Consider the following 57,671-nt stretch of genomic DNA (forward strand, 5'->3'; position numbering starts at 1 on the left):
TTTTTGGTCCAAGACTTATTACGCCAAGAGAAACTTGTGAGAGTGTTAGAAGAGGTTGAGCCTGTGCCTTGGGACTTATATATTTATCGCCCTCAACGTGGTCCAGTACCACAACGTATTCGATTGGTTTTTGATCACTTGGTGTCAAGATTGAGTGACCGCTAATGGCACATAAGTAATTTTCATAAAGTGCGAATACTGAATCGCCCCCAGTTTGCTAGATACCTCCCGGCCAGAGAAAATGGCTTAAAGAGAGGTATTTATGAGCAACAAGCGTTATCCAGAAGAATTCAAGATAGAGGCGGTCAAGCAGGTTACTGATCGAGGCCACAGTGTTGCTGAGGTCGCCAGCCGACTTGGCACTACCACACACAGTCTGTATGCCTGGATTAAGAGGTACGGGCCTGAAGCGAACGATTACCAAGCCAAAGCTGATGAGCAGGCAGAAATTAGGCGATTAAAGAAAGAGCTCCAGCGTGTCACCGAGGAGCGTGACATCTTAAAAAAAGCCGCGGCGTACTTCGCCAGCCACCCCGAGTGAGGTACGCCTTTATTCGTGAGCAGGCCTACAGACTGCCCGTTCTCACCCTCTGCGGCTTGATGGATGTTTATCCAAGCGGCTACTACGCTTGGTTAAAGCAGCCTAAGTCCAAGCGCAGCAAAGCTGATGAGCGCCTGACTGGGATGATCAAGCAATTCTGGCTTGAGTCTGTCAGCGTCTACGGTTATCGCAAGATACACAGCGACCTACGCGAGCATGGGGAGCAATGTGGGCCGAATCGCGTCCACCGGCTCATGAGGCAGGCAGGATTACGTGCTCAGGTTGGTTATAGGAAACCCAGAGCACCTGGCGTCGCGGTGCATATTGTTACTCCTAACCGGTTGCAGCGGCAGTTTAGTCCTGAATCACCAGATCAGAGTTGGGTCACCGATATTACCCACATCCGCACGCTCGAAGGTTGGCTGTACTTGGCGGTAGTTGTCGATTTGTTCTCCCGGAAGGTAATTGGCTGGTCTATGCAATCACGGATTACCAAAGAGCTTGTGCTTGATGCATTGCTCATGGCTGTCTGGCGTCGTAATCCCCAATCGATGGTGACAGTGCACTCTGACCAAGGAAGCCAATACACCAGCCACGACTGGAGCGCCTTTCTTAAAGCTCATGGATTGGAAGGCAGTATGAGCCGACGCGGAAATTGTCACGACAATGCGGTAGCTGAAAGCTTTTTCCAGTTATTAAAGCGCGAGCGAATCAAGCGTAAAATTTACAGCACCCGGTACGAAGCCCGCAGTGACATATTTGATTACATAGAACTGTTTTACAACAGCAGGCGTCGCCATGGTTTTAATAACCAGCTGTCACCTGTAGAGTTTGAGAAGCAACACCACGAGAGGCTGGCGAGTATCTAGAAAACTGGTGGCGATTCAGGGATTGTCATTATGAGCGCTTCACCATTCCTTCGGTTATTGCGGGAGCACATGCTAGTGCATCGCTACAGAGCTCTTACAATAGAATCGTACCGCTGCGGGATCAAGCCTTTCATTATTTTTCATGGTTAACAGAAGGCACACACACCGCAAACGGCTCTCACAAGGAACATCTCCGTAAGGCGGCGGACGTTTATGCTTTATTTATTCAAATGAAATGGGGCTCTCCTGCAAACGACGGTGAGTAAATCAATAGTAATCAGTCGGTACAGAGTGTTCGTCACGGCGAGAGCCGCCGTTCTTCTATGAAGCACATTGAGGCATGGGAACACCGATATCGGTCCCTTAGAAAGGGCCGGATGGCGCATTTTTGCGTGCTTTGGCGCTCCCCCCAAAGCAGCGGTGTAGTTAGGGCGCAGTGGCGGTTTGCGCCTCGCTAACCGATTGGCTGACCGGCATGGCGCTGTCCCACGGCCCGCCGATTACGGCGGCCAGTTGCAGTGCGGCTTGCAGGCGTTCGGCGGTGTTGCTGAGTTTGGCGCGGCGGGCGCTGAGGGTGAGGTTTTGGGCGGTGGCGACTTCGAGGAAGTTGATCATTCCCGCCTCGTAGCGGTTAACGATGATGCGTTCGTTTTCTTCGGCCAGGTCCAGCAGTTTGTCCTGCTGCTCGGCTTTGTCGCCCAGCAGTTGGATACTCGCGAGCGCGCTTTCCACTTCGGCAATGCCTTCAAGTACCGCTTGGCGATAGGCGGCAAGGCGCTGCTGGTATTGGGCTTTGGCAACGGCGACCGCTGCGCGGCGGGAACCGCCGTCAAACAGGGTTTGGGCAAGACTGGGGCCGACGGACCAGACCATGGTCGGGGTGTCGAGCAGGGCGCTGAAGCTGGCCGCCTGCACGCCCTGACTGGCGCTGATGGAGAAGCTGGGCAGCCACGCGGCCTGTGCCACACCGATATCGGCATTGGCGGCGGCAAGCTGGCGCTCGGCAAAGGCCACGTCTGGGCGCTTTGCAATCAGCGTGGAGGGCAGCACTTCAGGTAGCGCGGGCAAGTCGGGCAGCGACTGTTTGGGCGGCAGGGAGAATTCTACCGGCGCTTTACCCAGCAGCATGGCAATCGTGTTTTCTTCCAGTGCGCGCTGGTTTTGCAGGTCGATCATATCGGCGCGCAACGACTGGCGCTGGGTTTCGGCCTGAATTACATCGCCCCGCGACACAATACCGGCTTTGTACTGGTTATTGGTCAGACGCGCCGAGCGGTCGTAGGTGGCCATGGTTTCTTCGAGAATCTGCCGCTGCAAATCCAGAACACGCAGGCGGATATAGCTCTGTGCCACGGACAACTGGATCGACAGGCGCACCGCCGCCAGATCAGCCGCGCTACCTTGCAGGCTGGCTTTTTGGGATTCCACCTGACGGCGCACGCGGCCCCACACATCCGGTGCCCAGCTCAGGTTCAGGCTCGCGGCGCTGCGTTCGCTGAGCGGCGTGTTGTCGCCACCGCTGCGGCTTTGCGACACGCTCAGATCAAGACTGGGAAAGTAGTCGCTGCGGCTGCCGCGCCACTGGGCTTCGGCGGCGCGATAGCTGGCTTCGGCCTGCGCCAGTGTCTGGTTGGCCTGCATGGCCTGTTCGACCAGCGCGGTCAGTTCGGCATCGCCAAATACCTGCCACCAGTCAGCGGGCAGCGGCTGGACCTCGGCGCGGGCGGTTTGCCAGCCGTCTTCATATTTGTAGTCATCGGCCAGGGCGATATCCGGCGCCTGATAGTCGGGTCCGACCGCGCAGCCGGTCAGCAGCACTGCGCTGAACAGGCTTTTCAACAGCAGCAATTTACAGGGAAGTCGATTCACAATCATGGCAGGGCCTGAAATTCATTGTCGGGGCGGGCCTGACGGCGGCGCAGTATCGCGCGGCGCAGGCGCTCCAGATAAAGATAGATAACCGGCGTGGTGTACAGGGTCAAAAACTGGCTGACCAGCAGACCGCCGAGAATAGTCAGGCCCAGCGGCCGACGCATTTCGGCGCCCTCGCCAAAGCCCATTGCCAACGGCACTGCACCAAGCAGACCGGCGAGATTGGTCATCAAAATCGCGCGCATGCGGCGCATGGCGGCCTCGCGAATGGCCTGTTCCGGCGCCATGCCGTCGCGGCGCTGGGCCTGCAAGGCGAAGTCGATCATCATAATGGCGTTTTTCATCACAATGCCGATCAGCAGGAACAGGCCCAGCAAGGCGATCAAACTCAAATAGCTGCCGGATATTTTGAGCGCGATCAGTGCGCCGATGCCCGCCGGTGGCAGCGTAGACAGAATGGTGAGCGGATGCAGGGTGCTTTCATACAACACGCCCAGCACCAGATACACCGCCAGCACCACCCACAGCAGCAGCCAGGGCTGGTTGAGATTGGCTTCGAAATCCGCCTGTTCGGTACTCGGCGCGCGGTGCACGGCGTTGGGCAGCATGACCTTGTCGAGCATGGCGCCAATGGCTTCCTCGGCCTGCTCGGCGGTCACTCCCGGCGCCAGCTCGTAACCGATGCCCTTGGAGGCGAACTGGCCCTCATGGCGAATACGGTCTTCGGCCATGCCGTAGTCCCAGGTGGCGAAGGTCGACAAGGGCACCGAGCTGCCGTCGCTGGTCAGCACCTGCAATTGCTTGAGCACCGAGGGGCTGGAGGTGTAGCCGGGGCTCAGCTCCATCACCACCCGGTACTGGTTCATATCATCGTAAAGCGTTGCCACCTGCCGCTGGGAAAAGGAGTTGTTGAGCATGGAGGCGACCATGTTCATATCCACGCCGTATTGCCGGGCGGTTTCACGGTCGATCTCCAGCACCAGTTGCTGGGTCTCGCCGCTGCGCGGCGGATCGACATTCATCAGTTCCGGCAGGTCCTGCATGGCAATCGCCACCCTCGCCCCCCATTCCGACAGCGCTTCCAGCGAGTCGGAGCGCAGCAGCACTTCGTATTCGCTGCGGCGAAACGGCGACGACAGGCGGATATCCTGATCGACCATCAGAAACAACATGCCGCCGGGCACCAGTGGCGCATTGGCACGCAGGCGATCCACCACCGCCTGCGCCGAGTCGCCGCGCTCGCTCAGCGGCTTGAGGCTGACGGTGACCTGCGCGTTGGTCAGGCCGCCGCTGCCACCGCTGGTGCCGGTAATATCGGCCACGGCGGGATCGCGCAGCAGGTATTGGCGATAAGCCTCAATTTTGGGCTGCATCACCTGAAAGGAGAAACCGTCGTCGCCGCGCACAAAGCCGCGCACCTGCCCGGTGTCCTGATTCGGGAGACTGGTTTTAGGCAGGCTGGCGTAGAGGTAGACATTGCCCGCCACCACCGCCAGCAGAATCACCAGCAGCAGCTTTGAGTGGCGCAGCGACCAGTCGAGACTGCGCTGATACGCGTTCAGCAAACCATCGAACAGCTCGCGACTGTAAAACGCCACCGCGCCCTCTTCCCGCCGACTGGGCTGGGGCTTGAGCCAGCGGGCGCAGAGGCTGGGGGTGAGGCTGAGCGACACCAGCAGGGAGATCACAATCGCCGCCGCCAGAGTGATGGAAAACTCGCGGAACAGACGCTCGATCACCCCGCCCATAAACAGAATAGACACGAAGACCACCACCAGCGCCACGTTCATCGCCAGCAGGGTAAAACCCACTTCGCGGGCGCCTTCCAGCGCCGCCTGTTTGGGTGGCAGCCCGGCTTCGATATGCCGTTGAATGTTTTCCAGCACCACAATGGCGTCGTCCACCACCAGACCGCAGGCCACCACCAGCGCCATCAGCGACAGGTTATTCAGCGAGAAGCCGTAGAGGTACATGAACACCGCCGAGCCGATCAGCGAGACCGGAATGGCGAGGCTGGGAATTACCGCGCTGCGCAGGCGGCCGAGAAAACCCCACACCACCAGCACCACCAGGCCAACGGCAATCAGCAGGGTAATTTGCGCTTCGCGCAGGGTGGCGCGAATCACCGGGGAGCGATCCATAATCACCGCCAGTTCGCTGTCGGCGGGCATCAGCGCCCGCAGGCGGGGCAACTGCTCGGTAATCGCATCGATGGTTTTGACGATATTGGCGCCGCTCTGGCGACTGATCATCAGGATCACTGCCGGGCGGTCGTTGTGAAAACCGCTGCTGTAGCGGTCTTCCACCGAGTCGGTGACATTGGCCACATCGCCGAGGCGAAGCACGCCGCCGTCGCTTTCGCGGATCACCAGCTCGCGGTACTCGCTGGCCTTGCGCAGCGGATCGCTGGTGGTCACCCGCCAGCGCATGGCGTCGTCTTCTATCACCCCCAGCGGGCGCAGGGCATTGGCCTGGGTAATGGCGCTGCGCACATCGTCCAACGTCACGCCGCTGTGCAGCAGCGCACCGGGATTCAGCTCGACTCGCACGGCGGGCAGCGAGGCGCCGCTCACTGCCACTTCGCCCACGCCGACAATCTGCGCAATGCGCTGGGCGAGAATGGTAGACGCAGCGTCGTACAGTTCGCTGGGCGACAGATTATCGGAACTCAGCGCCAGCCCCATGATCGGCGCCTGAGACGGGTCGATTTTGCGAAACTGGGGATTGCCGGGCATACCCGAGGGAAGCTGACCGCGCACACTGTTGATGGCGGCCTGCACATCCCGCGCGGCGGCATTCAGGTCGCGATCCACCTCGAAATTAAGCACCACCTGAGTGCTGCCCTGATTGCTCGACGAGGAAATGGCCGTGACCCCGGAAATACTGCCCAGCGCCCGCTCCAGCGGCGTCGCCACGGTGGCGGCCATGCTTTCCGGACTGGCGCCGGGCAGGCTGGCGGTCACACTGATGACAGGAAAATCCACTTGCGGCAGCGGCGCCACCGGCAGCAGCCGCCACGCCAACAGGCCAAGCAGTACCAGCGACAGCGACAGCAGGCCGGTGCCCACCGGCCGATCGATGAACAGCCGCGACAGATTCACTGCGGCACCTCGGTGAGGGCCTCGTCGTCATCGCTCACAAAGCGCGAGCGCAGGCGATCGAAGAACAGATAGACCACCGGCGTGGTGAACAGCGTCAGCACCTGACTGACCAGCAGACCGCCGACCATCACCAGACCCAGCGGTTGGCGCAGCTCGGCGCCACTGCCACCGGCCAGCATCAGCGGCAACGCACCGAACAGGGCGGCGAGGGTGGTCATCAGAATGGGACGGAAGCGCAGCATGGCGGCGCGGTGAATGGCGTCTCGTGGCGACAGGCCCTGATGACGCTGGGCGTCGAGGGCGAAGTCCACCATCATAATGCCGTTTTTCTTCACCAGACCGATCAACAGCACCACGCCGATGACCGCAATCAGGTCGAAGGCCTGACCGCTGATCAGCAGCGCCAGCAGTGCGCCGACCGTCGCCGACGGCAGCGTGGAAAGAATAGTGACCGGGTGAATGGCGCTTTCATAGAGCACGCCGAGCACCACATACATGGTGATAATCGCCGCGAGAATCAGCCAGAGACTGTTAGCCAGTGAGGCCCGGAAAGCCTCGGCCGCGCCCTGAAAGCGGCTTTCAATCCCCAGCGGCAAGGCGATCTCTTGCTGCACGGTTTCAATAGCTGTCACCGCCTTGCCCAGCGAGATCCCCGGCGTCAGATTGAACGACACGGTGGCCGACGGGAACTGTCCCTGATGATTAATCAGCAGCGGCGCCTGACGCTCTTTCACCGTCGCCACACTGCTGAGTGGCGCGGGCTCACCGGACGACGTCGGCACATAGAGATTTTGCAGGGCGCTCAGGCCGGTGGCCTGACGCTGATCCACTTCCAGCACCACCCGGTACTGATTGGCCTGGGTAAACAAGGTGGCGATTTGCCGCTGACCAAAGGCGTTCTGCAGCGTATCGGCAATGGATGACACGCTCACCCCGAGGCGAGCAGCCGCGTCGCGGTCGATATCGATATACGCTTCCTGCCCCTGCTGTTGCAGATCGCTGGCGACATCCTGCAGTTCCGGCCGCGCGTTCAGCGCGGCGATCAGCTTGGGCACCCACTCAGCCAGATCGTCGCTGCTGGCCGCCGTGAGCGTGAAGCGGTACTGAGTGCGGCTGACGCGATCTTCAATGCTCAGCTCCTGCACCGGCTGGAACCAGGCGTCGATACCGGGCACTGACTGGGCGCGCTCTCGCAGCCGCTCGATCACCTCGAACACCGATTCATCCCGCTCACCGTGAGGCGGCAAACTGATTAACATGCGACCGCTGTTCAGCGTGGTATTGGTGCCGTCCACACCGATGAACGACGACAGGCTGCTGACGCCGGGGTCTTCCAACAACGCCGCCGCCAGCGCCTGCTGACGGTTGGACATATTGGCAAACGAGGTGGTCTGCGGCGCTTCGGTCACCACCTGAATGGCGCCGCTGTCCTGTACCGGGAAGAAATCTTTATCCACCAGCAGATACAGCAAGCCGGTGAGCGCGATAGTGCCGAGCATGACCGCCATGGTGGCGCGCTGGCGTTCCAGCACCCAATCCAGTGCAGTGCCATAGCGTTGAATCAGCCGGGCAATCAGGCCCCGGTCTTCATCGAGTTCCAGCGGCTGGCGCAACATGCGCGCACACATCATCGGCGTAAGGGTGAGCGAGACCACCAGCGAAATGCCGATGGCGACCGCCAGCGTCACGGCAAATTCGTGGAACATGCGCCCCACCACATCGGCCATAAACAGAAGGGGAATCAGCACGGCGATCAGCGACAGGGTGAGCGAGACCAGCGTAAAGCCAATCTCCTTCGCACCTTTCAGCGCCGCGTCCATGGGCGAAGCGCCCTCTTCGCGGTGGCGGGCGATGTTCTCCAGCATGACGATGGCATCGTCCACCACAAAGCCGGTGGCGATGGTCAGCGCCATCAGGCTGAGGTTGTTAATGGAAAACTCCGCCAGATACATGAAGGCGAAGGTGCCAACCAGCGACAGCGGCACGGCGATGCTGGGAATGATGGTGGCGGGCACGCTGCGCAGAAACGCGAAGGTGACCAGCACCACCAGCGCGATGGCGAACAGCAGCTCTTTCTGCACGTCGCGCACCGAGGCGCGGATGCTGTCGGTGCGATCGCTGAGTACCGTCACGTCCACCGCATTGGGCAGGGTTGCGGCAAGCTGTGGCAGCAGCGCCTGCACGCGGTCGGCCACATCAATCACATTGGCGCCCGGCTGCTTCTGCACGTTCAGCAGCACCGCAGGCTGGGTGTCGGCCCAGGCGGCGAGGAAGCGGTCCTCGGCGCCGTCGACAATCGTGGCAACATCACCGAGCCGCAGCGGCGCATCGTCCACCCACGTCAGAATCAGTTTTTCGTAATCGTCCACCGAACGAATCTGGTCATTGGCGTCGAGCATGGTGCTGCGATAGGGGCCGTCGAAGCTGCCCTTGGGCTGATTGACGTTGGTGGCCGACACCGCCGTGCGCACGTCGTTGAGGCTGAGCCCGTAGGCGGCAATGGCGGTGGGATTGACCTGAATGCGCAGCGCCGGACGCTGACCGCCCGCCAGACTGACCAGACCCACGCCCTGCAACTGCGCCAGCTTCTGGGCCATGCGGGTGTCGACCAGATCGTGCACGGTGGGCAGCGGCAGGCTCTCGGAGGTGATCGCCAGCGTGAGAATGGGCGCGTCGGCGGGGTTCACCTTGCGGTAAATGGGCGGCGTGGGCAGGTCGCTGGGCAGCAGACTGTTGGCGGTGTTCAGCGCGGCCTGCACCTCCTGCTCAGCCACACCGAGATCGACCTCCAGTGCAAACTGCAGGGTAATCACCGAGGCACCACCGGAGCTGGTGGACGACATTTGCTTGAGGCCGGGAATCTGGCCGAGCTGTTTTTCCAGTGGCCCGGTAATGCTGCGGGCGGTCACTTCCGGCCCGGCACCGGGGTGGAACGTGAATACCTGAATAATCGGATATTCCACCTGCGGCAGCGCGGCCACCGGCAACAGGCGCCAGGACAGCATGCCGAGAAACAACATCGCCAGCATCAGCAATGAGGTCGCCACCGGACGAAGGATAAAGGGACGGGAAATATTCATCGCCGGTGACTATGCCTCCGATGAGGCAGTTCTTTTGGGCGCCGCGCCGGGCGTTTTGGCGTCCTTGTCATCCTTCGCGCGTTCGCCGTCTTTCGGTGGCTCGCGACCGCCTTCCGGCCGCGGGCCCATTGGTCGCTCGCGCTGCAAACCGCCGACCGGCAGTTCCAGCGCGGCGGATGCCCCCTCGCCATCGACCACAACCGGGCGGCCATCACGCAGGCGGTCCAAGCCTTCCAGCACCACCTGATCGCCCGCTTGCAGCCCCTGGGTAATCACAATCCGGTCGCCGTCGGCGGCGCCGAGGGTCACCACTTTCAAGCGGGATACACCGTCTTCCACGGTGTAGACATAGTCGCCCTGAGAGCCGTGCTGCACCGCATCCGCAGGCACCATCAATACATTGTCGACCTGCTGCACGCGCAGGCGGACGTTAACAAACTGATTGGGGAACAGCGCGTCGTTGTCATTGGCAAACAGCGCGCGGGCACGCAGGGTGCCGGTGGTGGTTTCGATCTGGTTATCGAGGGTATGCAATACCCCGCGGGCAATGACGGTTTCGCCGTCACGGCTCAGCGCTTCCACCGGCAGGGCAGTATCGCCACGCATGGCTTCGCGCAGCCCCGCCACTTCCACTTCGGGAACCGTGAACAGCACCGAAATGGGTTTGGTCTGGGTGATGGTGACAATGCCGTCGGCATCGTTGGCGGTAATCAGGTTGCCCGCATCGACCTTGCGCAGACCGAGACGACCGGCGATCGGCGCGGTGATGTTCGTCCACGACAGTTGCAGGCGTGCATCGGCCACCTGTGCCTGTGAGCTTTTGTTGGCGCCCTTCAGCTCGCGGACCAGCGCCGCCTGACTGTCGAGTTCCTGCCGGGCAATTGAGTCCTCGGCATACAATCCCTGATACAGGGCAAGATCGACCTGGGCATTTTCCAACTGGGCTTCGTTCTGCTGAAGCTGGCCCAAGGTCTGGTCGAGCTGGGCCTGATAGGGCTCGGCGTCAATGCGTGCAAGCACGTCGCCCTTGCTGACCTCGGCGCCTTCCTCGAACAGCAGTTCCTCCAGCACACCACCAACCCGGCTGCGCACCACCACGGTGTTCAGCGCGCTGACGGTGCCGATTGCACGCAGTCGCACATCGAGGCTGCCCTGCTCCACCGGCACGACCCGCACAGAGGTGGTCATGCCGCCGAAACCGCGCATCGGTGTGTCGCTTTCCGTTGAGTCACCGCTGAGCAGCAGGTAGCTGGTCCCGGCAAGCAGCAGGATCAGCAGGGCCAACCAGGCGAATGTTTTCTGCTTTGGGCTCAGTGGCGCGCGCTGAGTCATACGGCGGGGTCTCCAGAGGAATCACGTGTAGAAGGTGGTTATGACCACCGATAAAAAGCCTGTATACAGACCTCATCCCGAAGACAAAATCTCTACACAGGCTCAAGTTAAACACGGCAGCGGCAAAAATCCCTCGCGCAATCTACACCTTGTAGAGGCCGTTCTACTGTTAATACCGAATCAGCACATCAAAAGGTGCATCGGCGAGGTCATTTATTTGCCGCCGATTTTGCCAGAGGGTATCACGCGTGCTCGGCTGCCTCCCGCGCATCATCCCCCTTCAGGCGTGCCACCAGTCTGACGACCACCACATAGAACAGCGGCACAAAGAAGATGGCCAGCAGCGTGGCGGCAATCGTCCCGCCGACCACACCAGTGCCAATGGCATGCTGGCTGCCGCTGCTGGCACCGCTGGCCACCGCCAGTGGCAGCACGCCAAACACAAAGGCCAGCGAGGTCATGATGATCGGCCGCAGCCGCAACCTTGCCGCATCGGCGGTCGCCTGCAACAGCGGCTTGCCCTCCTGCTCATATTGCGAGCGGGCGAACTCGATGATCAGGATGGCGTTCTTCGCCGCCAGCCCCATGGTGGTCAGCATGCCGACCTGAAAATACACATCGTTGTTGAGGCCTCTCAACCAGGTCGCCACCAGAGCACCGAGTATGCCCAGTGGCACCACCAGAATGACCGCAAAGGGCACCGACCAGCTTTCATACAAGGCGGCCAGACAGAGGAACACAATCAACACCGACAGCACGTAGAGCATGCCCGCCTGCGAACCCGAGGCACGCTCTTCATACGACAAGCCGGAGTATTCCATGCTGATACCGGAGGGCAGTGTCTGGGCTATGCGCTCCACGGCTGCCATCGCATCGCCGGAGGTATAGCCCGGCGCAGCGGCACCGAGAATCTGGATCGCGGGCAGGCCGCCAAAGCGCTGCAACTTGGGTGAGCCATAGGTCCACTCGCCGCTGGCAAACGCCGAGAACGGCACCATGCCGCCGTCGGCATTGCGGACATACCATTTATCGAGATCTTCCGGACTCATACGCGATGACCAGACACCCTGCACATACACCTTTTTGCTGCGCCCGCGATCGATAAAGTCGTTTACGTACGTCGAGCCCCAAGCCGCCGACAGGGCGTTATTGATATCGTCCAGCGACACCTGCAAGGCGCGCGCCCGCTCATCGTCGATAATGACCTCATACTGCGCCTCGTAGGGCGGTCCGTTGGGGCGAACCATGGTCAGGCTGGGCTCTTGCGCGGCCATGCCGAGGAACTGCCCCATCGCCTGATCGAGCACTTCCCGCCCGAGACCGGCGTTGTCTTTGAGGTAAATATCAAAACCGCTGGCGGTGCCCAGCTCGATAATGGACGGCGGCACAATGGCAAAGACCCGCCCTTCACGCAGGGTAGAGAAATAGGCATTGGCGCGCTCTGCCACCGCAAAAATGCTCTGCGACGCCTCCGGGCGCTCCTCGAAGGATTTCAGACTGACAAACACATTGGCCGAGCTTTGACCGCGACCGGCAAAGTTAAACCCGATCACGGCGTGTACCGAGCGCACGGTGTCGGGTTCGTTTTCGTCAAAGTAGTGACGCAGCTTGGCGACCACCTCTTCGGTCTGGGCCGCCGTGGAATTACCGGGCAACTGCACCTGCACGACCATTACCGACTGGTCTTCTTCCGGCAGGAAGGCCGAAGGCAGTACGTGGTATACCCACGCAGCCAGACCACAGATCAGCAGGTAGGCGAGAATAAAACGACCCCGGCGCGCCAGCACGAAGTTGACGCAGCTTCTGTAACGCTGAGCGCCGCGGTCGAAACGGGTATTAAACCAACGGAAGAAACGCAGTTTGCTGTGGGCTTCGCCGCGTTCAACAGGTTTGAGAATGGTGGCGCAGAGCGCCGGTGTGAAGAACAGGGCCACCAGCACCGAGAAACTCATGGCCGAGATAATAGTGATGGCAAACTGCTGGTAGATAACCCCGGTCGATCCACCGAAGAAGGCCATGGGCATAAACACGGCCGAGATAACCAGACCGATGCCGACCAGCGCACTCTGGATCTGATCCATGGATTTACGGGTGGCTTCCTTGGGCGACAGGCCCTCCTCGGACATGATGCGCTCGACGTTCTCCACCACCACAATGGCGTCGTCCACCAGCAGGCCGATCGCCAGCACCATGGCAAACATGGTCATCACATTGATGGTAAAGCCCAGCGCGAACATCACCCCGAAGGTCGCCATCAGCACTACCGGCACCGCGAGTGTGGGAATAATCGTCGCGCGCAGGTTCTGCAGGAACAGCAGCATGACCAGGAAGACCAGCACCACGGCTTCAATCAGCGTGTGCACCACCCCTTCGATCGACGCCGCCACCACCGGCGAGGTGTCGAAGGGATAAACCACTTCCACGCCCTCGGGCAAATACGGCTGCATACGCTCCAGTGTGTCTTTAACCGCTGCCACGGTATCCAGCATATTCGCACCGCTGGCCAGTTTCAGGCCCATCGCCGCCGCCGGTTTCCCCCAGTAGTGAGAAGAAATGGAAAAGTTCTCGCTGCCCAGCACCACGTCGGCCACGTCGCTGAGGCGCACCTGCGCACCGGAAGCATCCACTTTCAGCAGGATGTTTTCGAATTCCTCGGCGGTTTTCATCCGCACCTTGCCCACGACCGTGGCGGTGAGGCGCACTTTGTCATGGGCGGGCAGGCCGCCGAATTGTCCCGATGACACCTGCACGTTCTGGCTGCGAATCGCGCTGATAACATCCTGAGGCATCAGGTCGTAACTGTGCAGCCTGGCCGGGTCCAGCCAGATGCGCATGGCATAGGGCGCGCCCATCACCATGAAATCGCCGACCCCGGTCGTTCGCGCGATGGGATCGCGCAGCGTAGACACCACGAAGTCACCCAAGTCGGCGGAACTGAGGCGGCCATCCTGCGACACCAGTGCCAGCACCAGCATAAAGCCGGGTTTGTGCTTGGCTACCCGCACGCCCTGACGCTGCACTTCTTCGGGCAGCATGGGCATGGCGAGTTGCAGCTTGTTCTGCACCTGCACCTGAGCGATATCCGGATCGGTGCCCTGCTCGAAGGTCGCCACAATGGTGATGTTGCCCGTCGACAGGCTTTCGGAGGAGATATAGCGCAGACCATCCAGACCATTGAGCTGCTGTTCAATGACCTGCGTGACCGAATCTTCCGCGGTAGCGGCCGACGCCCCCGGATAGTTAATACTGATGCCCACCGCTGGCGGCGCGACATCGGGGTACTGGCTGACCGGCAGGCCGCGAATGGACAGCGCACCGCCCAACATCAGCAGAATGGCAATCACCCAGGCAAAGACCGGGCGGTCTATAAAGAATCTCGACATGCCGGGCCTCGCTTATTTCGCTGCTGTGGTAAACGCGGTGCTCATGTCCACGGGCGAGGCCGGGGCGCTGGGCGCCACCGGCATGCCCTCCCGCAGCATCATCGCGCCGTCGACAATCACCTGATCGCCGGGGGCGACGCCGCTTTCCAGCAGCCAGGTATTGCCGACGGTTCGCAGCAGGGTGACCGGCCGACGCTCAGCAACATTGCCCTCGCCCACCAGCCATACAGACGCCTGCCCGGTAGGGTCGCGCAACACGGCTTGCTGGGGCAGCAGAATCGCATCGTCGCGACTGCCCTCGTTCAGCTCGGCATGCACAAACATGCCCGGCAGCAGTTCGCCGTCGGGATTGGGAAATTCAGCACGCAGTGTCACCGAGCCCGTGCCGGGATCGACATTGACCTCGGAGAACTGAAGCTGACCGCTGTGAGCATAGCGACGGTTATTGCCCACGTGCAGGGTAACGGTCGCCTCGCTGTCGGCCGACAGTTGCAGACGACCGGCACGAATACTTTCACGCCACTCAAGAATCCGACTGACCGGCTGGACCACATCGACATAAATCGGATCGAGCTGCGTGACCACCGCCAATTCCTGAGCCTGCGAGGCGCTGACCAGCGCGCCCTCCGTCACCATGGAGCGACCGATTTTCCCCGCAATGGGTGCGCGAACGACGGTGTGCTGCATATTGATATTGGCGACTTCCAGCTCGGCCTTGGCGGCCTGCAAGGCGGTGAAGGCATCGTCATATTGCTGCTGACTGACCGCCTTGCTCTTCAGCAATTTGCCGTAACGGGTCCACAGGTTCTGGGCCGTTGCCAGACCGGCCTCTGCCCTGGCCTGCTCGGCCCGATAGGGCGCAGGATCGATCTGATACAGCGGCTGCCCTTCTTCCACGGCCGCACCTTCGTCAAACAGCCGCTTCAGCAAAATACCCGACACCTGCGGCCGCACTTCGGCCACCCGATGCGCCACAGTGCGCCCCGGCAGCATCACGGTGCTGTTCAGCTCACGCGCGTCTACCCGATGCACACCAACGGGAGCGGCAGCGGGCGCCTGTTCGGCGGGTGCCGCCGACTCCCCACATGCGACCAGCGCCAGCAGCGCGGCAGCCACAAGTGGGCGAAAGCAGGGAGAAACAAGACGCGAACAGCTCATGGAAAGCAACTCCTGACAAGATTGATGCATGTATCTACTAGCGATACACTGTACCGCATAGTGGATTTACATGGCAATAGCGAATTGCTATATTGCGCGACACCAACAAGGCATAATTCTAAAAACACAGGCTCTCCGCCCCGCAGACGCTGCGGTGGTGACACGAGATTTAAAGGAGTAAGCAACGCGCCATGGCAAACAACGGACGCCCCTCGGGCGAAGACTCACCCGGCGGCATTCAGGTCATCGCCCGAGCGGCGGCGATCATGCGAGCACTGAGCGAACACAGCAGCGGGATGAGTCTGGGTGCCATCGCCAAAGACATTGATCTGCCTCGCTCGACGGTGCAGCGCATCGTCAATGCACTGAAGCAAGAGGGCTTGGTGGAATCACTCAGCCAGAACGGCGGCCTGCGCCTGGGGCCCGAGGTCAGTCGTCTGGTATTCCAGGCCCAGTGCGACATCATCTCGCAGATTCGGCCGCACCTTGAGGCCCTGCACAGTACACTCGGCGAATCCGTAGCACTTTGCCGACTGAGCGGCAGCCAGGTCATTGTTGCCGACACGATTACCGCCGAGCGCGAACTGCGCATTGTCTTTCCCGTCGGCACGATGCAAATCCCCATCTACTCCACGGCGTCGGGTAAATCCTTGCTGCTGGACATGGATGACGAGGAGGTAGAGCGCCTGCTGCCGGAGGACATGCCCAAGCTCACCGTACACACACGGAGTCGCCAGGCACTGCTCAAGGAATTGAAAACCCTGCGCCAATCGGGCATCGCGACCGACTACGACGAGCACACCATTGGCATAACCGGCTTCGGCATTCCCGTCGAAACCTATCAGGGGCGCTACTGCGTGGCTGTGGTATTGCCGTCGGCCCGTGTCCCTGCCATTGAGTCCGACATACGCGAAGGCCTGTACCGCTGCAAAGCGGATATCGAAGCCAAGCTGAGCACCGAACTCTAACGACGCTATCCATACGCTCTCCGCCAGATCAACTGGCGGGCTCCCTCACCGCTCTAACACATAGGCCTTGCGCGCGAGCACAAACAGAACATATAATAAGAATCGTTATCATTTTACTTATTGGCAGCGCTAGCACTAGGGAGTTCAACGGTGTCCCCTTTGTTTAATCTTCTCCTCACCGGCGGCCCGGTCGTCTGGATACTCGGCGTGTTTTCCATCGTCAGCCTCGCCGTCGTCCTGCTCAAGATCTGGCAGTTCTGGGGGCAACTGAAGCTCTCCGATCGCAGTGCAGAAGACGCCGTACATCGCCTGCAAGAACACCATGTGAACGAGGCTCTGCTGCTGGTCAAAGGCGCCAAAAACCCGCGCTCCAGTGCAATTCGCGACACGCTGGAAACATTGAACATTCCCGGGCTCAGCGAAGCGCAACAGCGCGAAGAAGCCTTCCGGCGCGCCCGTGGCCGGGTGCTTGAGCTGGGCAGCCAACTCCGCATTCTGGAAGTGATTGCCACGCTGGCCCCACTGCTCGGCCTGCTGGGCACCGTGCTCGGCATGATTGAGGCATTCAAGGCAATGGAAGCCGCTGGCGAACAGGTTGATCCGGCGGTTCTGTCTGGCGGTATCTGGCAGGCGCTGCTGACCACCGCTGTCGGTCTGGCGGTCGCCATCCCGGTATCCCTGGCGCATAGCTGGCTGGAGCGCCGAGTCGAAAACGAAAGCGCCGGTATTCAGGACGCGGTAGAACGCGTGCTGACCCTGGCACCGTCACTGCCCAAAGCACAGGCGAAGAAGCAAGACGCAAAATGAACGCCCTGCTGCCGCCGCGCCCGCGCAAAGCCATCAGCCTGACGGCGCTGATTGACGTGGTATTTATCCTGCTGATGTTTTTCATGCTGACCAGCAGTTTCACAAAGTGGAACAGCCAGCAGATTAAGGCCAGCGTCGGCGGCGACAGCGTTGCCGCCACACAGGATAAGGACATGCAGTTTTTACTGCTGATGCGCGACGGACAAGCTGCCGTCTTTAAAGGCAGCGAGCGCAGCGGTGCCGAGCCGCTGGATCAGGCATTGCTGCGACTGGATGCCAAGGCGCTGGTCACACTGATTCCCGATGCCGAGCTGACCGTCCAGCAAATCCTCGACAGTATCGCCACGCTGCGCCACGCGGAGATTACTCAGATCTCGCTCGGCCAGAGTAGCCAGTTATAAGTTTTACGCCGATGAATTCACTCCTCCACAGCAAACTGCGCCGCGGCAGCAGCGACGACAATATGATCCCGCTGATCAATATTGTTTTCCTGCTGCTGATTTTCTTCATGGTCGCAGGACAGATGCGCGCCGGACTGGTCGGCGACATCACCCTGCCCGACGCCAATCTGGAGACACCGACGCCGCCCAAGGCCATCGCCATTCAGATTGACCGCAGCGGCCAGACCTATCTGTTCGGAACCCCCACCAGCATTGAAGACATCCAGCAGCAGCTCCAGGCGCTGCCCGCAGAGCAGCCGCTGAATATTGCCCTGCAGGCCGACCGAGAACTCAAAGCCGCGCAACTGGACACGTTGCTGGCGGCACTGCGCGGTCTGAGCAACGCCACCACCAGTCTCTACACCAAGAAAGGGGCGAACTGAGCTCATGCCCCGTATCTCCTGGCCCATTGCGATTGCGGTATCGCTGTTAATCCACGGCGGTCTCGCGATTGGATACTGGCAATCGCGCCCCGCGCCACATCAGGGCGGCGCCATTGGCGAGGGCGAATACGGATTTGAGATCGGCCTGGGGATGGCCGGCTCCTACACCGATGCCGTTGCCAGACAGAAAGCCAAACAACGCCAGCAGGAAGCGGAAGCCGAGAAACAACGGGAGCGTCAACAGCGGGAAGCAAAAGCCAAGCAAGAGGCAAGAAAACCCAAGCCGGAGCCGAAACCCAAACCTAAGCCCAAACCCAAAGCGCCTGCGCCCGTCGTCGCAAAAACCGCTGAGCCCAGCCCGGCGGAGGCGGACTATCAACACAGCGAGACGCCGCCGACGGCAGAGTCGCCGTCACCCGCGCCCGCCGCTGAGCCCCCCAAGCAAAACACCGTTGCCAGCGCCGCGCCCAATGACACCCAGTCACAGGCTTCCCGAAAAGCCACCGGGTCGGGCAGCCAACAAAAACTCGGCGGCCGCCCCGGCGCGGCCCGCGATTATTTCAGCACGCTGATGGCCTGGCTGAACCACCACAAGCGCTACCCGAAAATCGCCAAGAAAAACAAAGAACAGGGCATCGTGAAACTCAAGTTCACGATCGCCAAAGACGGCAGCATTTCCAACGCCAGCATCCATACCGGTTCCGGCCACCGCCGCCTGGATGAGGCGGCGTTGAAAGTGCTTCAGGATGCCGACCCGGTTCCCGGTATTCCGGATGATCTCGGCCGTGACACCCTGACGCTCGTGGTCCCCGTCGAGTATTCGCTGCTGTCTCGATATTGATCCGGCGGCGCCCGCTATAGCAGACCGGGAATCAGCGCCCGGCGCTTCGCCGGGTATTCGTCAAAGGTCTCGTGATACCAGCGGTGATTGCTCAGTGCGCGCGGCAGCAAATTCGCCACGGTCCACAAAACAAAGACCGCCCCCGCCAATGACCAGCTGGCAATCGCCCAGCCTGTCCAGATCAGAATTTCACCGAAGTAGTTGGGGCAGGAGATATAGTTGTACAACCAGCCTCGGGGAATCTTGTAGCCACTCTCCCCCGGCTTACGCAGCGCCGCCAGCATGGCATCGGCGCGACGATTGACCCAGAAACCCAGCGCAAAGATCAGTACACCCAACCACAGGCGGGGATCGACCAGCCACTGGCCATAATCTGCGCCTAATTCAGACCACGACAAGATGGCCGCATTGAGGAAGGCGATACCCAGATTGGTCAGCACCGCCAGCGCCGGAATCAGCAGTGGCGTCTTATCGGCCGGTTTCAGTTTGCGCTTGAAGGGGTAGATAAAGCTGCGATGAAAATAGTGAAGCTGCCACAGCGCAAACAGCAGCAGCGGCGCGGGCGTCAGCGCGTGTTCGCCCATAAAGAAGATCACCGCGAAGCCGATGGATGACGGCGCCTCCATCATCACCCATGACCAGCGCGTGGGAATTCCCGGCCCCCACCACCAGGCGAGATTACCGTCGTTGTGGCGACCGTAGGCGGCCTTCACTATCCACTGCAGCACCACAAATACCAGTACCGACATGATCGCGTAGGCCAACAGCAAATCGTTATAAAACGCGGCGATGGTCATAAGTAGCGCATCCCTGTGAGTTGTTCTGACTGCTCCCACAACTGCCCACCGACGGCGCGATCGGTGGCAGCCTTGAGCACCGCAAGCTGTTTAGGAGAACCACGGAACTGGAAGGGACCGGCGGGGCCGATATATTCGCCGCCACGCAGGGTATCGACGGTAGCGGCATAGACACTGGGTAAGGCGCCCTGCTCTGCGCTCTGGGCCAGCAACAGATTACCGAGGCGAGCGATGTGTTGCCACAGGCGTCGGCTCACACTGGCTTGCCCACTATCGGCAAAGGCCACATTGGTCGATGCATACCCCGGATGTGCCGCCAGACTGATCACCGGGCTGCCTGCGGCAGCGAGTCGGCGTTGCAGCTCGGTAGCAAAACAAAGATTGGCAAGCTTGGCACGCCCGTAGGCAGCGACCTTGCTGTAGGGTTCGCGCTCCCAGTTCAGGTCGTTGAAATTCAGTGTGCCGCGCTTGGCGGCGAGACTGGAAACGGTCACCACCCTCGCCGCAGGCGCGGCCTGCAATGCGGGCAGCAGTGCACCAGTCAACAGAAAATGGGCAAGGTGATTCACCGCAAACAGCATTTCGTGACCCGCGGCCGTGCGTTGTAAAGGCAGGCCCATGACCCCGGCGTTATTGATTAACAGGTCCAGCGACTGCTCCGATTCCAGATAGCTGTCCGCGGCCTGTCGCACGCTGTCCAGCGAGGCCAGGTCCATCGGCAAGACCAGCAGCGAATCGCGTGAGCCCACGCGGCTCGCCAAACGCTGCACGGCGGCCTCCGCGCGTTCGGCGCTTCGACAACCCAGCCATACCTTGGCGCCACACTGCGCCAACATCAGCGCTGACTGGTAGCCGATACCGCTGTTGGCGCCGGTGATCAGCACCCGCTTCCCTGAAAGGTCCGGCAGCGAGGCCGGCATCCATTTGCCCATATTCATTATCCTTATGTGTCCGGCAATTCGCTGGCTGGAGCGAGTCCGGGGACGACTGATATAGTAGCCGAAAATTCGCTACAGGCTCCGCTGTGACTTCTCGCGCACTCTGCCAAGGTTGTGATCGCCCACTGAGCACCTGCCTCTGTCAGGCTATGGTTCAACGCCACAGCCACTATCGTCTGACCCTTCTTCAGCACCCCAAAGAAGCTCGCCACGCTCTGTCGTCGGCGCCGCTGCTGGCACGCGCTATTCCCGGCAGTCGCCTGATCGTCGGCGAGCACTTCGAGCCCGAATCACTGCTCGGCCATGACTGGCAACAGCATAGCCTGCTGCTGTATCCCGGCGAACCCGCCATGAGTACGAGCGAGGCCAATGCCGCTGACATCACACAGCTGATTATTCTCGACGGCACCTGGCGGAAAACTGCCAAGCTGCTGCACCTTAACCCCTGGCTCAATGCGCTGCCGCGACTGGCACTGAACGTAGACCAGCCCAGCCGCTATCGCATTCGCAAATCGCCCCGCGCCGATGGCCTGTCGACCATCGAAGCCGCCGCACAGGCACTGAATGCCTTGCACGGTAACCGCGACTACGACGCGATTCTCGGTGCCTTCGAGTTGATGATCGACCAGCAAATTCGCGCCATGGGTGAAGACACTTACCGGCGCAATTACTCGGACAAAAGCTGAACCTGATCCAGCCCCAACATCGCCAGCAAGCGTGTCATCAGACTGCGGGCGTCCAGCGTTGGATCAGCAGCCAGTGTCAGCGCGGCCTCGGCCAGCGCCGAAATGACCATGCGGATCAACAGCTCCGATTCAGCATCGCTGAACTGCCCGGCAAGATGGGCCTCGACCGGCGCCTTCGCACTCCCCAGTAAAGACTTTACCTCCCGAAACACGGAGGTCTCGGGCCAGCGTTCGCGCCCGAGCACGTGGGTGGCATCCATCAGCACCACACGACTGAAGCCCGGCTCCTGCATCACATTCAGAAATAGCTCCCACACGTCCGGCAGCACCCAGGAGCCGCGAGAACGCATGGCGGCCATGCGGCTGGCGAGGCGATCTTCGTAATACTCGGTCACCGCCGTGAAGAGCTGCAGCTTGTTGCCGAAGTAGTGGTAAATCGGCGTCACCGTAATCCCCGCATCCTCGGCGATGTCCGCCAGCGATGTTTCCGCAAAGCCGCACCGACCAAAGCGCTCGGCCGCACAGCGCAGGACTTTTTCTTTGGTCTGCCGCCGCCGCTGCGCCTGCGTCAATCGCGTGGGCGGCGCCTTTTCCTGACTGGCACTCATCCAGCCTCCCATTCATATATTTGACTTATATAAGATGATTATATATCTTCACCGGAAATTTATGTAAACACACTACACAAAAAATAAAAGCACAGGACGATCACCACCACCGTGATCGCGACATAGATACAACACTCGACATAACACTCGACACAGCAACCACCATAACAACAGGGACAACGCCATCATCATGTCTGTTCATGCGTTTACTGCGGTCCGCCCCAAGCAGCAAGGGTCCGACCTGCGATGAAAGTACTGCTTACCGGCGCCTTCGGCAATCTGGGGCTGCTCTGCCTTGAGCGCTTGCTGGCCGACGGCCATGAGCTGCGCTGCACCGATCTTGATGGCGAGGAGCAGCGAAAACAGGCCGCCCGGTTTAGCGGGCAGTGCGAGATCGTCTTTGGCAATATCTGCGAGCCGCAATTTCTGCCCGGACTGGCTGAGGGGGTGGAGGCAATTGTCCATCTGGCCTCGCTGCTGCCTCCAAATACCGACAAGCAACCCGCACTGGCCGAAGCCGTCAACGTTGATGCAGCGAAGGCGCTGATCGACTGCGCGGCCCGACAGACGGCCCCGCCACTGTTTATTTTTCCGTCATCACTCACCGTGTTCGGCCCGTCCCAACGGCACAATCCCACGCGCAGCAGTGACGACCCGGTGGAAGCCTCAGACCACTACACCCGGCACAAACTGCTGGTGGAAGACTACCTGCAACGCAGCGCGCTTCCCTGGATCATTATGCGTGTGGGCGTGTCGGTCGATGCCCGCACTACGAAAACTGAGCGCCAGGTGCTGCGCCAACTGCTGGGCGTACACCCGGACACGCCCATGGAATACATCCATCCCAAAGACGTCGCCCGCGCTATTTCCAATGCGCTTAACACGCCGGAAGCCCGGCACAAGATCCTGCTGCTGGGCGGCGGCGAGAGCTGCCAGATTACTCATCACGCGTTTATGAATGCCGCGTTTACCGCATTGGGCCTTGCGCAGAAGCCCGGTATTCACGGCGAAAACAATTACTACACCCACTGGATGGACACGCGCGAAGCGCAGGCGCTGCTGGACTTTCAGCAACACAGTTTCGCCGATTATCAACAGGAACTCCGGGACAAATTTACCCCTATCCGCCGCTGGACAAGTCCGGTCAGACCGCTGCTCAGGCCGCTGCTGCCCGCACTGCTCCGACGGCTCTAACCACGCCATTCCACAACGCAATGCATACTGATAATTCTAAAGGGACGACCATGCATCACTACAAACGCTACCCGCTGCCACTCGCTGTGGCATGCATGACCATTGGCGCTACCCCCCTGGCACTGGACGCCGCCGAGCAGCGCGCCAGCGGCCTGATCGAGGAGGTCGTCGTCACCGCAAGGAAACGCGCGGAAAGTATTCAGGAAACGCCGGTTGCGGTGACCGCCATCACCGGCGACAGCCTGCGCGAGCAGGGCATTCTCGCGGCGGAAGAGCTGAGTAAGTCAGTGCCAAGTCTGCAGATCAACAACAGTACCTCTCCGCAGATCTTTATTCGCGGTATCGGTCAGCGCGCGCCCTTCGCCCGCTTTGATCCCTCTGTCAGCGTGTATCTGGACGGCATTTTTATTCCCCGCCCCGACGGGCAGTTGCTGGACACGATTGATGTCGACAGCGTGCAGGTCTTGCGCGGCCCACAGGGCACGCTGTTCGGCAAGAACAATACCGGCGGTGCACTGGTGTTTACGCTCACCAAACCGGGCGAGGAATTTGGCGGCTATATTGATGCCGGCCTGGGCAACTACAACGAGCAGCGACTGCAGGCGGCCGTCGACATGCCGATCAACGACGAGCTGTTTACCCGGGTATCGGTCAACACCCGCCGTCGAGACGGCTTTCTGAAAGACGCTACCGGACGCGAGAACCAGTCCATTGATCGTCTGTCGGCGATCTTTCAAAGTCGCTGGCTGGCCAGTGACGAGCTGACGGTCGATGCCTTTGCCTTTGTCGGCCGCACCCGCGAAAACTTCCCCTCCTATCACTGCCGCATCAATAACGAAGACGCGTTGTTCGTGAATGGACTGGGCATTCTCTGGCCGGGCGATACCGATCCGAACAACCCCTCGGCCTACGTCGACAACTGTAATGCCAATGCCCGCGACGCGCAGCCGGACCTGCACACCAATCAGGGGGATAGCCAGCGACAGCGCAAAGACAACGACGAGCTGATGCTGGGACTGACCTTTGATTATCAGTTCAGCGACAACCACAGCATGAAGGCCATTTTGGGCTATCGCGATGCGACCAAGATGAACCCGCAGACAACGGCGGACGAAGGTGGCCCCGCCGAGTTCTTGCGCGCCGACCTGCTGGGCGACAGCATTCAGGAGTCACTGACACTGGAACTGCAGTTTAACGGCGTACTGTTCGACAGCGTCGACTATGCTGCCGGTATTTTCTATCAGGACGAGTACAAATCGGAGCGTTTCAATACCGCCAACCCACTGGTGGGCTCGGAGCCGATTAACTTCCTCGGCCTCGCCGCCGGGCAGGCGGGCGTTGATATTGCCGCCCTGACGGATTTACTGGAAACGGTCACCGGACTCATCCCCGGCGGCACCGTGCCGCTGGTTGCCGCCGCCCTGCCACTGGCAACCGTGCAGGATTTTGAAATCGACGGCCAGACCTTCGCCGCCTTCACCCAGGCAACCTGGCATGTCACCGATCACTTTGAGCTGACACTGGGCGGACGCTACACCGAGGAAACCCGTGACTCCTACCTGGTGACCCGCAGCGCCGACCTGGAGGAAGTCACATCGATCGTCAGTGGCGCCGATCCGCGCTTTATTCCGCTGCTGCCGTCGATGGGCGCCATGGCGTTTCTCGGCCGCTGGTCGCAGGACCCGCTCACCATTGCCAACAATATACTGCGCGAGCAATTTCCCGGCGATATTCGTGCGCCGCTGGGCGATGCCAAGATCGACACCCGCGAAGACACCTTCCGCCAGTTCACCCCGATGGCCTCTGCCGCGTATATCTTCCCGGAGGAAATGCTGGATGGCAGCCTGATCAATTCCGCCATGGTCTACGCCACCTGGAGCAATGGCTTCAAATCAGGCTTTCAGGAACCGTTTGGCCTCGACGGCCTGAGCGTAGTGGAGCCGGAAGAACTGGAAAACCGCGAAATCGGCATCAAGATCGACGCTCTGGAGCGCTCGCTGCGAGTCAATCTGGCGGCCTATTCCATGACCTTCAAAAACATGCACCTGATCACCGTCAACGTCGATACCAACAACACGCTGGTAGTGGGCTCCCAGAACGCCGGGGAATCGGTGATTGAAGGGGCTGAGCTGGAAGTCATGTGGTTCCCGAGCATGAACACCATGATCAACCTCACCTACAGCAACAACAACTATCGCTACGAAGAGTTCATGGATAACGACCTCAAGTCGCTGGCATTGCGCGGTGAGTATGTACCGATAGACCGCTCTGACGAAGAGTTTGCCGTCTCTCCCGAAGAGACCGCGTCGCTGGGTATTCAATACACCTTGAACACCGACATCGGCCGCTTCGTGCCGCGCCTGGACGCCAGCTATAAAAGCGATGTGTATCTCGGGCTGGATCGCGGTGCCTGGGAAGCCGCCAAACGCAAAGAGGCACTGTCTTACGCCGATGCCTATGTCCTGCTCGACGCTCGCGTGAGCTGGAGCAACCACGAGGACGACCTGAGTATTGCCGCCTACGTCAAAAACCTTACTGACGAACGCTATGAGATCGGCGCGGTGTCAGCCGGGGACAGCATCGGCACCTTCACCAGTGTCTTGGGCGAGCCGCGCATGTATGGCGTGGAAGTGCGCAAAACCTTTTAAGCGTTTTTCATAGGTGCTCGAAAGAGCCTTGGGCAGACCTCGGACTTCACCCGCTGAGGCTGCCCTTTTTTCTTAGCTGGAAGCCATCACCATGAAACTGGAACCGGGAAAAACCGCGCTGATTACCGGCGCGGCAGGCGGGCTGGGCAGTGCGCTGGCCAGAGCACTGGCTGCGCGCGGCTGTCATCTGGCGCTGGTCGATATCGATCAGCAGGCACTGGAAACGCTGGCGGCGGAGCTTCGCGGCCCGACACTGAGCGTGAGCTGTCACACCGTGGACCTGCGCAACCGTGCCGCGATTCAGGCACTGGCAGAGGACGTACGCCAGCAGCACTCAGCGCTGCATTTGCTGATTAACAATGCCGGGATCACCCTGCAGAAGAGTGTAGAAACACACAGCGAGGCCGACTGGCAGCGTGTCTTTGACCTGAACTTCTGGGGCACGGTGAATAGCTGCAAGGCGTTTTTGCCAATGCTGAAAACCACCGGTGGCGCGCATATCGTGAACCTGTCGAGCATGGCGGCCTGCTACGGTATGCCCAGCCAGAGTTCCTACAGCAGCAGCAAGGCCGCCGTTCAGGCCTACAGTGAATCGCTGCGCGCCGAGTTGCGCGGCCAGCATATTGGCGTGACTTGCATAAACCCCGGCGCCATCAACACCCAGATGATTCAGGCCACACTGGGCGAGTCGGATGATATTGCTCAAGCCGAGGCCAATATGGCGCTGGCTCAGCGCTTTGGTATTGCGCCGGCCAAAGCCGCGCAGAAAATCCTGGCCGCCCTGGAGCGCAATCAGGCGCAGCGTTTTATCGGCGTCGATGCCAGGCTGTATAGCCTGCTGAGCAAACTGTTTCCCGCTGCAGTGTCATACGCGCTGGCGAAAAGTTATGAGCGCGTGAGCGGTCGCAATGAGGCGCTAACCGACCGCCCTTAGTTCATCTTGTCGCAGGCGCTCATCACCCGGTTGCGCCCATGTTGCTTGGCGCGATACAGCTGCTCATCGGCCGCCATCAGCAGCGGCAGACCTTCACCGTCTTCCAGCGGGATCTGGGTGGCCAAGCCAAGACTGACGGTGACAACTTCGGCCACCGTTGACTTTTCATGGGGAATCGCCAGCGACTCAATGGCCTGACGCAGCCGCTCAGCCAGGTGCATGGCACCGGCGTGATCCGTCTCGGGCAGCAGGCAGACAAACTCTTCCCCCCCAAAACGGGCCAATACATCGCGACCGCGCTCAACATTCTGACTCAGCGTTTTGGCAATCGCTTTCAAACATTCATCACCCTGCAGGTGACCGTAGTGGTCGTTGTAGCTTTTGAATTGGTCGACATCGATCATCAGCAGCGACAGGGCTTTGCGATTACGCAGGCAAGATCGCCATTCGGCGCGCAGGCGATCATCCAGAACCCGGCGGTTGGGCACGCCTGTCAGGCCATCCATCGACGCCAGATTACGCAGGGTATCCGCCTGCCATTTCAGCGTCAGATGGGTCTTTACTCGCGCTTTAACAACGGCGGGATTCACCGGCTTGCTGATAAAATCCACAGCCCCGGCAGCCAGCGCGGCCGATTCTTCCTCCGGGCTGTGCTGCGAGGTCACGAAAATCACCGGAATCGCCGCAGTATCCGACTCAGCCTTGAGCTGCCGGCAGACTTCCAGGCCGTCCATATCCGGCATCAATACATCAAGCAGCACCAGATCAGGCTGGTTCTGATGACACATCGCCAGCGCTTCCTGCCCGCTGGTGGCCATAAACACTTCGTAGTCATCAGCGAATAGGGGATAGAGCGAATGAATATTCACCGGCTCGTCGTCCACAATCAACAAGCGAGGAACGTGCTCGACAGATTGTGTAGGTCAGGCCATCAGCTCGTCACTGTGTGTGGCGAAAGGTCTCGGCATTTACTCTCCTTGCTCCGACTGCGCGGCAAGCCAACGGCCCAAGGTTTCTGCAGCGGCGCTGAAATTCAGCTGATTCATGGCGGGTTCTATCTCTCTCATTACGGGGTGTCGCCCCATCCCTTTTGTTTTGATCTGGCGGTACACGGCCACTGCCCGCATATTGTTCTGTTTCAAGAGCTGTTGAAGCTCATTGGCCAGAGCTTTCATCGCCTGTTCATCGACAGTGTTGATGTCGGCCTCACGGCTATCATTGCCGCTATCCCGCGCCACCCCCTTGAACACCGAACAAGCCTCATCCAATAGCACTCGCGCTTCATTAATCGCAGCACGCGGGTCCTGCTCCTCGTCCCGACAAAGCCGCTCGGCTGTGAGCAGGCTGTCGGCCAGCGCATTTGCGCCCAGCGTTGCAGACGCTCCGCGCAAACCGTGCAATAGGCGCGCCACCATATCACGATCGCCAGCGTCAAGCGCGCTGTCTACCGCCTGAAAGCTATTGCAGTGATGCTCGGCAAAATAGGCCAACTGCTCCATCAGCAGTGACTTTTTGTTTCCCATGCGTTCCAGCGCAGCGGAAAGATCAAAGCCTGGCGGCGACGGCAGACTCCCGGACTCCGACTCATCAACGTCATGCGCCACACGCTCAGGCACCGAAGCAAGCGGCTTGCGCCCACAAGCATTGAGAATACTGGCAACCAGCACCGGCAACTCAAAGGGCTTGCCAACGTGATCATCCATACCCGCATCGAGGCAGGCCTGGCGATCGCTGGGCATGGCATTGGCCGTCATGGCAATGATCGGCAGCGACGTCAGTGCAAGTTCCTGGCGAATCTTGCGGCTGGCGGTAAAGCCGTCCATCTCCGGCATTTGCAGATCCATCAGCACCACATCAAAATCCTGCCGCTCGCGAAGAAGGTCCACGGCGATGCGGCCGTTTTCCGCCAGCACGATCTGCGCGCCCTCCAAGGCCAGCAATTCTCTCGCGACCTGCTGGTTGGTGGGGTTATCCTCGACCAGCAAAATCGTCAGTCCGCGCAACGACTGTACCGCCGGACGCTCATCTGTTTTGACAGGCGATGCTGGCCGTTGCTCATCCAGTGTGCCCTCAACCGCCCGATAGATATCGCTAGCCGTAGCAGGCTTTGCCAGAAACGCGTCGAACAACTCCTTTGGCGAACGCCCTTCGCTATCGTAGGTTTCCCAACTGTGGGCGGTCACTAAAATCAGTGTTAAGTGCGGCGCGACGCCATCGCGCAATCTGGCGGCCAGTTCGCAGCCATCCATACCCGGCATGACCCAGTCGATCAGCGCCGCATCGAAAGACTCGGCGTTTTCCTCCAGTATCGCCAAGGCCTCAGCGGCACTGCCCGCTTCCTCACACTGCCAGCCCAGCGACTCGCAGGCGCGAACCGCTACCTGCCGCGCCGCGGTGTTGTCCTCCACCAGCAACACCCGTCGGGATTGCTGCGGCGTCTCGCTGCCTTGAAGTACCTCGCCCAGCGACTCAGCGTCGGCTTTTAACGGCAGCGAAAAAGAGAACACACTGCCGCGCCCCTCTTTGCTGTCCAGCTCCAGCTCACCACCCATCAAATGGATCAGGCGCTGGCTGATCACCAGCCCCAGCCCGGTTCCCCCGTAGCGCCGCGTGGTGCCCGCTTCAGCCTGAGTAAACGATTTGAATACCCGCTGCTGCTGTTGCTCGGACATCCCGATACCGGTGTCGCGCACGCTGATACCCAGCACCACATTATCGCCCTCGCGGTATTGCACAATAATGCCCACGGTCACCTCACCCCGTTCGGTGAACTTCACGGCATTACCGGCCAGATTGAGCAGCACCTGTTTGATACGCAGCGCATCACCAAGCAGTCGGGCGGGAATCTCGGGACTGATATCGAACAGCAGCTCCAGACGGGTTTCGTCCAGCTGCATAGTCAGGATATTGGCAACGTCGCGCAACAGCTGCTCAACGCTGAACCACTGCGGATCGAGCTGCATTTTGCCCGCGTCAATTTTGGAGAAATCCAGAACATCATTAATGATGCCAAGCAGCGCACCCGCCGCATCCCTAGACTTGCGAACATAGTCACTTTGGTGGTCATCGAGATCAGTCTGTTTGAGCAGAGTGAGCATCCCCAGCACGGCATTCATCGGCGTGCGAATTTCATGGCTCATATTGGCGAGAAACTCGCTCTTTGCACGACTCGCCTCCTCAGCCGCCACCTTGGCCTGCTCCAACTCCAGCAGCTCAGCCTTGCGGCGAGTCAGGTCGATAACGATGGTGAGAAAACCGAGGTCCTCATCATTGCCATTGACCAGCGAACTGGTTTTCAGCAGCACGGGGAATTCACTGCCATCACGGCGGGAAAAACGCCACTCGCGCTCATCCTGAAAACCTTCACGCAGCAAGGTGCGGGTATCCAGCTTGCCGCCCTGAACCTCGGCGGTGACATCCACCGCATCCCAGAAGTCGCGCCCGACAAAGAAGTCGGTGATGCGCTTTTGATCCACCACCTCCTCAGCCTTGTACCCGAGCATTTGCTCCGCCGCCGGGTTGAACAGACGAATACGCCCACTGGGGCTGCTGACCACAATGCCGTAGCCAGCGCGCTCGAGAATCGCCTCCTGCATGGTCATCGCCGACCGCAGCTCGCGGGTGCGCTCCGCCACCTGCTCTTCCAGCTCCAGATTGAGCTTGCGCAGCTTGGCCTGTGTTTCGCGCATCTCCCGAACATCGCGAATAATACTCGCGGCACCAATGACCTTGCCGTCTTCACCTCGCATCGGCGAGACGTTCACCGACACCTCTATCAGACGGCCATCACGATGCTGGCGCAAGGTCTCGAACGGCGGCACCGCTTGCCCGGCTTCCAGCGTTCGCTTCAATTCTTCATACTCGCTCTGGCGGTCGGCGGGCACAATTAATGTCGACACAGACTGACCCAAGGCCTCTTCGGCGCTGTAACCAAACATGGCCTCGGCCGCCGGGTTCCAGTTGGTAATCTTCGCTTGCTTATTCAGCCCAAGGACCGCGTCATTGCTTGCCTGGATAATCGCCAGCAACTCAGCATTATTGGCAATCGCTGCCTCCCGGCGGCGGGCATTCACCAAGAACTGCAGAATCAAGATCAGCGCGAGCAGCAGGAAAGCCCCGAAGGTCAGCAGATTCAGATTGCGGGAGTGGCCAACGTAGTCGCCAATGGCATCGTCATTGGCCACCAAGGCCAGGAAGACGGCGTTATTCCGATCATAGTCGATGTGATGCATCGCCACATGCCAGGGACTGTCGGCCGTGGTATAGGCGCCGGCGTCGCTGCGCATGGGCAAATCAAATTGCTGCGCCCAGCGGTAGGGCTCCCCGAACTCAAAGGCGTAGCGTTTGCTGGCATCGGGGTGTAACAGGAAGTCACCCTCCGGACTGAGCAGATAGACATCCAGCCCCACAGGCAAATCCCTGCTGAGCAATTGCTCCGCAAAGCTGAAATCCACATTGACGACGAGCAAGCCCAGTTTGCGCTGCTGTTCGTCAAACAACGGAGTAATTAAGCGCAAGGTCGGCACCAGGGGCATTTCGATCCGCCCCAGCTCCCGATTGAGGTTAATCGCGGAGGCGTAAACGCCCCGATCCTCGCGGGATACCGCTTCGATATAGTAATCGCGCTGGGACTTGTTCTGTAGCTCGGCGTCAGCAACCGGCCACAGTTCCCCCGAGCTGAGTCGATCTACCCGAACCAGCTCCTGACCGGGGTCCACAGCACTGATGATGCGAAGCTGCCGAATCTCCTCCCGCTGGCGCATAAGCGACAGGAAGTCGTGATGAAGTCGGCCTTTCTGGGAGGCATCCAGCGCGCCAGCTTTCGCCATCGCCGTCTGAACCGCTGCCACGGATGACAACTGAGAAAGCATCTGAGTGTCACGCTCGAGCAAGTCAATACGACTGCGCAAGCTGCTGCTGCGAGCGTCTAATTGTTGTTGCAGTTGGGTATTTAAGCGGGCTTCTGCCCGCGCAGTGGCAAAATGCTCGGACAGCGGAAACAGGAAGACGAAAGCCACACCGAATACCAGCAACACCAGCAGTATCAGCCGCGCTCCCAGTATGTCGATACTCTCTCTTATCGCATTTCTCAAGCCAGGGGCTCCCGTTTCTTATGTTATTCGGCCAACTGCCGGCATCAGCGTTCGAGTATGATTCTAGCTCGTTGTTCAAATTCCGGGTCGATAGGCGCGACAGCGGGCGCGCCGAAATGCGCAAGCCAGGCATCCTGAACACACTGCATAGCGTGGACCCTGGCGTAATACTTGTCATTGGCGGGAATTAAGTGCCATTCAACCGGAGAGCTGCTGTACTCCAGCAAATCCTCAAAAGCCGACTGATACTCAGCATAACGCTGAAAGGCGCTCAGATCCGAGCCCGTCAACTTCCAGTGCTTCTCGGGATTATTCAGCCGCGCCAACAGACGCTGGCGCTGGGTCTCCTCATCGATGTACAGCAGGATTTTGAACAGCAGAATGCCGTCATCAATCAGCATCTGTTCAAACTGGGCAATTTCCCGACGCGCGCGTTCTACATCGTGCAGGCCATTTTCTACCCGCTCAATCAGTAAGCGCCCGTACCAGGAGCGGTCAAATACGGATATCTGTCCGGGCTTGGGCAGGCGTTCCCAGAAGCGCTGCAGATAATGCTGTCCGCGTTCGCGTTCATCCGGCGCGCCGGTGGGATGCACGCGCACACTGCGGGGGTCCATGTAGCGCAGTGCCCGCCGCAGCAGCCCCCCTTTGCCAGCGCCATCCGGCCCTTCCACTACCAGCACCGCACGCTGCCGGTTGCGGAACAGACTGAGCTGCATCGACATGAGCGCCAGTTGCAGGGCATCCATCTGCAGCTGGTAATCCGGTTTCGACAGGCTCGGGTAGGTCAGTTTATCCAGCGAAACCATCCGGCCACTCCCTTGCAATGCTCGACAAAGAGTTACTGTACCCCGATTCTGCAACTCCGCGAAATCCGTGTTACACCTCACTGCCCAACACGTCACAGAAACCAAATTCCTGCTTTGTCCGTAAACAAGGCAAAACGTCAGCAGAGAGCAAAAGCATGATTTCCAAGGAAGCGACCGCCGTGCACGAGGCCCTGCTCAAGGCCGGGCTGGAAACGCCCATGCGCCCCCAGAGCGCACTGAGCAATGAACAGAAAAAACAGCGCATCAGCGACTTAATGCTGGGTGTTATGGAGACTCTGGGGTTGGATCTGAGCGATGACAGCCTGGAGGAAACCCCGCACCGCATCGCCAAGATGTACGTCGACGAGATTTTCTGTGGTCTGGATTACAGCAACTTTCCCAAGATCACCAATATCGACAACAAGATGCGGGTAGAAGAGATGGTGAAAGTCAGTGGCGTCAGCGTCACCAGCACCTGCGAGCACCACTTTGTAACGATTGACGGGGAGGCAACGGTTGCCTATATCCCCCATGACAAAGTTATCGGGCTCTCCAAGATCAACCGCATTGTGCGCTTCTTTGCACAGCGTCCTCAGGTACAGGAGCGCCTGACGCAGCAAGTGCTGGTGGCGCTGCAAACCCTGCTGGAAACCGAAGATGTGGCAGTCACCGTGGATGCCATCCACTACTGCGTGAAAAGCCGCGGCGTGATGGACACCAATTCCCGCACGCAAACCACCGCGTTGGGGGGTAGCTTCAAAACCGATCCCGCCACCCGCAACGAGTTCCTCAGCCAGAGCTGCCGCTAGTCGGCAGCCCCTTCCGGAGACAGCCGCGCCAGGGGAATACGCAGGGTATTCCCCATGGCACTTCCCGGCTGTCCGACCATTTCATCGTAGGCACTTTGTTGCACCAGAAACTGGGGACAGGCACTCAGGGACAAGCTCTCACGCAAGGCCGGCAAGTGCCGCGAACTGAGTCGTTTCCCGTGGTGATACAAAGCTCGCCGCTCACCGTTAATCACGGCCATGGCACTGTATAAACCGCCATCCAGCGCGTGAATTTCCAATGCGCTGGCGGCATGACTATCAATCTGTTCCAACTCAAACCGTTTCATAACAACCTCCATTGACCTTGGCTATACGCCTGCGGTCCTCAAAGGGTTCTCGCGGCTGTGGCATAATCGCCCACCTCCCTTTCCATCAAGAAGGATTGCCCTGATGACGCTCCCGACGCTACGCGATGCCAGCCTGATCCAAAAAGGTCGCTATGCCATTTTGCAATTTGAACGCGATGACGTGATGAATGCCCTGACGGGCACCGCGCTGATCGACGATATTTGCGATGCGATCAACTGGGCAAACGCCAATACAGAGATCAGTTGCCTGATCCTGACCGGCGCCGGGCGCGCCTTCAGTGCAGGCGGCAATGTTAAGGAAATGCGGGATAAACAGGGCATGTTCGCCGGTAGCGCCAGCGAAATTTCGGACGCCTACCGACGTGGCATCCAGCGCATCAGCAAGGCGGTATTCAACGCAGAAGTGGTCACCATCGCGGCCGTTAATGGCGCCGCCATCGGCGCGGGCTTTGATCTCTGCTGCATGTGCGACCTGCGCATCGGCAGCGAGAACACCCTGTTCGGCGAAACCTTTATCAATCTGGGGCTGATTCCCGGTGATGGGGGTGGCTGGTTCTTGCAACGTCTGGTGGGCTACCAGCGCGCGGCCGAACTGACGTTTACCGGACGACTGGTCAAAGCCGACGAGGCATTGTCACTGGGTCTGCTGCTGGAAAAAGTGAGTAGCGACTCACTGCTGGCACGCGCGGAAGCGATGGCTACCGACATTGCCAGCAAGCCCCCGATCACCCTGCGCCATACCAAGCGCCTGTTGAAACAGGCGCAGCGTCAGGAATTGAACGACTTTCTGGATGTGTGTGCCGACGTGCAGGCGCAGTGTCACGGGACTGACGACCACGCGCTGGCAATCGATGCCTTTTTCAGTAAAACGCCAGCGACCTATACGGGACGCTGAGCGCCGGTACCGCCGGTGCCTTCAGTCGCGCACCGGCTCCACATCAACCCGGTCCACCACGCCTTCGCGCTCGTCAAACACTTCCATGCTGACCGTAAAGCCCCAGAGTCGACTGAGGTGTTTGAGCACTTCTTTGGCCTCGCCGGTCAGCGGCCGGTCGCGCAGCCGGGTGTAGCGCAACAGCAGTGAGCGATCGCCCATGTATTCGTAGCGCTGCACCTGAATATCCGGCACCAATACGTCGCGGTTGTACTGCCGCGACAGCAGGCGACGCACTTCGCGATAACCGTCTTCATTGTGAATCGCTGCCACGGTCAGGTGATCGTCCTGATGCTGGTCGGCAATCGCAAAAAGGTGGAATTCGCGAATCAGCTTGGGGGACAAGTACTGAGCGATAAACGACTCATCCTTGTAATTGCGCATGGCAAAATCCAGCACCTCGCGCCAATCCTTGTCGACAATATCCGGGAACCAGGCGCGGTCTTCCTCGTCGGGCTCCTCACAGATGCGCCGCAGATCGCGGAACATGGCAAAGCCCAGCGCATAGGGATTCATACCGCTGTACGCCGGGTGATCGTAGCCCGGCTGCATGACCACATTGGTGTGGGATTGCAGAATCTCGAACATGAAGCCATCGTCGACCAAACCGCGATCATAAAGGGTGTTAAGCAGGGTGTAATGCCAGAACGTCGCCCAGCCCTCGTTCATTACCTTGGTCAGCCCCTGGGGATAAAAATACTGCGCGAGCTTGCGCACAATACGCACAATTTCCCGCTGCCAGGTCTCCAGCGTCGGCGAGTACTTCTCGATGAAGTACAGCAGGTTTTCCTGAGGCTCGGCGGGAAACGCCTTGCGCGATTTTTCCGGTGTATCCGCATCGTCTTTGGCGGAGCGCGGCAGAGTGCGCCAGATTTCATCGTACTGCTTGCGGGCATGCTCGGCGCGCTCGTGCTGACGCCGCAGTTCATCCTGGGCCGACAGCGGCGAAGGCCGATGGTAGCGGTCGACGCCGTGGTCCATCAGGGCATGACAGGCATCCAGCGTTTCTTCCACCTTGTCGATGCCATACTTCTGCTCACACTCGAAAATATACTTTCGAGCAAACACCATGTAATCGACAATCGCGTCGGCACTGGTCCACTGCTTGAACAGGTAATTGCCTTTGAAAAAGGAGTTGTGACCGTAGCAGGCATGAGCGATGACCAGCGCCTGCATGGGCATGCTGTTGTCTTCCATCAAGTAGGCAATGCAGGGGTCGGAGTTGATCACCAACTCATAGGCCAGTCCCCGCATGCCGCGCCGATAGGCCTCTTCATTGCGGATAAATTCCTTACCGTAACTCCAGTGGGTATAGCTGATCGGCAAACCGACTGAAGCGTAGGCATCGAGCATCTGCTCAGAGGCAATCACCTCGATCTGGTTGGGATAGGTATCCAGACCAAATTCAGCGGCGATCTTGGCGATCTCGCTGTCATAGCGCTGAAGCAGCTCGAAGTCCCAGTCGCCGCCGTGAGACAGCACGGATTCTTCTCGACGCGTGTTGGCAGTATTCATGCGGCCTCCCGCTGGAACAGCTCCCGAAGTACCGGATAAACATCACCGCGATGCATGACGCGAGCGAGGGCAAAGTTGGGATCGCGCAGCTGACTGTACGCCGCCGCCAGTGGTGTCACGCTGTTGGGGTTGTCCGGCACTTCAACATAAGAGAAGTAACGACACAGCGGCAGAATATCGGACTTCAAGCGCGAGGCACTGCGCTGGGGATCGCTGCCGAAAGCATCGCCATCCGACACCTGGGCACCGTAGATATTCCACTGCTCGCTGTCGTAGCGGTCGGCGATAATCTCCAGCATCAGATTCAGGGCCGACATGACCACGGTGCCGCCGGTCTGCGGATCGTGGAAAAAGGCTTCTTCGTCCACTTCTTCCGCATTGGAGGTATGGCGAATAAAGACCAGTTCCACCTTCTCGTACTTGCGGCTCAGGAACAGGTAAAGCAGTGTGAAAAAGCGCTTGGCGAGATCCTTCTTCTGCTCCGACATGGACGCCGACACGTCCATCAGGCAGAACATCACCGCGCGGCTGATCGGCTTGGGCTCCTTTACCTTGTGGCGGAAACGCAGGTCGTATTCATCCAGAAACGGCACACGGGCAATGCGATCCTTCAGGGCCTGAATCTCCTCGGGATCACCACCCTGTTCTTCCAGCAAGCGAAGTTCACGTTTGAGCGGCGCCGTCAGCGCAATTTTCCGCGCCATGGCGTTTTCCAGCGAGCGGCGCACTGACAGATTGGCCGGCACGCCACTGGGGGTATAGCCCGCCCGGCGCATGGTGAACTGACTGGCATCGCCCAGAACGGTGCGCGCCATCCGTGGCAGTTCGAGGTCGTCAAAGAACAGGTTCATGAACTCCTCTTTGGAGAGGGTAAACATGAAATTGTCCTGCCCGTTGCCGCCCTCGCCTTCGCCCTGGCCCTCGCCGTCTTCACCCTGACCGCTACCACCACCCTCCGGCTTGGCGATTTTGTCGCCCGTCGAAAAGCTGTGGTTGCCGGGATGCACCATCTCGCGATCGCCGCCCTGACCGATACGGAAGCGGGGTTCGGAAATATCCTTTACCGGAATTCCCACCTCGCCGCCGCGCCCCATATCGGTAATGGAACGCTTGGCTACCAGATCGGCAACCGCGCGCTTGAGCTGCGATTTGTAGCGCCTGATAAACCGCGCGCGATTGGTCGCATTCTTGTTACGGTCGTTCAGGCGCCGGTCAATAATCATCGACATTTTCGCCCCTTAATCCTTGCGGATATCAGCTTTCGGTCAGCCCGCCTTGCGCACGCGCAGATACCACTCAGACAGCAGCCGCACCTGTTTCGGGGTGTAGCCTTTTTCCACCATACGCGTGACAAAGTTCTCGTGTTTCTTGCGATCTTCATCCGAGGCTTTGGCGTTGAAGGAAATCACTGGCAGCAACTCTTCAGTGCTGGAGAACATTTTCTTCTCAATCACATCACGCAGCTTTTCGTAACTGGTCCAGTTGGGATTGCGGCCCTCGTTCTGTGCCCGCGCCCGCAGCACGAAGTTGACGATCTCGTTGCGGAAGTCCTTGGGGTTGGCGATACCGGCCGGCTTTTCGATTTTCTCCAGCTCGCCGTTCAGCGTCGCCCGGTCGAAAATCGCCCCAGTTTCCGGATCGCGGTAATCCTCGTCCTGAATCCAGTAGTCCGCAAAGGTGACGTAGCGATCGAAGATGTTCTGACCGTACTCGGAGTACGACTCCAGATACGCAGTCTGAATCTCCTTGCCCACGTATTCGGCGTAGCGCACCGCCAGCCAACCTTTAATGAACTCCAGATAGCGGCGCTGCACATCCTCCGGCAATTGCTCGCGCATGATGCGCTGTTCCAGCACATACATCAGATGCACCGGGTTGGCGGCGATTTCGGCATTGTCGTAGTTAAAGACCGCCGACAAGACCTTGAAGGCAAAGCGGGTAGAGATACCGTCCATGCCCTCATCCTGCCCCGCATAATCACGGTACTCCTGATAGGACTTGGCGGCCGGATCGGTGTCTTTCAGCGACTCGCCGTCGTACACCCGCATCTTCGAATAGATGCTGGAGTTCTCCGGCTCTTTCAGCCGCGACAGTACCGAGAACTGCGCCAGCATTTCCAGCGTACCCGGCGCACAGGGCGCCTCGGCCAGCGAACTGTGGCGCAGCAGTTTTTCGTAAATTTTGACCTCTTCCGACACCTGCAGGCAGTAGGGCACCTTGACGATGTACACCCGGTCGAGGAACGCCTCGTTGTGCTTGTTGTTGCGGAAACTCTGCCATTCCGATTCGTTGGAGTGGGCCAGAATCACCCCCTGAAACGGAATCGCCGAGAAGCCTTCCGTGCCCTTGTAGTTCCCCTCCTGCGTCGCAGTCAGCAGCGGGTGCAACATTTTGATGGGCGCCTTGAACATCTCCACAAACTCCAGCAAACCCTGGTTAGCCAGACAGAGGCCACCGGAGTAGGAGTAGGCATCAGGGTCGTCCTGGGCATAGGCTTCCAGTTTGCGAATATCGACCTTGCCCACCAGGGTGGAAATATCCTGGTTGTTCTCGTCACCGGGCTCGGTTTTGGTCACCGCCACCTGTTTGAGCACCGAGGGCTGGATACGCACGACTCGGAATTGGGTCAGGTCACCTTCATATTCGTCCAGGCGCTTCAGCGCCCAGGGGGATGACAAGCCGGTGAGGTAGCGGCTGGGAATACCGTACTCTTCCTCAAGTTGCGGGCCGTCGCGCTGCGGGTCGAACAAGCCCAGCGGTGATTCATTGATGGGGGAACCCTTGAGCGCATAGATGGGGTAGGCCTCCATCAGTTTTTTCAGGCGCTCGGCAATCGACGATTTACCGCCGCCCACCGGCCCCAGCAGGTAGAGCACCTGCTTGCGTTCTTCCAGCCCCTGCGCGGCGTGTTTGAAATAGGCGACGATCTGGGAGATCACGTCTTCCATGCCGTAAAACTCGGCAAAGGCGGGATAACGGGGAATCAAACGGTTGGAAAAAATCCGCGACAACCGCGGGTCGCTGCGGGTATCGACCAACTCCGGCTCGCCGATGGCTGCGAGCATTCGCTCCGCAGGAGTTGCATACGCAAGCGGATCAGAGCGACAAAGATCGAGGTAGTCGAGCAACGACATTTCCTCTTCTTTGCCCTTCAGGTATTGCTCTCGGACGTTATCAAGTATGCCCATTCTTGCAATCTCCTTTTCTGCTGAAACGCCACGTTACTGACAGTCTGTACGCAGTAGGCGTGACGACAGTTTCATGTGTTTGCCACTTCACTCTACTCCCTTACGCAATTGCCATCTACTTTGATTCTGTGTTCCAGCAATTCGGATGACCGTAACGCAAACAAGTATGAGTACCCGGCAATACAGGTATAAAACACAGTGACAACCGCAGGGGCCTGCTCACCGTCCGTGGAAAGATTCTGCGCGGAGGAGGCCCGTCGCGAGGTGTGCAAAAAGGGTTTTGCAAGATGGGCGCCAACTGTAATACGGATATTCAACAGGCGCGGCGAAGAGCGAGGATAACCGCCCGGCGCGGGCGGCATAAGGCGACTGTCAGTGTTCGATTTGACCGAGGTTGGCGTGAATCACCGCGCCGCTGACCACCGGCGATCTCGCACCAAAATGGAGCAGATCGGCAATTTCCGCCGGATCGATTAACCGCCCTGCCGACACATTGGTAGTAATCGCCGCGATGACGTCCGGATCATTATTGATGTGTCCACGCAGCATATCGGTGTCGGTGAAGCCGGGACAGATACAGGCACTGTGGATGCCGGTACCGGCCAGATCCTGCACGGTGGCGCGCATCAACCCTACCAGTCCGTGCTTGCTGGCAATATACGAGGCACAACCTTTCACCGCTTTTTCCGCCAGCGTGGAACCCACATACAAAATCGACGAGCCCGCCGCCATGTGCGGAATCAGCAATGCGTTGAGCTGCTGTGGTGCAACCAGATTAATCTGCAGCACATCCCGAAAACTTTCGCCCTGCAGTGAAGCAACCGTGTCGCTGTCCTGACGGGCCGCATTGTGGATCAGCGCTACCTGCTCCGCCGCTTTCGCTGCGCTGACCAGGGACTCTGCGCAGTCCGTCAGCCACGCCGGGGCTGACATATCCACAGAGCACTGCTCCGCGCCCGCCAAGGTAATGGGGCGCCGCGACAGGTTGATGACCCGATAGCCGTCGCCCAGAAAGCGCTCGGCAGTCGCACGGCCAATCCCCTGACTGCCGCCCGTAATAATCAGTAATTTGCTCACATTCTCTCCCACTGTGTTCAGTCCCGTGTCCAGCTCGCGGAGCCCCACTGACCCGGCCCTGAGGACACTTTCATCACCAGGCTGCTGATTTCATTGCCATCAATAAACGGCGCGTCCTCCAACAGGCGCTCCAGCAGGTAGCGGGCGAATTCCTCAACGGTGGTATTTCGCAGCGGAAGTACCAAGGTATCGGCCTTGATAAACAGCATTTCCTCACCGTTGAAGTGTGCACAATAGTAGTTGCCCTGCTCCGCAATCGTCAGATAGGGGGACTGCCCCGGCAACAGCACGTATTCATCCAGGGTTGCACAGAGCTTGCGCAGCCGCTTTTTTATCTCCACGTAGCTGAAGCACATGCCGTCATCGCCCACCTCGGCAGTCAGGTCGAGGCTGACACGAAAGTTGTGTCCGTGGAGACGCTCGCGATCGCTTGCAGAAAAAATGGTGAAGTGCGCTGCGGAAAACTTCAGGTCTTCCTTGGAAATCTCAATACAGGTGTGTCGTTTAATGGGCATTCGCCCCTCCCTTGTGCACGCTTTAGGCAGCGCGGCATTTATTATCGGCCTTTAATGATCACTCGCGGGCAAGCTCAGCGGTCGATCGCTATTATGCCAGTCACGCAGCGCACTCTGCAGCGAAGACAGCAGCACCTCCTCGTCCAGCCCTGTCGCGTCAACGCGGATATCTGCCGCCCGCTCGTAGCGCGGATAGCGCTCGGCAAACAACTCGTCCAAGCCGGTGCCCGGCGGGCAAGCCACGCCACGGGCAGCGAAATCCCCCAGGCGCGAGCGCAGCGCGTCCAACGGCACATCAATGAAAATAATCACCCCGCTGCGACGCAGGGCCGCCATGACCGCGTCGCTGTATACGGCGCTGCCGCCGGTTGCGAGCACCGCAGCGTGAAAATCCTCACTCAGCAAGGCCTGCTCCTCAACCTCGCGCAGCCCCAAATACCCCTTCTCTGCCAGAATCTCCGACAATCGACGCCCCTGCTTTTGCTCGATCAGCGCATCACCATCGATAAAGCGCAACCCCAGCGCCGCCGCAAGGCGTCGCCCCACCGTGGACTTTCCACAAGCAGGCATACCGATCAGACTGACGGAACTGTATAGACGGGACATCAGGGGAAACTCCTCGAATCAGCACATAGATTGCCACACGGGGAATCCGGCAAGCAAAAAGGTGGCCGGATTCGCCAGCATTCGGCCCGGCCCCGGCTTTTATCAGGCAGCGCAATCCTGTAGCATTTCGGCTCACATCACCACAGGCTAGGCCATGCAAACCCTGCACATTACCCGCCCCGACGACTGGCATATCCATCTGCGCGATGGCGATGCCCTGACCAGCACCGTAGACGATGCCAGCCGCTATTTTGGCCGCGCGATCGTGATGCCCAACCTGACGCCGCCCGTGCGCAACCTGGCTGAAGCCAGCGCCTATGAGCAGCGTATCCGCGCGGCCATACCCGCGGGCCGGGACTTCACCCCGCTCATGGTGTTGTATCTGACTGATATGACCCGACCGGAAGATATTGCCGAGGCCAAAGCCTCCGGGCTGGTTTACGCGGCCAAACTCTACCCGGCCGGTGCCACAACCAATTCCGACGCTGGCGTTACTGATCTGGATGGCCTGTGGCCAGTGCTGGCCGAAATGGAAAAACAGGGACTGCCCCTGCTGTTGCACGGTGAAGTGACCGATGCCGACATCGATATCTTCGACCGCGAAGCGGTATTTATCGAGCGCCACCTGAAGCGACTGGTCCATAGCTTCCCCGGCCTGCGCATTGTGCTGGAACATATCACCACAGCCGATGCTGCCGCCTTTGTCAGCGAAGCACCGGCCAATGTCGGCGCAACCATTACCGCCCACCACCTGCTGTTCAATCGCAACGATATGCTGGTTGGCGGTATTCGCCCGCACTACTACTGCCTGCCCATTCTGAAACGCAACCGCCATCAGCAGGCGCTGATTGACGCGGCGGCATCGGGCAGCCCCAAGTTCTTCCTTGGCACCGATTCGGCGCCTCACGGGCGTCACCGCAAAGAAGCTGACTGCGGCTGTGCAGGCTGTTATACCGCCAATGCCGCCATCGAGATGTACGCAGAAGCCTTTGAAGATGCGAAGGCACTCGACAAGCTTGAAGCCTTTGCCAGCTTCCACGGCCCCGACTTTTACGGCCTGCCGCGCAACAGCGACAAAATCACCCTGCAGCGAGAAGACTGGGTACTGCCGGAAAGCCTGCCGCTGGGCAGCGATACCGTTAAGCCTCTGCGCGCGGGCGAAACCCTGCGCTGGAAAGTGGTTTAAGCATGCCGATGAATGAAGGTAAAAGCCTGATCGCCCAGCGCTTTCGCGGCTTCCTGCCGGTGGTTATCGACGTGGAAACCGGCGGTTTCAACAGCCGGACGGACGGCATTCTGGAAATCGCCGCCACCCTGCTGCGCATGGACGATGCCGGTAATCTCGAACCGGATGAAACACTAAGCTACAACGTTGAACCCTTTGAAGGCGCCAATCTGGAAACCGCGGCCCTTGAATTTACGGGTATCGACCCCTATAACCCCAATCGCGAGGCCCACAAGGAAGTCACCGCCATGGGCGAGCTGATGAAGAAAATCCGTCAGCAGGTGAAGGCCCACGGCTGTACGCGCGCCGTGCTGGTCGGGCACAATGCCCACTTCGACTTGGGCTTTGTACTGGCCGCCATTGAGCGCAGCGGCATCAAGCGCAATCCCTTTCACCCCTTTTCGGTGATGGATACGGCCAGCCTGGCGGGCCTGGCTTACGGCCACACGGTTTTGGCGAAAGCCTGCCAGCTGGCCGATATTGCCTTTGACAACAGCGCGGCACACAGCGCCGCGTACGATGCCGAGAAAACCGCAGAGCTGTTCTGCCAGATCGTCAATCGCTGGCAGGATATGGGCGGCTGGCGCTGGGACTGAACTCCACTCCCGGCAGCACTCAAAGAATACTGAGAGATAAAACCTGCAGCGGCAACGATTGCAGGAAATCAAAACCCACAAAACGTCAGGAGAGACCCACAATGGCTTTTGAATTACCCGCACTGCCTTATGAAAAGAATGCTCTGGAACCCCATATCTCTGCCGAGACACTGGACTTCCACCACGGCAAACACCACAACGCCTACGTCACCAAACTGAACGAGCTGACTGCCGGCACTGAAAACGAAGGCAAGTCTCTGGAAGACATCATCAAGAGCGCCAGCGGCGGTCTGTTTAACCAGGCGGCTCAAGTATGGAACCACACCTTCTACTGGAACAGCCTGAGCCCCAACGGCGGCGGCGCACCGACCGGTGACCTGGCGGCCGCTATCGACAGCGCATTCGGCTCCTTCGACGCCTTCAAAGAAGCCTTCAATGCCAAAGCGGTTGGCAACTTCGGTTCAGGTTGGACCTGGCTGGTAAAAAACAGCGACGGCAGCCTGGAAATCGTCAACACTGACGACGCCGACACCCCCATTGCTCGCGACGGCCAAACGCCGCTGTTCACCGCCGATGTGTGGGAGCACGCTTACTACATCGACTACCGCAACGCGCGTCCCAAGTACCTGGAAGCATTCTGGAACCTGGTGAACTGGGAATTTGCTGCAGCGAATTTTGCAGCGTAACGGCAACGCCTGATGCTGAATGAAGAGCCTCACTCCGGTGGGGCTTTTTTATGCCTCGGCAATTTGGGTAAGTTTTTTCTGGCGATTGTTTCGCCCAGCAGGGCGAAACCCAATCCCCACCAAAAAACCATAAAAAAAGCCCGACCACCAAACGGCGATCGGGCCTTTCTACAGCTTATCCGGCGGCTAAAACCGCCAAATTAAGCGCATCACTTACAGCTTGTCTGAGTTCTCAGCCAGGTAAGCAGCAACACCTGTCGGTGACGCGTCCATACCTTTGTCGCCTTTGTTCCAGCCAGCCGGGCACACTTCGCCGTGCTCTTCGTGGAATTGCAGGGCTTCTACCAGACGCACCAGCTCGTCAACGTTACGGCCCAGCGGCAGGTCGTTGATCAGCTGTGAGCGGACCATGCCTTCTTTGTCGATCAGGAATGCGCCACGGAATGCAACACCACCTTCCGCTTCAACGTCGTAGGCACGGCAAATGTCGTGACGCACGTCGGCAGCCATGGTGTAAGTCACAGGACCGATACCACCATCTTTAATCGCGGTATTACGCCATGCGTTGTGCGTGAACTGAGAGTCGATAGAAACCGAAATCACTTCCACACCCAGCTCACGGAATTTATCCATGCGGTGGTCCAGAGCAATCAGCTCTGAGGGGCAGACAAAGGTGAAGTCCAGCGGGTAGAAGAACAGTACCGCGTATTTGCCCTTGGCTGCTTCGCTGAGGGTGAAAGAGTCAACGATTTCGCCGTTGCCCAGAACCGCTGCGCAAGTGAAGTCTGGAGCTGGTTTACCTACGAGTACACCCATGATGTTAACCTCCGGTTTTTTTAACTATGAATAAAGGTGCGAACGCACCCGATAAAAGGAGTAGACGGGCCATGATACACGCGCCCCCGGCCCAATCCCATTGAAAATTCCAATAGCCCCTATAGCAAAGCACTATGGAAGAATGACGAAAAAGTCACAAAGAGACAATTGACAAGCATTCTCATTTTCATTAATTTTAATACCCGTAGCACGCCCCATCGGACAGGCCGACTGGGAGCAACAGTAATGGGTGCATTAGATGTACGTTTGTCTCTGCAAAGGTATCACCGACTCACAGATTCGCGAGGCCATGGATAATGGCACGACCAGTTTTCGCGAGTTACGCCGTGAGCTGGATCTCGCCAGCCAGTGCGGCAAATGTGGATCGCTCGCCCGCAGTGTCTTCGATGCCCACCTGAGCAACTACGACGAATCCCTCTGCTACGCCGCCGCCTAGCGCGCCAAAGCAAGTGATAACGATTGGCTTTAAGTTTTCAATAAACTATAAAAATCAATAGCTTAGCTTGACTCCCCCGCCCTCCGCGTCCAAAATCCCTGTGTGTATTTTAATCACCCCGGAATAAAGGACTGCAGCGATGAAAGGCGACCCCCAGGTAATTGCCCATCTGAACAAAGCCCTCGGCAACGAGCTGGTGGCCATTAACCAGTATTTTCTGCATGCCCGCATGTATGAAGACTGGGGCCTGAAAGAGCTCGGCGAGCACGAGTACCACGAATCCATCGACGAAATGAAACACGCCGACAAACTGGTCAAGCGCATTCTGTTTCTCGAAGGCATCCCCAATCTTCAGGATCTTGGCAAATTGCTGATCGGTGAAAACACCAAGGAAATGCTGGAATGCGACCTCAGCCTTGAGCTGAAAGCCGTTCCCGACCTGAAAGACGGGATCAAGTATTGCGAGTCAGTCGCTGACTACATCAGCCGCGATCTGCTGCAAGATATTCTCGAGTCTGAGGAAGAGCATATCGACTGGCTGGAAACTCAGCTTGGCCTGATCGAAAAAGTCGGCATCCAGAATTACCAGCAATCGGTAATGGGTGAAGTGGGCGAGTAAACGCCTGCGTACCGGGCGGCGCATCGCCGCCCGTCTCTCTTACGTCGACTTCGCCGGCGACACGTACATGACAATTTCGGCTTCAAACACCGACTCTCCGCCGCGATTCTTCACATCAACAGTAACCGGTAGCTCCGCTTTCTTGCCAGGCTCAACCGTCGGCACCGTGGCATAGCCGCGCAACTCGCCTTTGGCGCGGGCTTTATACTTCACCGTCATACCGGAAGGAATCCAGCGCATCCCTTCCGGCATCGAAACCTCGCAGGCCAAGCCGCCAGCCACCTCGGCCAGATTACACAGCGCAATGGCATGCACACTGCCAAGGTGATTGTGCAGACTACGGCGCTCCTTAATGCGCACAATCGCAGCACCGACATCCAACTGCTCGAATTGCGGTGAGATGGTGGAGAAGTAAGGGGCTTTAAGACAGATCGCTCGAGAGAACAGGCGCTTCCCGCCAGGATACGCCGACAGCTTTCGCCAAAGTTTCAGTGTGGAATTCATCGCAGGCTCCAGAAACAAGAACCGCAACAGGCTAGCAGGGAGCGTGGCCGACGACATTGACCGCCAACGCGACAACACCTCGGCTTCTGGTCAATGTTCGCGATAGATCCAGCACAGACAAAAACGCCCGAGGACGACAGACGTCACTCGGGCGTTTTTACCGAGAGGCAATACCTAATTAGAAGCGCACGCGGATACCTGCATAAGCGGTGCGCGGCAGATTCACACGCGCGCCCGCAGGGCTGCGAGAGACAATGGCCTGCTCATCGAGCAAGTTGTCGATGCGAGTGTATACCTCAACACCTTCAGCCACCGGCATACTGGCCGCCAAATCCACCGTCACATAGCTTTCGGTGCTGCGGTAACGCTGATCGACATTGCGCTCGCAAAGATTGTCCACACACATGTCATCAAGGTAAGTCGCAGACAGGTAGGCCTTCTTGCCATCCGACGCTTCAACCCCAACACTGACATTCAGCACGTTTTCGGGCAGATAAGGCAGATTGTCACCCTTCAAAACACTGCCCGTATCGGAGTCCTGGGTAACTTCAGCGTCGGTATAGGTGTAAGACACCGTCAGCGGGAACTGCAGCGACGGCGTCTCCGCCAACAGAGCCTGCAGGCTCACTTCCAGACCTTTGATTTCCGATTGCCCGAAGCTCTCTGTACCTGAGTCGGCGCCGTTGCTACAGGGGTTGGCAACGGAACAGTTATTAACCGTATTCTCGTAGTCAGAGAAGAACGCGATAACATCGGCAGAAAAACGCTCTGAGCGATAACGACCACCCATTTCGTAGTTCAAGCTCTCCTCCGGACCCGTGCCGCGGGTTGCCCCGCCACCGGGAGGCGCAAAGCCCTCATGCACACCGGCCAGCAGTTGCCACTCGTCTGACAGCGCATAGGTGACGCCCAGACCTGCCATCACATCATCAACCGAATTCTTGCGCGTGCTGGCGATGGTATTGCGATCAAGATCGCCATAGCGGGCCTGCTTGGTATCAATATCTTCGCGACGCAGAGAAGCGGTGATATCGAGCTTGCCGATGGTCATGCGGTCGACCAGCCACAATGACAGGGCCTCCGCTTCGTCAACGCGGTTATCGCCAGACCCCGGCTGAATAACCGAGTCAAACTGGAGGCTGCCATTCACCTGGTTGTACACGGTGATTGGCTGGAAACGATCCACCTCATCTTCGTGGCGACGAATACCTAGCACCCAGTCATGACTCACGCTGCCGGTCTCAGCATTGCCACTCAGCTCAAACTGAACGCCACGTCCGAAATACTCGCGGGCATTGTCTTTAACCCGCACGTCGTTAGCATTTTGCGTACCTTCGAGAATCCCCAAGGCAGTGGCATCACCGCTGTTAGCCTTGTCAATCAGCGAGCCGATGCTGTCTGCACCAACGCGATCCAGCTTGAACCAGCTACGTTCGAAATCGTTGCGATACACCATACTGTTCAGTGCCAGCGACTCACTCAGCTCAATGCGATGACGCAGTACGACACCCGACTGCCGGGTATTCATCTGATCCTGCTCAGTCAGGCCATAGCGGCGGAATGGGTCGCGATCAAACTGCTCGTCGGTCACACCCAGGTAGGTCGCGTTTGATTGTTCTTCGGTGTAGTTAACTTTTAAATCCAACTGCTGCGGGTAGGCACTGCCTTCAGCACTGCGCCAGCGCAGTTTGGCAACATAATCTTCTTTGTCGTAACCCGTGTCCCGGTTGGAGCGATCAATACTCTTGAAGCCCAGCGTTTCTTCCTGATAACTCTCCAGCAGGAAGCCCCAGCTACCCTCGGTGGCGCCATAATATACATGGGATTTTTGCGAGCTGTTCTCGCCGATTTCGACGTTGACAAAGCCTTCCGCCATATCGGGAATCGGCGTGGAAATCAGGTTGATGGCACCACCTACGGTAAACGGTCCGTGGCGCAGCAGGTCGGGGCCCTTCAGCACTTCAATGCCAGACATACGACCGCTGGTGGGGAAATAATAAGCTTCGGGAGCGGCATAGGGTGCTGGCGCAATCAACACGCCATCTTCCATCATGGTGATCTTGCCGCTGCGACCACTGCCTGAGCCGCGAATACCAATATTGGCGCGCAGCCCGTAACCGTCTTCTTCTTGAAAATACACCCCCGGTACCTGCCGCACCATGCGGTGGATATCGGTGTACTCAAACTTTTCCAGTTCCAACTCGTCAACGACATAAGCGGAGCCCGCGAGCTTATCGAGGCGCTCTCCAATAATCGTGACCTGCTCTACCTTGAGACTCTCCGGCGGCGTACCCTGTTTCTGCGTCGCCACATCGCCCAGAGATGCCAGGGGCATGGCGGCAATCGCCACAGCTAGAGCTGTCTTTTTCACGTTACATTCTCCCAATCTCGAATATTCTTATCTGACATCCCTGCCGCTACGACACAACATCGCACCAAAGCGTCCTGAAGGCGGCGCAATATTAGCAAAGCCAAAAATAAAAAGAAACATTCTTATTCTCAATTTCAGTACGGATACGCAATTTGTGAACTTGCGGAGCAGGCAGACATAAAAAAACCCGGCAGATGCCGGGTTTCTTGGGTTCCGAGTAAGGAAGCGATCAGCTTTGAGCAGCTTGTTGTGCCGCTGTTTCCTTAATCAGCGTTTGCAGCTCGCCGCTCTCGAACATCTCGCAGATAATGTCACAGCCGCCGATCAGCTCGCCGTTGATCCAGAGCTGAGGAAAGGTTGGCCAGTTAGCGTACTCGGGCAGCTTGGCGCGAATATCGGGGTTGGCAAGAATATCCACAAACGCGAAACGCTCACCACAGCCCATCAGCGCTTGAGAAGCACGCGCCGAAAAACCGCACTGAGGCTGGTTGGGCGACCCCTTCATGTAAATCAGGATGGGGTTGTTGTCGATCTGCTGTTTAATTGCGTCGAGAGTTTCCATTGATCACCTGCCGTGTCGGCGTCCGGCATACCGAAGAAAAGAAATGAAGGCCCGGACAATTTCAAGGCGGCTATTTTAGCAATGTCGGCACGGAAAAGTCATGCGCCTTCGCGGACCACACCCCAGCCCCCGCCCCCGGGTGTCGCAATACTGAGGCGATCGCCGGGCTGTGCCTGCGCGCTGACTTTGCCCGGCAAGACATTCCCGTTCAGCCGATTCTCGCCCGAGACTCCCGCTTCACCGCCGTTCAAGCCCCAGGGCCGAACCCGCCGACGCTCGGTCAGCAGGGTAAAGCGCGCCGATGCGAGAAATTCAAACTCCCGAATCAAACCGTCGCCGCCGCGATGCTCCCCCGCACCGCCGCTGTGTCGCCGCAAAGCGTAACGCGTCACCCTCAAGGGGTAATGCATTTCCAGGCTTTCGATGGGCGTATTCAGCGTATTGGTCATATGGCACTGCACCGCGCTCAAGCCTTCGCCCTGACTGTGGCCGCCGCTGCCACCGGCCAGGGTTTCGTAATAGTGCCAGGGCTGGCCGTCCAGCGAGCCCATCGCCACATTATTCATACTGCCGTGAGCCGCCGCCGGAATCAGCTCGGGCACCGCCTGCGCCAGCGCGCCCAGTACCACATCGCAGGCACGCATGGACGTCTCCACGTTACCGGCAGCCACCGCTGCGGGCCGCCGGGCGTTGAGCAGCGAGCCTTCCGGCACCGTGAGTGTAATCGGACGAAAGAGCCCGGCGCAGACCGGCGCCTCCTCCGGCATCAGGCAGCGAAATGCGTAGTACACCGCCGCTGCCGCAACCGAGCGCGGACAGTTGATGTTGCCCTGCACCTGTGGCGCGGTGCCGCTGAAATCCACATGGGCGCGGCCATCCGCCAGGCGCAACGAGGCGCAGATCGGCAGGTCTTCGTGACCAAAGCCGTCATCGTCCATCACATCGGAAAAGTAAAATTCTCCAGCAGGCAATTCCCGCAGACGGTGCACAGACAGTTGCTCGGCGTAATCCTGAAGCTGCGACACCGCTACCTCGAAGGATAGCGGCAGCATCGACACCAGCTCGTCCAGTCGTTGCAGACCACAGCGATTCGCACTGAGCTGGGCGATGAAGTCGCCATGTTCTGAAGGGCCGAACCAGTCGTCCAGCAACTGCCGCTGCAATACGCCACCGCGCTGCAGCCGCGTGGGGGGAATCACCACGCCCTCTTCTTCCAGCGTCTGCGACAGCGGCATGGAGCCCGGCGTAGAGCCGCCAATATCCGCGTGATGTGCGCGATTGGCGATAAATGCCAGCAACTCGCCGTCGCGGAAATACGGCGCCACCACGGTCACATCCGGCAAGTGCGTGCCACCCAGGAAGGGATCGTTCAACACCAGCATATCGCCCGGCGCCCAGTCACAGGCACCAACAATATCCGCCATGGCGTAGGCCATGCTGCCCAGATGCACCGGAATATGAGCGGCCTGCGCGCACAGCTCGCCTCGCGCATCAAAGATGGCGCAGGAAAAATCCAGACGATCCTTGATATTCGGCGAAAATGCCGCGCGCTGAAGTACTGCCCCCATCTCTTCGCACACCGCCTCGAGTCGGCTGACAAACAGGCCCAGCTGCACCGGATTCAGGGTTTCAGACATCACACGCTCACGTCATTACTACGAAAGCGCCATTATCCCCAAACGGGGGCGCCGGTGAAACGCCGCGCAAAAAAAATGGCCCCGCAGGGCCATCGTGAAGTAGTAACGGTTCGCATTAAAACCGGTAGCGCGCACTCAAGCCCACCGTACGGGGCTGATTGACGTGCTGCCCCACTCGCGCGTTCCCGCCACGCTCCAGATCCAGCGACAATTCGGCGCGCTCATTGGTGGCATTGCGCACGAAGAGCGCCACATCCCACTCATCGCGACTGGCTCCCAAGCGCAGGTTGACGATCTGGTAGCCGCCCTGCTCCCGGTCATACGTGTAGGTCGACTGTGTCAGCGGCCCGCCCATACTCGGATACAGCGTGGCCACACCCTGTCCGCCATTTTCCTGATCCGCAATCTGGGTGTAGCGCGCCCCCACATTCTGGTAGGAGGCCGTCAGATAACCCTCCCACACGTCGAAAACCGGGAAGTAATAGGTCGCTGTAGCCGCCAGCTCAAACTTGGGTGCGGTCGGCAGTTCATTGCCCTCGCGCAAACCACCCACAATGGAAGTCACCCCACCGGCATCGGTAGAGGTCACATCTGAGTCGATTTCCGCACGCACATAACTGGCCGACACGCCAAATTCGAAGTTGCTCAGCGGCCGCACGGTCAACTCAACTTCCACACCCTGGCTATGCGCCTCGGGCACGTTGTACACGATACGCGACGAGCAGGTCCCCGCATTCACCGTGGCTTGAAGGTCTTCAATGTCACTGTAGAACAGCGATGCGTTCAGAACCCCCGCGCCGCCGAACAGCGTCATTTTGCTGCCGATTTCATAATTGGTCAGCGTCTCGTCGTCAAAGGCTTCGCGGCCACCAAAGGTGGCGGCATCCGCCGGGGTACACAGCGGCACATTCAGCGGGTCATTAATCCCGCCGAGGCGGAAGCCCTGCGACACCTGCGCATTCAGCATAATATCGTCGTTGATATCGTGGCGGAGCATGATTCGGGGCGACACGCCGTCAGAGGAAACCTCGCCGGGCTGGTCGATCACCGTCGTGTTGTAAATGCCGTCAAAAGTCAGTTTGCGAGTTTCCTCATAATCGAAGAAGCGCGCTCCCAACACCACCATGGTGCGCTCGCTGAGATCGTAAGACAGCTCGCCAAATACCGCGTACTGCTCCAGCTCGTAGGGCACTTCCGAGAAATACAGTTCGTCTTCGCCAGCCCGTACCCCGGCAGACGCATTGCCGGTCAGCGCGGTGTAGCCCGCCACGTCCAGCACCTGGCTGTATTCCCGCTCGACCTCGCTGTAGAACACGCCCGCCACCCACTGCAATGGGCCATTCACACCGCTCAAGCGCAATTCCTGTGTGATGACCGTCGCGTCGGTGCGGTCATAGAGCGGCGCATCCAGCGTGTAAACCGCTTCGGGCTCGCCCGATGAACCGCCGAGGATGCTGCCATTCAGCGCCGACGCATCGCGTACAACCAGCACTTCACGATCGGTATAGGACGTCACCGAGGTCAACGTCATAGCGTCGTTAATATCAATATTCGCGGTCAAATCCACCAGCAGGAAGTCATCCTCAAAGCTTTCCTCCAACTGGGTATATTGCTCGTAATCCCCAAAACTCACATTGGGGCGCGTGGTGGTATAGGGGTTGGCCAGTGCGTTGTAATCGTCTTCGCGATTGAAGCCATCCATGTCGATGGACTGGAAAATCACCCGCGGCACAATGCTGACACGATCATTCGGCTGAAACGCCAAGGCAATACGCCCCCCGCTCCGGGTGCCTTCATTCACATCGTCCTTCACACTGCCATCGGGCTGGATCGCATCGATATATCCCGGATATTGCTGCGCATAAGCGACCATCCGCACGGCTGCTGTCTGGCTCAAGGGAATATTCAGATGGCCTTTTACACTGCCGCCCTCACTGCCCTCATCAACGGTTTCGGCGGCGAGCTGTACGGAGCCACTGGTCTCGACAAAATCCGGCTGATTGGTGATGTAACGCACCGTCCCCGACAGCGAGCCCGACCCAAACAGCGTGCCCTGCGGGCCGCGCAACACCTCGACGCGGTTGATGTCGTAGAAATCCAGGTCGGGGGTGAACAGCGACATCGAAATCACTGACTCATCCACATACACCCCTACCTGCTCCTTCACCCCCGGCTGATCGCGCACAATCTGCCCGGCCGAAATGCCGCGAATCGATACCTGACTCTGACCGGGCCCCAGGTTCTGGATGGAGATCCCCGCCACATTAGTCGCCATGGACTCCAGATCGGTCGCGCCGCTCTGGGTCAATTTGCCCTCTGTCATGGCCGCGATGGAAAACGGCACATCCTGAAGGGTTTCCGACTGCTTACGCGCCGTGACAACAACTTCCTCAACCACATTGGTCTGCGACAAGGCCCAGGGGGCACTGCCAAGTATCGCCAGACTCAGTGCTGACCGGGTAAAGACCGAAGGTATATTCATGAGCTCCCCGCTACATTTAGAAATTATTATTTACTCGAAAAACATTGGCTTAGAGCATTCAAGTTCATCTACTTATAGCAAAGACTCCAGAATTTTCCTGCCGCACCGGCAAGCGGCCCCAATTCCCGCCCCAAAGCGCCTCTGCAGACAGCTCCCAGCCGCTGCGAAACACCACCGCAAGCAGCCGCCAAAACCGCGCCAGCCGTGGAGTGCACCACGGCAAAGCACAACCAGCATCAATTGTCGGCAACGCTGGAATTTACAAACGCTTCCTTATATGATTGATCCCTTATTTCGAGGGCAGCACTTGCTGCCTTTTTGCGTTTTAGCTTCCCGCATACAACGAGCGTGAACAGGAGAGCTGCTGTAATGACATTGCCTGCGCTGATGAACACCTATGGACGACTGCCCGTGAGCTTTGTGCGCGGCGAAGGTGTTCGACTGTTTGACGAGCAGGGCAAGGCCTACATTGACGGCATCAGCGGCATCGGCGTTAACGCCCTCGGCCACGCCCATCCGGCGGTGACCGACGCAATCTGCAAACAGGCCGGCGAGCTGCTGCACACCTCCAATCTGTACAACGTGGTTCGCCAGCAAGAGCTGGCTGAAGCGCTGCGCGACGCCAGCGGCATGGACAATGTGTTTTTCGCCAACTCCGGCGCCGAAGGTAACGAAGCCGCGATCAAGCTGGCGCGGATGCACGGCCACAAGCGCGGCATTGAAGTGCCCCATGTCGTCGTGATGGAGCAGGCCTTCCACGGCCGGACTCTCGCCACGCTGACCGCGTCGGGCAATCGCAAAATTCAGGCAGGCTTCGAGCCGCTGGTGCGCGGCTTTACCCGTGCGCCCTACGGCGACCTGGAAGCCCTGGAAAACATCGCCAGAAACAACAGCAGTGTTGCGGCCGTTCTGCTCGAACCCCTTCAGGGCGAAGGCGGACTGAACCCGCTGCCCGCAGGCTTCCTCGGCAAGCTGCGTGAACTCTGCGACCGCTATGACTGGCTGTTGATGCTCGACGAAGTGCAGACGGGCAACGGCAGAACCGGCAAATACTTCTGCTTCCAGCATGAAGACGTGACCCCCGATGTGCTGGTCACCGCCAAAGGTCTGGGCAACGGTCTGCCGATTGGCGCCTGCCTGGCCCACGGCAAAGCCGCATCGCTGTTCCAGCCCGGTGCCCACGGCTCCACGTTCGGCGGCAACCCGCTGGCCTGCGCAGCCGGCCTGGTGGTGGTAAACACGCTGAACACACCGGAGATGCTGGCCCAGATCGCGGAAACCGGCGACTACCTGCAAAACGGTCTGCGCGAGCGCCTCGCTGGCGCCGAGCACGTTAAGGAAGTGCGCGGTCGCGGACTGATGATTGGTGTAGAGCTGGATCGCCCCTGCGGCGGTCTGGTAGCACAGGCACTGGAAAAAGGCCTGTTGATGAACGTGACGTCGGAGCGGGTCGTGCGCCTGCTGCCGCCGCTTATTATTAGCCGGCAGGATGTCGATGCGCTGCTCGATATCCTTTGCCCACTGATTCTTCAGTGGCCCGCCCACTCCGGCGCCGCCTGACGGCGCCGTTATATGCAGCAAAGGTAGAGCCGCCAAATGGCATTGAGACATTTCCTGACCCTTAACGACCTCAGCCCCGCCGAACTGGAACAACTGATCCAGCGCGCCATCGAACTGAAAGCCGACCACCGGGCACGGCGCCCGAGCATCCAGTTCCCGAACTACGTGCTGGGCATGGTGTTTGAAAAAGCCTCCACCCGTACCCGTATTTCCTTTGAAGCCGGCATGGCGCAACTGGGTGGCCACGCCATCTTCCTGTCGCCGCGCGATACCCAACTCGGCCGCGGCGAACCGACCGAGGACAGCGCGCGCGTTATCTCCTCAATGTGCGACATCGTGATGATTCGTACCTTCGAGCACAGCATCATTGAGAAATTTGCCGAGTACTCCAGCGTACCGGTCATCAACGCCCTGACCGATGACTACCATCCCTGCCAGTTGCTCGCCGATATTCAGACCTTTGTCGAGCACCGCGGCAGCATTCGCGGCAAACAGGTGGCCTGGGTAGGAGACGGCAATAATATGTGCCAGTCCTACATCAACGCCGCCATGCAGTTCGATTTCAAACTGAAGATTGCCTGCCCGGAAGACTTCGAACCCCGCGCCGAGCTGGTTGCCGCTGCGGGTGACCGCGTGGAAATCGTGCGCGACCCGGTTGAAGCCGCCACCGGCTCCGACCTGCTGGTTACCGATGTCTGGGCCTCGATGGGTCAGGAAGAAGAAAAGGCCGAGCGCCGCCGCAAACTGGCGGGCTACCAAATCAACAGCGCGCTGATGGCGCACGCCAATCCCGATGCACTGTACATGCACTGCCTGCCCGCCCACCGCGGCGAGGAAATCAGTGCCGAGCTGATGGACAGCCCGAAAACGGTGATCTGGGACGAAGCAGAGAACCGCCTGCATGCGCAGAAAGCGCTGATGGAATTCCTGCTCAACGAAGCGCAGGCCTGACACCCGGCCGCTGAACGCGATCCGGCGACGCTGGGTCGCCACACCGACACGAGATGTAACCGTGCTGCAAGTTCAGGATATTCAGTGTCGCTACGATGACACCAACGTCGTCAGCGACGTTCGCTTTCACGTCAATCAGGGCGACATCTGCAGCCTGCTCGGCCCCAGTGGCTGTGGCAAAACCACTATCCTGCGCGCCATTGCCGGCTTCCAGCCCCTGCATCGCGGCAAAATCCTGCTGAACGACCGCTGCCTGAGCGAACCCGGCCTGCAACTCACCCCCGAGCAACGCAACATCGGCATGGTGTTTCAGGACTACGCCCTGTTCCCACACCTGAATGTGTTCGACAACATCCGCTTTGGCCTGAGCAAGCTGTCGGCGGCCAAACAGCGCGAGCAGGTGCGGCGCATGTTGTCGCTGGTGCGGCTCGACGGGATTGAAGAACGCTTCCCTCACGAACTCTCCGGTGGTCAGCAACAGCGTATCGCCCTGGCCCGCGCCCTGGCACCCAGCCCGCAGTTGCTGTTAATGGATGAACCCTTCTCCAACCTCGACGCCGAGCTGCGCAAGCAACTCAGCGTGGAAGTGCGGGACATCCTCAAGGAGCTGGGCATCAGCGCCATTCTTGTCACCCACGACCAGCATGAAGCCTTTGCCTTCAGCGACCATGTCGGCCTGCTCTACCACGGCAAGCTGCAACAGTGGGACACTCCGTTTAACCTCTACCACGAACCCGCCAATCGCATCGTGGCCGACTTTATCGGCGAAGGCTGCTTTCTGCCCGGCATGATTGGCGACGAGTCCAACACGGTGAATACCGAGCTCGGCCCACTGATGGGTAACCGCGCTTATCCCTGGCCCAGCGGCACCCCGGTAGATGTGCTGTTGCGCCCCGACGATGTGGTGCTGGCCGACATCGGCGGCCTGAGCGCGATCATCGAAAAGAAAGTGTTCTCTGGCAGCGCCACGATGTACACCCTTCGCCTGCCCACCGGCAGTCGCGTTGAAGCCCTGCTGCCCAGCCATCGCGACTACGAACTGGGCGAGAGTGTGCAGATCACCACCGAGCTGGAACACCTGATCGCCTTCGCTCAGGACAACATCGCCCCCACCGCCAAACCAGTGCACCGTAACAGCGCTATATAAATTTTTTTTCTTAGAAAAAATCCGTCTGGATGCACCACGGCGGGCACCAAAATCGGGCCGCCCAGCGCAAAAGCCCGTCCCATGCGGCTTACATCAAGCACCATTTTTTGCCCCCTGCTTACCCACATTTTATCCACAAGCTCCCCACAAGATACGGTGCTTGCACATCCCCAAAAACCGCATTATCTTGTAGCCCAATCCAGAAAAAACCCCATATATGGGAAACAGCGCAGAAACGGCACTACCACCCTCTGCGCCCTGAGATCAAGCTGTAAATAAAAACTTGTCCGATTTTCGACGGACACAAAGCCGTACAGCATCACGCAGACATCCGTTTTTCTGCGGCACCACCAACAAACCGTTTCGCCACAGCACAGCAGGGGCCACCACTATGCAAACCAGCCAAGAAAACCATGCCAGCAGCAACCCGCCGCCCGCATCGCCGCAACAGGATGAACTCAGCGCGACGGCGCCGGGTCAGCTTCGCGTTATCAAGCGCAACGGCTCGGTCGTCAGCTACACCGACGACAAGATCAGCGTGGCCATCACCAAGGCATTTCTGGCTGTAGAAGGTGGCAACGCCGCCGCCTCCACCCGCATTCA

At 59.1% G+C, this 57,671-nt stretch carries 46 protein-coding genes (1 of these 46 running past the window's edge); 21 read left to right on the plus strand and 25 right to left on the minus strand.

Annotated features, from left to right (window positions below):
- The first annotated feature begins 262 nt into the window (after positions 1-262).
- A protein-coding gene (locus AC5DB9_RS06560; RefSeq protein WP_273009743.1) for an IS3 family transposase occupies positions 263-1,410 on the plus strand; the annotation gives its coding sequence in 2 pieces (ribosomal slippage) (positions 263-497 and positions 497-1,410; 1,149 coding nt in all).
- Positions 1,411-1,836: 426 nt separating this feature from the next.
- Here AC5DB9_RS06560 and AC5DB9_RS06565 read toward each other — a convergent pair.
- From AC5DB9_RS06565 to AC5DB9_RS06590, 6 genes are all read right to left on the minus strand, one after another.
- The gene (locus AC5DB9_RS06565) at positions 1,837-3,285 is read right to left on the minus strand and encodes an efflux transporter outer membrane subunit (RefSeq protein ID WP_273009745.1); all 1,449 of its coding nucleotides are present in this window, start codon (positions 3,283-3,285) and stop codon (positions 1,837-1,839) included.
- Complete coding sequence (locus AC5DB9_RS06570; protein ID WP_273009747.1) at positions 3,282-6,383, minus strand: efflux RND transporter permease subunit; 3,102 nt, start codon at positions 6,381-6,383, stop codon at positions 3,282-3,284. Before AC5DB9_RS06570 ends, AC5DB9_RS06565 begins: the two co-directional genes overlap by 4 nt.
- Complete coding sequence (locus AC5DB9_RS06575) at positions 6,380-9,463, minus strand: multidrug efflux RND transporter permease subunit (protein ID WP_273009749.1); 3,084 nt, start codon at positions 9,461-9,463, stop codon at positions 6,380-6,382. The genes AC5DB9_RS06570 and AC5DB9_RS06575 overlap by 4 nt, the downstream gene beginning before the upstream one ends.
- Positions 9,464-9,472: 9 nt before the next feature.
- Positions 9,473-10,795, minus strand: coding sequence for an efflux RND transporter periplasmic adaptor subunit (locus AC5DB9_RS06580; RefSeq protein WP_273009751.1), 1,323 nt, complete (start codon positions 10,793-10,795; stop codon positions 9,473-9,475).
- 242 nt (positions 10,796-11,037) lie between these two features.
- Positions 11,038-14,178 (minus strand): efflux RND transporter permease subunit, encoded by a 3,141-nt coding sequence (locus tag AC5DB9_RS06585; RefSeq protein WP_273009753.1) that lies wholly within the window; start codon positions 14,176-14,178, stop codon positions 11,038-11,040.
- Between the two features lie 12 nt (positions 14,179-14,190).
- Complete coding sequence (locus tag AC5DB9_RS06590) at positions 14,191-15,336, minus strand: efflux RND transporter periplasmic adaptor subunit (protein ID WP_273009755.1); 1,146 nt, start codon at positions 15,334-15,336, stop codon at positions 14,191-14,193.
- A 191-nt stretch (positions 15,337-15,527) separates the two neighbouring features.
- Between AC5DB9_RS06590 and AC5DB9_RS06595 the strand changes: the two genes are divergently transcribed.
- The 5 genes from AC5DB9_RS06595 (at position 15,528) to AC5DB9_RS06615 (ending at position 18,775) form a co-directional block, all read left to right on the plus strand.
- Complete coding sequence (locus AC5DB9_RS06595) at positions 15,528-16,304, plus strand: IclR family transcriptional regulator (RefSeq protein ID WP_022958098.1); 777 nt, start codon at positions 15,528-15,530, stop codon at positions 16,302-16,304.
- 159 nt (positions 16,305-16,463) lie between these two features.
- Entirely contained in the window at positions 16,464-17,111 is a 648-nt protein-coding gene (locus AC5DB9_RS06600) for a MotA/TolQ/ExbB proton channel family protein (protein WP_273009758.1), read from the plus strand.
- Positions 17,108-17,512 (plus strand): ExbD/TolR family protein, encoded by a 405-nt coding sequence (locus AC5DB9_RS06605; protein WP_273009760.1) that lies wholly within the window; start codon positions 17,108-17,110, stop codon positions 17,510-17,512. The genes AC5DB9_RS06600 and AC5DB9_RS06605 overlap by 4 nt, the downstream gene beginning before the upstream one ends.
- 11 nt (positions 17,513-17,523) lie before the next feature.
- The gene (locus AC5DB9_RS06610; protein ID WP_022958101.1) at positions 17,524-17,934 is read left to right on the plus strand and encodes an ExbD/TolR family protein; all 411 of its coding nucleotides are present in this window, start codon (positions 17,524-17,526) and stop codon (positions 17,932-17,934) included.
- A gap of 4 nt (positions 17,935-17,938) precedes the next feature.
- Positions 17,939-18,775, plus strand: a complete 837-nt coding sequence (locus AC5DB9_RS06615) for an energy transducer TonB (protein ID WP_273009763.1) — start codon at positions 17,939-17,941, stop codon at positions 18,773-18,775.
- A gap of 14 nt (positions 18,776-18,789) precedes the next feature.
- On the opposite strand, the gene AC5DB9_RS06620 is transcribed toward AC5DB9_RS06615, so the two are convergent.
- The gene (locus AC5DB9_RS06620; RefSeq protein ID WP_273009765.1) at positions 18,790-19,572 is read right to left on the minus strand and encodes a DUF1295 domain-containing protein; all 783 of its coding nucleotides are present in this window, start codon (positions 19,570-19,572) and stop codon (positions 18,790-18,792) included.
- Positions 19,569-20,504 carry an oxidoreductase gene (locus AC5DB9_RS06625; RefSeq protein WP_273009767.1) on the minus strand — a complete coding sequence of 312 codons (936 nt, stop codon included), beginning with the start codon at positions 20,502-20,504 and terminating at the stop codon, positions 19,569-19,571. Before AC5DB9_RS06625 ends, AC5DB9_RS06620 begins: the two co-directional genes overlap by 4 nt.
- Before the next feature lie 92 nt (positions 20,505-20,596).
- Between AC5DB9_RS06625 and AC5DB9_RS06630 the strand changes: the two genes are divergently transcribed.
- Complete coding sequence (locus AC5DB9_RS06630) at positions 20,597-21,196, plus strand: tRNA-uridine aminocarboxypropyltransferase (RefSeq protein WP_273009769.1); 600 nt, start codon at positions 20,597-20,599, stop codon at positions 21,194-21,196.
- Here AC5DB9_RS06630 and AC5DB9_RS06635 read toward each other — a convergent pair.
- Positions 21,178-21,804 (minus strand): TetR/AcrR family transcriptional regulator, encoded by a 627-nt coding sequence (locus AC5DB9_RS06635; RefSeq protein ID WP_273009771.1) that lies wholly within the window; start codon positions 21,802-21,804, stop codon positions 21,178-21,180. The two genes, AC5DB9_RS06630 and AC5DB9_RS06635, sit on opposite strands and share 19 nt — an antisense overlap.
- A gap of 246 nt (positions 21,805-22,050) precedes the next feature.
- On the opposite strand from AC5DB9_RS06635, the gene AC5DB9_RS06640 reads away from it, so the two are divergent.
- From AC5DB9_RS06640 to AC5DB9_RS06650, 3 genes are all read left to right on the plus strand, one after another.
- A complete protein-coding gene (locus AC5DB9_RS06640) occupies positions 22,051-22,998 on the plus strand; it encodes an NAD-dependent epimerase/dehydratase family protein (protein WP_273009773.1) in 948 nt (315 codons plus the stop codon).
- Positions 22,999-23,048: 50 nt separating this feature from the next.
- Positions 23,049-25,646: a TonB-dependent receptor gene (locus AC5DB9_RS06645; protein ID WP_273009775.1), complete on the plus strand. Its 2,598-nt coding sequence runs from the start codon at positions 23,049-23,051 to the stop codon at positions 25,644-25,646.
- 91 nt (positions 25,647-25,737) lie between these two features.
- Positions 25,738-26,580, plus strand: a complete 843-nt coding sequence (locus AC5DB9_RS06650) for an SDR family NAD(P)-dependent oxidoreductase (protein WP_273009777.1) — start codon at positions 25,738-25,740, stop codon at positions 26,578-26,580.
- On the opposite strand, the gene AC5DB9_RS06655 is transcribed toward AC5DB9_RS06650, so the two are convergent.
- The 3 genes from AC5DB9_RS06655 to AC5DB9_RS06665 all read right to left on the minus strand — a co-directional run bounded on the left by AC5DB9_RS06655 (position 26,577) and on the right by AC5DB9_RS06665 (position 32,482).
- The gene (locus AC5DB9_RS06655; RefSeq protein ID WP_273009809.1) at positions 26,577-27,464 is read right to left on the minus strand and encodes a diguanylate cyclase; all 888 of its coding nucleotides are present in this window, start codon (positions 27,462-27,464) and stop codon (positions 26,577-26,579) included. The two genes, AC5DB9_RS06650 and AC5DB9_RS06655, sit on opposite strands and share 4 nt — an antisense overlap.
- Before the next feature lie 84 nt (positions 27,465-27,548).
- Positions 27,549-31,673, minus strand: coding sequence for a response regulator (locus AC5DB9_RS06660; protein ID WP_273009779.1), 4,125 nt, complete (start codon positions 31,671-31,673; stop codon positions 27,549-27,551).
- Between the two features lie 44 nt (positions 31,674-31,717).
- The gene (locus AC5DB9_RS06665; protein WP_273009781.1) at positions 31,718-32,482 is read right to left on the minus strand and encodes a polyphosphate kinase 2 family protein; all 765 of its coding nucleotides are present in this window, start codon (positions 32,480-32,482) and stop codon (positions 31,718-31,720) included.
- Between the two features lie 155 nt (positions 32,483-32,637).
- Between AC5DB9_RS06665 and folE the strand changes: the two genes are divergently transcribed.
- Positions 32,638-33,291 (plus strand): GTP cyclohydrolase I FolE, encoded by a 654-nt coding sequence (gene folE, locus AC5DB9_RS06670; RefSeq protein ID WP_273009783.1) that lies wholly within the window; start codon positions 32,638-32,640, stop codon positions 33,289-33,291.
- Here the strand turns inward: folE and AC5DB9_RS06675 are convergent.
- On the minus strand, positions 33,288-33,599 hold the full coding sequence (locus AC5DB9_RS06675; RefSeq protein WP_022958114.1) for a DUF6482 family protein: 312 nt from the start codon (positions 33,597-33,599) through the stop codon (positions 33,288-33,290). The genes folE and AC5DB9_RS06675 overlap by 4 nt on opposite strands.
- Positions 33,600-33,702: 103 nt before the next feature.
- On the opposite strand from AC5DB9_RS06675, the gene AC5DB9_RS06680 reads away from it, so the two are divergent.
- A complete protein-coding gene (locus AC5DB9_RS06680; protein ID WP_273009785.1) occupies positions 33,703-34,515 on the plus strand; it encodes an enoyl-CoA hydratase-related protein in 813 nt (270 codons plus the stop codon).
- A 21-nt stretch (positions 34,516-34,536) separates the two neighbouring features.
- Here AC5DB9_RS06680 and AC5DB9_RS06685 read toward each other — a convergent pair whose 3' ends face one another.
- The 6 genes from AC5DB9_RS06685 to AC5DB9_RS06710 all read right to left on the minus strand — a co-directional run bounded on the left by AC5DB9_RS06685 (position 34,537) and on the right by AC5DB9_RS06710 (position 41,455).
- Positions 34,537-36,069, minus strand: a complete 1,533-nt coding sequence (locus AC5DB9_RS06685; protein ID WP_022958116.1) for a SpoVR family protein — start codon at positions 36,067-36,069, stop codon at positions 34,537-34,539.
- A complete protein-coding gene (locus AC5DB9_RS06690; protein WP_273009788.1) occupies positions 36,066-37,298 on the minus strand; it encodes a YeaH/YhbH family protein in 1,233 nt (410 codons plus the stop codon). The genes AC5DB9_RS06685 and AC5DB9_RS06690 overlap by 4 nt, the downstream gene beginning before the upstream one ends.
- Before the next feature lie 36 nt (positions 37,299-37,334).
- Positions 37,335-39,257, minus strand: a complete 1,923-nt coding sequence (locus tag AC5DB9_RS06695) for a PrkA family serine protein kinase (protein WP_022958118.1) — start codon at positions 39,255-39,257, stop codon at positions 37,335-37,337.
- A gap of 372 nt (positions 39,258-39,629) precedes the next feature.
- On the minus strand, positions 39,630-40,334 hold the full coding sequence (locus tag AC5DB9_RS06700; protein WP_273009789.1) for an SDR family NAD(P)-dependent oxidoreductase: 705 nt from the start codon (positions 40,332-40,334) through the stop codon (positions 39,630-39,632).
- A 17-nt stretch (positions 40,335-40,351) separates the two neighbouring features.
- Positions 40,352-40,849, minus strand: coding sequence for a 6-pyruvoyl trahydropterin synthase family protein (locus AC5DB9_RS06705; RefSeq protein ID WP_022958120.1), 498 nt, complete (start codon positions 40,847-40,849; stop codon positions 40,352-40,354).
- A 51-nt stretch (positions 40,850-40,900) separates the two neighbouring features.
- Positions 40,901-41,455: a shikimate kinase gene (locus AC5DB9_RS06710; protein ID WP_273009790.1), complete on the minus strand. Its 555-nt coding sequence runs from the start codon at positions 41,453-41,455 to the stop codon at positions 40,901-40,903.
- 154 nt (positions 41,456-41,609) lie between these two features.
- Here AC5DB9_RS06710 and pyrC point away from each other — a divergent pair, with 154 nt between their 5' ends.
- From pyrC to AC5DB9_RS06725, 3 genes are all read left to right on the plus strand, one after another.
- A complete protein-coding gene (gene pyrC / locus AC5DB9_RS06715) occupies positions 41,610-42,641 on the plus strand; it encodes a dihydroorotase (protein WP_273009791.1) in 1,032 nt (343 codons plus the stop codon).
- Positions 42,642-42,643: 2 nt separating this feature from the next.
- Entirely contained in the window at positions 42,644-43,276 is a 633-nt protein-coding gene (rnt, locus tag AC5DB9_RS06720) for a ribonuclease T (RefSeq protein WP_273009792.1), read from the plus strand.
- A 101-nt stretch (positions 43,277-43,377) separates the two neighbouring features.
- Positions 43,378-43,962 (plus strand): superoxide dismutase, encoded by a 585-nt coding sequence (locus AC5DB9_RS06725; protein ID WP_022958124.1) that lies wholly within the window; start codon positions 43,378-43,380, stop codon positions 43,960-43,962.
- 213 nt (positions 43,963-44,175) lie between these two features.
- Here the strand turns inward: AC5DB9_RS06725 and AC5DB9_RS06730 are convergent, their stop codons facing one another.
- Positions 44,176-44,778: a peroxiredoxin gene (locus AC5DB9_RS06730; protein WP_022958127.1), complete on the minus strand. Its 603-nt coding sequence runs from the start codon at positions 44,776-44,778 to the stop codon at positions 44,176-44,178.
- 259 nt (positions 44,779-45,037) lie between these two features.
- Between AC5DB9_RS06730 and AC5DB9_RS06735 the strand changes: the two genes are divergently transcribed.
- Both AC5DB9_RS06735 and bfr read left to right on the plus strand, forming a co-directional pair.
- On the plus strand, positions 45,038-45,235 hold the full coding sequence (locus AC5DB9_RS06735) for a bacterioferritin-associated ferredoxin (RefSeq protein ID WP_022958128.1): 198 nt from the start codon (positions 45,038-45,040) through the stop codon (positions 45,233-45,235).
- Between the two features lie 139 nt (positions 45,236-45,374).
- Entirely contained in the window at positions 45,375-45,854 is a 480-nt protein-coding gene (bfr, locus tag AC5DB9_RS06740) for a bacterioferritin (protein ID WP_022958129.1), read from the plus strand.
- A 39-nt stretch (positions 45,855-45,893) separates the two neighbouring features.
- Here bfr and AC5DB9_RS06745 read toward each other — a convergent pair whose 3' ends face one another.
- From AC5DB9_RS06745 to AC5DB9_RS06765, 5 genes are all read right to left on the minus strand, one after another.
- Positions 45,894-46,358, minus strand: a complete 465-nt coding sequence (locus tag AC5DB9_RS06745) for a hotdog fold domain-containing protein (RefSeq protein ID WP_273009795.1) — start codon at positions 46,356-46,358, stop codon at positions 45,894-45,896.
- 178 nt (positions 46,359-46,536) lie between these two features.
- Complete coding sequence (locus tag AC5DB9_RS06750) at positions 46,537-48,729, minus strand: TonB-dependent receptor family protein (RefSeq protein ID WP_273009796.1); 2,193 nt, start codon at positions 48,727-48,729, stop codon at positions 46,537-46,539.
- 229 nt (positions 48,730-48,958) lie between these two features.
- Positions 48,959-49,291, minus strand: a complete 333-nt coding sequence (gene grxD, locus AC5DB9_RS06755; RefSeq protein WP_022958132.1) for a Grx4 family monothiol glutaredoxin — start codon at positions 49,289-49,291, stop codon at positions 48,959-48,961.
- Positions 49,292-49,389: 98 nt separating this feature from the next.
- The gene (locus tag AC5DB9_RS06760) at positions 49,390-50,928 is read right to left on the minus strand and encodes a hydantoinase B/oxoprolinase family protein (RefSeq protein WP_273009799.1); all 1,539 of its coding nucleotides are present in this window, start codon (positions 50,926-50,928) and stop codon (positions 49,390-49,392) included.
- Positions 50,929-51,043: 115 nt separating this feature from the next.
- On the minus strand, positions 51,044-53,410 hold the full coding sequence (locus tag AC5DB9_RS06765; protein WP_273009800.1) for a TonB-dependent receptor: 2,367 nt from the start codon (positions 53,408-53,410) through the stop codon (positions 51,044-51,046).
- A 369-nt stretch (positions 53,411-53,779) separates the two neighbouring features.
- Here AC5DB9_RS06765 and AC5DB9_RS06770 point away from each other — a divergent pair, with 369 nt between their 5' ends.
- The 4 genes from AC5DB9_RS06770 to AC5DB9_RS06785 form a co-directional block, all read left to right on the plus strand.
- Complete coding sequence (locus AC5DB9_RS06770) at positions 53,780-54,970, plus strand: aspartate aminotransferase family protein (RefSeq protein WP_273009802.1); 1,191 nt, start codon at positions 53,780-53,782, stop codon at positions 54,968-54,970.
- Between the two features lie 36 nt (positions 54,971-55,006).
- The gene (gene argF / locus AC5DB9_RS06775; protein ID WP_022958136.1) at positions 55,007-55,921 is read left to right on the plus strand and encodes an ornithine carbamoyltransferase; all 915 of its coding nucleotides are present in this window, start codon (positions 55,007-55,009) and stop codon (positions 55,919-55,921) included.
- Between the two features lie 61 nt (positions 55,922-55,982).
- Positions 55,983-57,068, plus strand: a complete 1,086-nt coding sequence (locus AC5DB9_RS06780) for an ABC transporter ATP-binding protein (protein WP_022958137.1) — start codon at positions 55,983-55,985, stop codon at positions 57,066-57,068.
- Between the two features lie 391 nt (positions 57,069-57,459).
- Positions 57,460-57,671, plus strand: partial view of a ribonucleoside-diphosphate reductase subunit alpha gene (locus AC5DB9_RS06785; RefSeq protein ID WP_273009805.1) — the 5' portion only. 2,656 nt of this gene lie beyond the right edge of the window; 212 of the gene's 2,868 nt are visible here — the first part of the coding sequence; it begins with the start codon at positions 57,460-57,462; its stop codon lies beyond the right edge, outside the window.

Source organism: Spongiibacter sp., from assembly GCF_984394615.1.

Bases quoted from the DNA above. Each gene is read 5' to 3' on its own strand.
- AC5DB9_RS06730 (WP_022958127.1), bottom strand. From the start codon at position 44,778: ATGGGTGTACTCGTAGGTAAACCAGCTCCAGACTTCACTTGCGCAGCG.
- AC5DB9_RS06605 (WP_273009760.1), top strand. From the start codon at position 17,108: ATGAACGCCCTGCTGCCGCCGCGCCCGCGCAAAGCCATCAGCCTGACG.
- AC5DB9_RS06675 (WP_022958114.1), bottom strand. From the start codon at position 33,599: ATGAAACGGTTTGAGTTGGAACAGATTGATAGTCATGCCGCCAGCGCA.
- AC5DB9_RS06615 (WP_273009763.1), top strand. From the start codon at position 17,939: ATGCCCCGTATCTCCTGGCCCATTGCGATTGCGGTATCGCTGTTAATC.
- AC5DB9_RS06760 (WP_273009799.1), bottom strand. From the start codon at position 50,928: ATGTCTGAAACCCTGAATCCGGTGCAGCTGGGCCTGTTTGTCAGCCGA.
- AC5DB9_RS06585 (WP_273009753.1), bottom strand. From the start codon at position 14,178: ATGTCGAGATTCTTTATAGACCGCCCGGTCTTTGCCTGGGTGATTGCC.
- folE (WP_273009783.1), top strand. From the start codon at position 32,638: ATGATTTCCAAGGAAGCGACCGCCGTGCACGAGGCCCTGCTCAAGGCC.
- argF (WP_022958136.1), top strand. From the start codon at position 55,007: ATGGCATTGAGACATTTCCTGACCCTTAACGACCTCAGCCCCGCCGAA.
- AC5DB9_RS06695 (WP_022958118.1), bottom strand. From the start codon at position 39,257: ATGGGCATACTTGATAACGTCCGAGAGCAATACCTGAAGGGCAAAGAA.
- AC5DB9_RS06725 (WP_022958124.1), top strand. From the start codon at position 43,378: ATGGCTTTTGAATTACCCGCACTGCCTTATGAAAAGAATGCTCTGGAA.
- grxD (WP_022958132.1), bottom strand. From the start codon at position 49,291: ATGGAAACTCTCGACGCAATTAAACAGCAGATCGACAACAACCCCATC.
- rnt (WP_273009792.1), top strand. From the start codon at position 42,644: ATGCCGATGAATGAAGGTAAAAGCCTGATCGCCCAGCGCTTTCGCGGC.
- AC5DB9_RS06620 (WP_273009765.1), bottom strand. From the start codon at position 19,572: ATGACCATCGCCGCGTTTTATAACGATTTGCTGTTGGCCTACGCGATC.
- AC5DB9_RS06710 (WP_273009790.1), bottom strand. From the start codon at position 41,455: ATGTCCCGTCTATACAGTTCCGTCAGTCTGATCGGTATGCCTGCTTGT.
- AC5DB9_RS06680 (WP_273009785.1), top strand. From the start codon at position 33,703: ATGACGCTCCCGACGCTACGCGATGCCAGCCTGATCCAAAAAGGTCGC.
- AC5DB9_RS06735 (WP_022958128.1), top strand. From the start codon at position 45,038: ATGTACGTTTGTCTCTGCAAAGGTATCACCGACTCACAGATTCGCGAG.
- AC5DB9_RS06765 (WP_273009800.1), bottom strand. From the start codon at position 53,410: ATGAATATACCTTCGGTCTTTACCCGGTCAGCACTGAGTCTGGCGATA.
- AC5DB9_RS06590 (WP_273009755.1), bottom strand. From the start codon at position 15,336: ATGAGCTGTTCGCGTCTTGTTTCTCCCTGCTTTCGCCCACTTGTGGCT.
- AC5DB9_RS06595 (WP_022958098.1), top strand. From the start codon at position 15,528: ATGGCAAACAACGGACGCCCCTCGGGCGAAGACTCACCCGGCGGCATT.
- AC5DB9_RS06640 (WP_273009773.1), top strand. From the start codon at position 22,051: ATGAAAGTACTGCTTACCGGCGCCTTCGGCAATCTGGGGCTGCTCTGC.
- AC5DB9_RS06580 (WP_273009751.1), bottom strand. From the start codon at position 10,795: ATGACTCAGCGCGCGCCACTGAGCCCAAAGCAGAAAACATTCGCCTGG.
- AC5DB9_RS06610 (WP_022958101.1), top strand. From the start codon at position 17,524: ATGAATTCACTCCTCCACAGCAAACTGCGCCGCGGCAGCAGCGACGAC.
- AC5DB9_RS06690 (WP_273009788.1), bottom strand. From the start codon at position 37,298: ATGTCGATGATTATTGACCGGCGCCTGAACGACCGTAACAAGAATGCG.
- pyrC (WP_273009791.1), top strand. From the start codon at position 41,610: ATGCAAACCCTGCACATTACCCGCCCCGACGACTGGCATATCCATCTG.
- AC5DB9_RS06565 (WP_273009745.1), bottom strand. From the start codon at position 3,285: ATGATTGTGAATCGACTTCCCTGTAAATTGCTGCTGTTGAAAAGCCTG.
- bfr (WP_022958129.1), top strand. From the start codon at position 45,375: ATGAAAGGCGACCCCCAGGTAATTGCCCATCTGAACAAAGCCCTCGGC.
- AC5DB9_RS06665 (WP_273009781.1), bottom strand. From the start codon at position 32,482: ATGGTTTCGCTGGATAAACTGACCTACCCGAGCCTGTCGAAACCGGAT.
- AC5DB9_RS06645 (WP_273009775.1), top strand. From the start codon at position 23,049: ATGCATCACTACAAACGCTACCCGCTGCCACTCGCTGTGGCATGCATG.
- AC5DB9_RS06575 (WP_273009749.1), bottom strand. From the start codon at position 9,463: ATGAATATTTCCCGTCCCTTTATCCTTCGTCCGGTGGCGACCTCATTG.
- AC5DB9_RS06650 (WP_273009777.1), top strand. From the start codon at position 25,738: ATGAAACTGGAACCGGGAAAAACCGCGCTGATTACCGGCGCGGCAGGC.
- AC5DB9_RS06705 (WP_022958120.1), bottom strand. From the start codon at position 40,849: ATGCCCATTAAACGACACACCTGTATTGAGATTTCCAAGGAAGACCTG.
- AC5DB9_RS06770 (WP_273009802.1), top strand. From the start codon at position 53,780: ATGACATTGCCTGCGCTGATGAACACCTATGGACGACTGCCCGTGAGC.
- AC5DB9_RS06745 (WP_273009795.1), bottom strand. From the start codon at position 46,358: ATGAATTCCACACTGAAACTTTGGCGAAAGCTGTCGGCGTATCCTGGC.
- AC5DB9_RS06685 (WP_022958116.1), bottom strand. From the start codon at position 36,069: ATGAATACTGCCAACACGCGTCGAGAAGAATCCGTGCTGTCTCACGGC.
- AC5DB9_RS06625 (WP_273009767.1), bottom strand. From the start codon at position 20,504: ATGGGCAAATGGATGCCGGCCTCGCTGCCGGACCTTTCAGGGAAGCGG.
- AC5DB9_RS06635 (WP_273009771.1), bottom strand. From the start codon at position 21,804: ATGAGTGCCAGTCAGGAAAAGGCGCCGCCCACGCGATTGACGCAGGCG.